Below are 57,671 nucleotides of genomic sequence, written 5' to 3' on the forward strand. Positions count from 1 at the left end.
GGCGTGGTACGCCAGCGCGTTGAGGCCCTGGGCGCTGAGGTAGCTCGCGGTGTCCTCCACCTTCTTGCGCGACAGGCAGTAGACGATGCCGCTGTCGTGCGTGCCGTCGGCGGCCAGGTGCTCGGCCTTGATAAAGGCCAGCAGCTGCTGGCGCGCATTGTCTTTCTCGACGATGCGATAGCGGATATTGGGGCGGTCGAAGCTGGAGACGAAGACGCGGGCGTCGTGCAGCGCGAGGCGCTCCACGATTTCCTCGCGCGTGACGGAATCCGCGGTGGCCGTCAGGGCAATGCGCGGCACTTCCGGGAAGCGCTCGTGCAGCACCGAAAGCTGGATGTACTCGGGCCGGAAGTCATGGCCCCACTGCGATACGCAGTGCGCCTCGTCGATGGCGAACACGCCGATACGGGTACGCTGGAGCAGATCCTGGAAGCGCGGCGTCATCAGCCGCTCGGGCGCCACATAGAGGATTTCCAGGCGGCCGGCGAGCAGGTCGCGCTCCACCGCGGAGGCCTCGGCCCCGCTGAGCGTCGAGTTCAGCACGGCCGCGCGCACCCCGCCTCGGACAGCGCCGCGACCTGGTCCTGCATCAGCGCGATCAGCGGCGACACCACGATGCCGGTGCCCTGCCCCGCCCTCTGGCGCAGCAATGCGGGAACCTGGTAGCACAGCGACTTGCCGCCGCCGGTCGGCATCAGGACCAGGCAATCTCCACCATCGGCCACATGGTCGATGATCTCCCCTGCCGGCCGCGGAAGGCGTGGTAGCCGAAAACATCCTTGAGAATCGCCAGGGCGCGCGACATAGCAACAGCTTAGAAAAGGGGTGGAACCGCGAAAGGCGTAACCATACCACCAAGGGCGCGGCTATCTACTTCGGGCTGTGACGAATGTTCCCGGATTTCTTTCGCCCGGTGGCGCATGGTGCACGGGTCAGTGCCTTTGCGGCAAAGCATGCGTACGACGAATAAAAATGACCGAAGAAGACAGGAAGAAATAAAACCGGATATATAACGACAGGCAAAAAAACCCGGCCACCAGGGCCGGGCTTCTTCGTGCAGCTTGCTTGCAGGTTCAGGCTGGCAGTCTTAGACCGCGTCGCCCTCGCCTTCGGTCGTCGCCGGCACCACCGGCGGCTCGATGAAGAGCGACTGCTCTTCATCGGAGATCGCCTGGGCGCGTTCGCGCTCGGCCGCCTCGCGCGCCTTGCGGGCACGGTGGTAGGCCAGACCCGTACCAGCGGGGATCAGTCGGCCAACGATCACGTTTTCCTTCAGACCACGCAGGTCGTCGGTCTTGCCCATGATCGCGGCTTCGGTCAGCACGCGGGTGGTTTCCTGGAACGATGCCGCCGAGATGAAGCTGTCGGTGGACAGCGACGCCTTGGTGATACCGAGCAGCAGGTTTTCGTACGTGGCCGGACGCTTGCCTTCGGCGATCACGCGATCGTTCTCGTCAAGCAGTTCCGAACGCTCCACCTGTTCACCCGGGATGAACTTGGTGTCGCCCACATCCGAGATCTGCACGCGGCGCAGCATCTGGCGCACGATCACTTCGATGTGCTTGTCGTTGATCTTCACGCCCTGCAGACGGTACACGTCCTGCACTTCGTCGACGATGTAGTGCGCCAGTTCCTCGATGCCCTTCAGGCGCAGGATGTCGTGCGGGTCCGCCGGACCTTCCACGATCATTTCACCCTTGTTCACCACCTGGCCATCGTGCACCAGGACTTGCTTTTCCTTGGTGATCAGGAACTCGTGAGCGTTGCCGTCCAGGTCCGTAATCACCAGGCGTTGCTTGCCCTTGGTGTCCTTGCCGAACGACGTGGTGCCGGTGACTTCCGCCAGCACGGCGGCATCCTTCGGCGAACGCGCTTCGAACAGCTCGGCCACACGCGGCAGACCCCCGGTAATGTCGCGGGTCTTTTGCGATTCGGTCGGGATACGTGCAAGCACTTCACCCACGTGCACCTGCTGGCCGTCCTTCACGGTAATCAGCGCGCCGACCTGGAAGCCGATGGTCACGGAATGGTCCGTGCCCGGGATCTTCACTTCCTGGCCGTTGGCGTCGAGCAGCTTCACCTGCGGGCGCAGGCCCTTGGTGGCAGCCGTACGGCGCTTGGCATCGATCACCACGAGGGTCGACAGGCCGGTGACTTCGTCCATCTGCTTGGCGACGGTCACGCCTTCTTCGACGTTCTCGAACTTGGTCGTGCCGGTGTACTCCGACACGATCGGGCGCGTCAGCGCGTCCCATGTGGCCAGCTGGGTACCCGCCTTGATGGCCTGGCCATCCTGCACGAGCAGCATGGCGCCGTACGGGATCTTGTGACGTTCGCGCTCACGGCCGTGGTCGTCGGTGATCAGCGATTCGCCCGAACGCGAGATGACGATCAGCTCGCCCTTCGCGTTGGTGACGTAACGCATGGTCGCCGTGAAACGCACGGTACCGGTTGCCTTGGCTTCCACGCTGGATGCCACCGCCGAACGCGATGCCGCGCCGCCGATGTGGAACGTACGCATGGTCAGCTGGGTGCCCGGCTCGCCAATCGACTGGGCGGCGATCACGCCAACCGCTTCGCCGGAGTTCACCAGCACGCCGCGGCCGAGGTCGCGGCCATAGCACATGCCGCACAGGCCGTAGCGCGTGTCGCACGACAGCGGGGTGCGCACCTTCACTTCGTCCACGCCGATGGCGTCGATCATGTCGACCAGGTCTTCGTCAAGCAGGGTGCCGGCTTCGATCGCGGTTTCCTGGGTTTCAGGGTTCACCACGTCGGACACCGTCACACGGCCGAGAATCCGGTCGCGCAGGGCTTCGATCACTTCACCGCCTTCGACCAGGGCCTTCATGGCCACGCCGTTGGTCGTGCCGCAATCGTCTTCCACCACCACCAGATCCTGCGTCACGTCGACCAGACGACGAGTCAGGTAACCCGAGTTCGCGGTCTTCAGTGCCGTATCCGCCAGGCCCTTACGCGCGCCGTGGGTGGAGATGAAGTACTGCAGAACGTTCAGCCCTTCACGGAAGTTCGCCGTAATCGGCGTTTCAATGATCGAGCCATCCGGCTTGGCCATCAGGCCCCGCATGCCGGCCAGCTGACGGATCTGCGCAGCGGAACCGCGCGCGCCCGAGTCGGCCATCATGTAGATCGAGTTGAACGAGTCCTGCTTCACGGTGTTGCCGTGACGGTCGACCACGTCTTCGTGCTGGAGCTGCTCCATCATCGCCTTGCCCACCTGGTCGCCGGCGGCGCCCCAGATGTCCACGACGTTGTTGTAGCGTTCCTGGTCGGTCACCAGGCCCGACATGTACTGCTTGTCGTATTCCTTCACCTTGGCGGCCGCATCGGCAATGATCTTTTCCTTTGCGGCGGCACCAGCATGTCGTCGATGGCGATCGAGATACCGGCGCGCGTTGCCAGGCGGAAGCCCGACTGCAGCAGCTTGTCAGCGAAGATCACGGTTTCGCGCAGGCCGCACTTGCGGAACGCGGTGTTGATCAGGCGCGAGATCTCCTTCTTCTTCAGCGGCTTGTTCAGCACCGAGAAAGGCAGGCCCTTCGGCAGGATCTCGGACATGATCGCGCGGCCGACCGTGGTGGCCTGCAGCGTGATCTTGGGCGCGAAGCGGGCATCGCCCACGGCGTCCTTGTCGACCAGCTCATACTCGGTGATACGCACGTTCACGCGGGAAGCCAGTTCGACTTCCTTGTTCTCGTAGGCGCGGATCACTTCGCTGATGTCGGCAAACGTCAGGCCTTCGCCCTTGCCGTTGATCTTGTCGCGGGTCGTGTAGTACAGACCCAGCACCACGTCTTGCGACGGCACGATCGACGGGTCGCCGTTGGCCGGGAACAGCACGTTGTTGGAGGCCAGCATCAGCGTGCGGGCTTCCATCTGCGCTTCCAGCGACAGCGGGACGTGAACAGCCATCTGGTCACCGTCGAAGTCGGCGTTGAACGCCGCGCAGACCAGCGGGTGCAGCTGGATGGCCTTGCCTTCGATCAGCACCGGCTCGAACGCCTGGATGCCCAGGCGGTGCAGCGTCGGCGCGCGGTTCAGCATGACCGGATGCTCGCGGATCACCTCTTCGAGGATGTCCCACACCACCGCGGTCTGGCTTTCCACTTCCTTCTTCGCCGCCTTGATGGTGGTGGCGATGCCCATCGTTTCCAGCTTGTGGAAAATGAAAGGCTTGAACAGCTCGAGCGCCATCAGCTTGGGCAGGCCGCACTGATGCAGCTTGAGGGTCGGGCCCACCACAATGACCGAACGGCCGGAGTAGTCGACGCGCTTGCCCAGCAAGTTCTGGCGGAAACGGCCGCCCTTGCCCTTGATCATTTCGGCCAGCGACTTCAGCGGACGCTTGTTGGCGCCCGTCATGGCCTTGCCGCGGCGACCGTTGTCCAGCAGCGAGTCAACCGCTTCCTGCAGCATGCGCTTTTCGTTGCGCACGATGATTTCAGGCGCCTTCAGTTCGAGCAGGCGCTTCAGGCGGTTGTTACGGTTGATGACGCGGCGATACAGGTCGTTCAGGTCCGAGGTGGCGAAACGGCCACCGTCCAGCGGTACCAGCGGACGCAGTTCGGGCGGCAGCACCGGCAGCACTTCCAGGATCATCCATTCCGGCTTGATGCCCGAACGCTGGAACGCCTCGAGCACCTTCAGGCGCTTGGCGAACTTCTTGATCTTGGCTTCGGAGCCCGTGGTCTGCAGCTCGGCGCGGATCGTTTCGATCTGCTTTTCGATGTCGATGCCGCGCAGCAGTTCACGGATGCCTTCGGCACCCATCATGGCCACGAACTCGCCTTCGCCGTACTCTTCGCACTTGGCGATGTAGTCGTCCTCGGACATGATCTGGCTCTTCTTGAGCGGGGTCATGCCGGGCTCGAGCACCACGAATGCTTCGAAGTACAGGACGCGTTCGATGTCGCGCAGCGTCATGTCGAGCACCATGCCCAGACGCGACGGCAGCGACTTCAGGAACCAGATGTGCGCGGTCGGCGCAGCCAGTTCGATGTGGCCCATGCGCTCGCGGCGCACCTTGGCCAGCGTCACTTCAACGCCGCACTTCTCGCAGATCACGCCACGATGCTTCAGGCGCTTGTACTTGCCGCACAGGCACTCATAGTCCTTGATCGGGCCAAAGATCTTGGCGCAGAACAGGCCATCGCGCTCGGGCTTGAAGGTCCGGTAGTTGATGGTTTCCGGCTTCTTCACTTCACCGTACGACCACGAACGGATCTTCTCTGGCGATGCCAGGCCGATCTTGATCGCGTCGAACTGCTCTTCCTGCTGAACCTGCTTAAAGAGATCGAGCAATGCTTTCATTGCAACTCCTTGTTTCGCCGCCAGCCCGACAGCATGTCGGGCCCGCGGCATTCATCCTGTGGGAAAACCGTAGCGGGCAATCGGCGGCAGGCGGGCTATTGCCGGCCTGCCGCGCACTCTCGATCCGAATCAATAGCGATCGAGGTCGATGTCGATACCCAGCGAACGGATTTCCTTCACCAGCACGTTGAACGATTCCGGCATGCCGGCATCGATCGAGTGCTCGCCCTTGACGATGTTCTCGTAGACCTTGGTCCGGCCGTTCACGTCATCGGACTTGACCGTCAGCATTTCCTGCAGCACGTAGGAGGCGCCATAAGCTTCCAGCGCCCACACTTCCATCTCACCGAAACGCTGGCCACCGAACTGCGCCTTACCACCCAGCGGCTGCTGGGTCACCAGCGAGTACGGGCCGGTCGAACGGGCGTGCATCTTGTCGTCGACCAAGTGGTGCAGCTTCAGCATGTGCATCACGCCCAGCGTCACCGGACGCTCGAACGCTTCGCCGGTACGGCCGTCGTGCAGCGTGACCTGTTGCTTGGAAGCGGTCAGGCCCATGTCCTTGGCGATCTCTTCCGGGTACGCCAGGTCCAGCATGCGGCGGATTTCGTCCTCATGCGCACCGTCGAACACCGGCGTGGCGAACGGGACACCCTTCTTCAGGTTGGTGGCCAGTTCCAGCACTTCGGCGTCGGACAGGCTGTCGAGGTCTTCCGGCTTGCCGCTCTCGTTGTAGATCTGCGCGAGCAACGGACGCAGTTCCTGCGCCTTCGCCTGTGCCTTGAGCATGGAGCCGATACGCTGGCCCAGGCCGCGTGCAGCCCAGCCCAGGTGGGTTTCCAGAATCTGGCCCACGTTCATCCGCGACGGCACGCCGAGCGGGTTCAGCACGATATCGGCGGGCGTGCCGTCGGCCATGTAGGGCATGTCTTCGATCGGGACGATCTTGGACACAACGCCCTTGTTGCCGTGACGGCCTGCCATCTTGTCGCCAGGCTGCAGGCGGCGCTTGACGGCCAGGTACACCTTGACCATCTTGATCACGCCCGGCGGCAGTTCGTCGCCTTGCGTGAGCTTCTTGCGCTTTTCTTCAAAGGCCAGGTCGAACTCGTGACGCTTCTGCTCGATCGCTTCCTTGACGGCTTCCAGCTGGGCAGCGACTTCTTCGTCGGCCGGGCGGATGTCGAACCAGTGGTACTTGTCCAGGTCGGCCAGGTACTCGCGGGTCAGCTTGGCGCCCTTGGACAGCTTCTTCGGACCGCCATTGACGGTCTTGTCGAGCAGCAGGCGCTCCAGACGCTGGAAGGCATCGCCTTCCACGATACGCAGCTGGTCGTTCAGGTCCAGGCGGTAGCGCTTGAGTTCATCGTCGATGATGGACTGGGCACGCTTGTCGCGGGTCACGCCTTCGCGGGTGAAGACCTGGACGTCGATCACGATACCGCTCATGCCCGAGGGCACGCGCAGCGAGGTGTCCTTCACGTCCGAAGCCTTCTCGCCAAAGATCGCGCGCAGCAGCTTTTCTTCCGGGGTCAGCTGGGTCTCGCCCTTGGGCGTGACCTTGCCGACCAGCACGTCGCCGGCTTCCACTTCGGCACCGATGTAGGTGATGCCGGACTCGTCCAGGCGCGCCAGTTGCGCTTCGGCGAGGTTGGAGATGTCGCGGGTGATTTCTTCCGGTCCCAGCTTGGTGTCACGGGCGACGACCGACAGCTCCTCGATGTGGATCGAGGTGTAGCGGTCTTCGGCAACCACGCGTTCGGAGATCAGGATCGAGTCTTCGAAGTTGTAGCCGTTCCATGGCATGAACGCCACCAGCATGTTCTGGCCGAGCGCGAGCTCGCCCAGGTCGGTCGATGCGCCGTCGGCGATCACGTCGCCACGGGCGACGAAATCCCCGACCTTGACCATCGGACGCTGGTTGATGTTGGTGTTCTGGTTCGAGCGGGTGTACTTGATCAGGTTGTAGATGTCGACGCCGACTTCACCGGCGACAGCTTCCTCATCGTTCACGCGAATCACGATACGCATTGCGTCGACGTAATCCACCACGCCGCCACGGGTTGCCTGGACGGCAGTACCCGAGTCGACCGCAACGGTACGCTCGATGCCGGTACCCACCAGCGGCTTGTCCGGACGCAGGCAAGGCACGGCCTGACGTTGCATGTTGGCGCCCATCAGTGCACGGTTCGCATCATCGTGCTCGAGGAACGGCACCAGCGATGCTGCCGCGGACACGATCTGCGAAGGCGCCACGTCGATGTACTGGACGCGGTCCGGCGTGACCATACGGGTTTCACGCTCGCTGCCTTCACGCGACGACACCAGCTCGTCGATCAGGGTACCGTCGGTGTCAACCGTTGCGTTGGCCTGCGCCACCACGTACTTGCCTTCTTCAATGGCGGACAGGTAGTCGACCTGGTCGGTCAGCTTGCTGTCGACCACCTTGCGGTACGGCGTTTCCAGGAAGCCGTATTCGTTCAGGCGTGCGTACAGTGCCAGCGAGTTGATCAGGCCAATGTTCGGGCCTTCCGGCGTTTCGATCGGGCACACGCGGCCATAGTGGGTCGGGTGCACGTCACGAACTTCAAAGCCTGCGCGTTCACGGGTCAAACCGCCCGGGCCCAGTGCGGAGACACGGCGCTTGTGCGTGATCTCGGACAGCGGGTTGGTCTGGTCCATGAACTGCGACAGCTGCGACGAACCGAAGAACTCGCGGATGGCCGAGGAAATCGGCTTCGAGTTGATCAGGTCGTGCGGCATCAGGTTTTCAGTCTCGGCCTGGCCCAGACGTTCCTTGACGGCGCGCTCCACGCGCGACAGGCCGGCACGGAACTGGTTTTCGGCCAGTTCGCCAACGCAGCGAACGCGACGATTGCCCAGGTGATCGATGTCATCGACCTCGCCCTTGCCGTTGCGCAGGTTGACCAGGATCTTGATGGTCTCGAGGATGTCCTCGTCCTGCAGCACCATGCTGCCTTCACCGCTCGGGCGGCCCAGGCGGCTGTTGACCTTCATACGGCCAACGCGCGACAGGTCGTACGACTCTTCGCTGTAGAACAGGCGCTGGAACAGGGCTTCCACCGCGTCTTCGGTCGGCGGCTCGCCGGGACGCATCATGCGGTAGATGGCGATACGCGCAGCGGTCTGGTCGGCGGTGTCGTCCACGCGCAGGGTCTGCGACATGTACGGACCTTGGTCCAGATCGTTGGTGTACAGGGTCTGGATCTGCTTGACACCGGCTTCGCGCAGGTTTTCCAGCACGGTTTCGGTCAGCTCGTCGTTGGCGTTGGCAATCACCTCGCCGGTATCCGGGTCGATGATGTTCTTCGCCAGCACGCGGCCGAGCAGGTAGTCTTCCGGCACGCTGATCAGCTTGGTACCGGCGGAATCCAGGTCACGGATGTGCTTGGCGTTGATCCGCTTGTCCTTCTCCACGACGACACGGCCGTCCTTGTCGGCGATGTCGAAGCGCGCGACTTCGCCGCGCAGGCGCTCGGGCACGAATTCCATCTGCGCGCCTTCCGACTGCAGCGTGAAATTGTCGAACACGAAGAAGTGCGCGAGGATCTGCTCGGGCGTCAGGCCGATCGACTTCAGCAGGATCGTCACCGGCATCTTGCGGCGGCGGTCAACGCGGAAGTACAGGATGTCCTTCGGGTCGAACTCGAAATCGAGCCACGAACCGCGGTAAGGAATGATACGTGCCGAGAACAGCAGCTTGCCCGAGCTGTGGGTCTTGCCCTTGTCGTGCTCGAAGAACACGCCGGGCGAACGGTGGAGCTGCGAGACGATCACACGCTCGGTACCGTTGATCACGAACGAACCGGTCGACGTCATGAGCGGAATTTCGCCCATGTAGACTTCCTGTTCCTTCACTTCCTTGACCTTGCCCGGATTTTCCCGATCGTTGATGATCAGGCGGACCTTGGCACGCAGCGCCGAGTGGAAGGTCAGGCCGCGCTGTTGACATTCCTTGACGTCGAACGGCGGGTTGGACAGGTGGTAGGAGACGAACTCCATACGGGCAAGCCCGTTGTGCGACACAATCGGGAAGATTGCACTGAAAGCCGCTTGCAGGCCCTCTGTTTTGCGGCGCGAGGGTGGCGTACCCTCTTGCAGAAACTGAGCGTAGGATTCAATCTGGGTGGCAAGCAGGAAAGGAACCTGATGAACCGTCGCGCGCTTCGCAAAACTTTTGCGAATGCGCTTCTTTTCGGTGAAGCTGTACGCCATGGGATCTCCGAATCATCGCAGGGCTGGCTGGACCGGCGCAGCACCTGAGGTGTTCAGCGACTGGGAGGGATTTGGCGGTTGGCCGCTACCAACCTCTGGCTGACGGTGTCCGCACGCTGCGAGCCGGCAGAAACGACGCAATGCGTCATACCGGCCCGGGGGACACCCGACCAAACTTGTCTTCTGCAGTCGGTTCAGAAGACAAACATCAGCAACCACCTAGTGTGCCACTGATGTTTGGCCTCTGCTGAAGCTTAGGCATGCGCCCAGCTGTCAAGCATCGTTTGCGCCATTTGTTCATGCTTCCGGGTGCTGAGTAAAACACACTTCGCAGAAGCGCAAAAAGGCTGGCGCCGGGAATCTCCCTTTGCCAGCCCCATTCGCGTGCCAAAAGGCACGCGAGTACAGCTTACTTGACTTCGACCTTTGCGCCGGCGTCTTCCAGCTTCTTCTTGGCGTCGGCTGCAGCAGCCTTGTCCACGCCTTCCTTGACAGCCTTCGGTGCGCCGTCAACCAGATCCTTGGCTTCCTTCAGGCCCAGGCCGGTGATTTCGCGAACAGCCTTAATCACGCCAACCTTGTTTGCGCCGATTTCCGACAGGATGACGTTGAACTCGGTTTGCTCTTCAGCGGCAGCAGCGCCGGCGCCCGGGGCAGCAGCCACGGCCATCGAAGCGGCGGACACGCCAAACTTTTCTTCGAACGCCTTGACCAGGTCGTTCAGTTCCATCACGGACATCGAGCCTACGGCTTCGAGGATGTCGTCTTTGCTGATTGCCATTTGGAATACTCCTGCTAAATGTGATTCGGTATCGGTAATGCGATCTTGATGAGCCAGGCTGCGAAAGGCTTACGCCTTAAGCAGCTGCGCCTTCGCTCTCGGCGGCGGCGGCAGCGCCTTCGCCTTCGGCAGGGGCGCCTTCGCTCTTCTTGGCGGACAGGGCGGCCAGCAGACGGGCGAAGCCCGACACCGGTGCCTGCATCACGCCGAGCAGCTGAGCAATCAGTTCGTCACGGCTCGGGATCGAGGCCAGTGCCTTGACGGCAGCAGCATCGAGCACGTTGCCGTCGTACGACGCTGCGCGCAGAACCAACTTGTCGTTGGTCTTGGCAAAGTCGTTCAGAACCTTGGCCGACGACACTGCATCTTCGGAAATACCGTAGATCAGCGGACCGGTCATTTGCTCTGCGAGGCCTGCAAACGGCGTGCCTTCCACGGCGCGGCGGGCCAGCGTGTTCTTCAGAACACGCAGGTACACGCCTTGCTCGCGGGCCTTGGCGCGCAGCTTGGTCAGATCGCCAACCGCAATGCCGCGATATTCGGCTACGACGATGGTCTGGGCTTTGGCGACTTGCGCCGAAACCTCAGCAACGACGGCCTTCTTATCTTCAATATTAAGTGGCACGGTTAAGCTCCAAAACGATGCTTGTCCCCCGGATCGTCCGGGGCACGCACATCAGTCCAAACGAACGGCGTCCGATTTGGCCCGAATCACCCGGGTCATTGCCCGGATTCTTCAATCCCTCGGGTGCGCCATCTGCGCTGGTGGGCCGGGAGGCGTCGCGGCAGGCCAAAGCCACGCTGCGTACGTTCCGTCCGATTAAGGCGAGGCAGCCATCCTGCAGCCGCACCCGCCACCAGCGGTCTTTGATAACCAGCGGTGCCTGCTCCGCGCTTGCGCGCCGGCGGGCACCACTGCCCAAAGCCTTGCTCCTCTATCCTGGGGTGTCCTATGAGGCACCGCCTGACTCCGGAGACGATCCCGGCGCGAGCCAGGATCCTCAATTCTCTACGCTGGGCGACGTTATCGGGTCCGCCCTGCGGTTGCCGCCAGCCTTAGGCCGACAGCGAAGCCTGTTCCACGCGAACGCCAACGCCCATGGTGGACGACACGGCGATCTTGCGCAGGTACACGCCCTTGCTGGTAGCCGGCTTCGACTTCACCAGGGCTTCGATCAGCGCGCTCAGGTTGCGCTTCAGATCGGCGTCCTGGAACGAACGGCGGCCGATGGTGGCGTGGATGATACCGGCCTTGTCGACACGGTATTGCACCTGACCGGCCTTGGCGTTCTTCACAGCCTGGGCCACGTCGGGGGTAACCGTACCGACCTTCGGGTTCGGCATCAGGCCGCGCGGGCCCAGGATCTGACCCAGCGTACCAACGATACGCATGGTGTCCGGCGAGGCGATCACCACGTCGAAGTTCAGGTTGCCGGCCTTGACTTGCTCAGCCAGGTCTTCCATGCCGACGATCTCAGCGCCAGCTGCCTTGGCAGCTTCGGCCTTTTCGCCTTGGGCGAACACAGCCACGCGAACCGACTTGCCGGTACCGGCAGGCAGCACGACGGAGCCACGAACCACCTGGTCCGACTTCTTCGCATCGATGCCCAGTTGCACGGCAACGTCGATGGATTCGTCGAACTTGGCCGATGCGCAACCCTTCACCAGGCCCAGGGCCTCGTCGATCGGGTAGAACTTGGTGCGCTCGATCTTCGCCTTGTTGGCGGCGGTGCGCTTGGAAACCTTAGCCATTTACAGACCCTCCACGGTGATGCCCATCGAGCGAGCCGAACCGGCGATCGTACGCACGGCAGCGTCCAGATCGGCAGCGGTCAGGTCAGCGTTCTTTGCCTTGGCGATTTCTTCAGCCTGGGCACGCGTGATCTTGCCAACCTTGTCGGTGTGCGGCTTGGCCGAACCCTTGGTCAGGCCAGCCGCCTTCTTGATCAGAACGGTCGCCGGCGGCGACTTCATCACGAAGGTGAAGCTCTTGTCGGCGAAGGCGGTAATCACCACCGGCACCGGCAGGCCGGGTTCCATGCCTTGGGTCTGCGCGTTGAACGCCTTGCAGAACTCCATGATGTTCAGACCGCGTTGACCCAGTGCGGGGCCCACGGGCGGGGAGGGATTTGCCTTACCAGCCGGAATTTGCAGCTTGATAAAGCCAATGATCTTCTTGGCCATATTTACTCCAATCCGGACCGCTTCCTGGAGGAATACGATCCTGTTGAGTCGTAGCGCGCTATCGCCGCAAGGGCGGTTCATCCACCCCAGCCAGCCTCACGCTCCTCTTGTGGCCGGCCCCTTGCGGGACTGGCCGCTGCATTTTTCGCTGACCTTGCGGCCAACATAAAACGCTAAAACCTGAACTGCTTTGAACCGCCTAAACCCGCTTAAACCTTCTCGACCTGGCCAAACTCGAGCTCGACCGGGGTAGCACGCCCGAAGATGGTGACCGAGACGCGCAGGCGCGATTTCTCGTAGTTCACTTCCTCGACGTTGCCATTGAAGTCGGTGAAAGGACCGTCCTTGACGCGTACCATTTCGCCCACTTCGAACAGGGTCTTGGGGCGCGGCTTCTCGACCCCTTCCTGCATCTGGGTCATGATCTTGTCGACTTCCTTCTGGGAAATCGGGCTCGGTCGGTTGCGCGCACCGCCCACGAAGCCAGTGACCTTGCTGGTGTTCTTCACCAGGTGCCAGGTCTCGTCGGTCATTTCCATCTCGACCAGCACGTAACCCGGGAAGAAGCGACGCTCGGTGACAGACTTCTGCCCACCCTTGATTTCAACGACTTCTTCGGACGGGACCAGGATGCGGCCAAACTTGTCCTGCATTTCGGCGCGCTCGATGCGCTCCTGCAGCGCGCGCTGCACACTCTTTTCCATGCCGGAATAGGCGTGCACCACATACCAGCGCTTCTTCGACGAAGGCGATTCAGCTGCGGGGACTTCCTGTTGTGCGTTATCCGTCATGTTCTATCCTTCATTTCCAGCCCAGCACGAGCGAAAAGATGACCCACTCGATGAGCTTGTCCGCAGACCACAGGAACACGGCCATGATCACGACAAAGACAAACACCAGGCCGGTCATCTGCCCGGCTTCCTTGCGGGTGGGCCAAACGACCTTACGGACTTCGCGATACGATTCCTTGGAGAAACCGATGAAGTCCTTGCCTGGTGCCGAGACCAGCGCGACCACCACGCCCAGCGCAATGCCGCCGAACAGCGCAGCGCCACGCACGTAGGATGGTTGCTGTGCCAAGGCATAGAAACCGATGACGCCGGCAACCACCAGTAGCACCGCGACGCCAAGCAACCACTTACCACTAGCGGCGTTGACGGTTTCGACGTTGGGATTGGCCATGTTTCGCAAACGAGACTAAGCCGCGTCACGATACTCTCTATCGCGACGCGGCTGATTGAATTGGCAGGGGCAGAGGGAATCGAACCCCCAACCTTCGGTTTTGGAGACCGACGCTCTGCCAGTTGAGCTATACCCCTAAAACAACTGTGGGGTCGGCGGTCAGGCCAACCCCTCTGGCAACGAATACGGCCGGTTGGTGCCGTATTCGCTGGTCGACTTTATCAGTCGAGGATCTTTGCCACGACGCCGGCGCCGACGGTACGACCGCCTTCACGGATGGCGAAACGCAGGCCTTCTTCCATGGCGATCGGGGCAATCAGCTTGACCGTGATCGACACGTTGTCACCCGGCATGACCATTTCCTTGTCCTTCGGCAGCTCGATCGAGCCAGTCACGTCGGTCGTACGGAAGTAGAACTGCGGGCGGTAGTTGTTGAAGAACGGGGTGTGACGGCCGCCTTCGTCCTTCGACAAGATGTAGACCTCGCCGGTGAAGTGCGTGTGCGGCTTGATCGAACCCGGCTTGCACAGCACTTGGCCGCGCTCGACGTCTTCGCGCTTCGTGCCGCGCAGCAGCAGACCCACGTTGTCGCCAGCTTGACCTTGGTCCAGCAGCTTGCGGAACATTTCCACGCCGGTGCAGATGGTCTTGACCGTCGGCTTGATACCAACGATTTCGATTTCTTCACCGACCTTGATGATGCCGCGCTCGATACGACCGGTCACAACCGTGCCACGGCCCGAGATCGAGAACACGTCTTCCACCGGCATCAGGAAGGTGCCGTCGATGGCACGTTCCGGCGTCGGGATGTAGGTGTCCAGCGTGTCGGCCAGGGCCAGGATCGCTTGCTCGCCCAGTTCGCCCTTGTCGCCTTCCAGTGCCAGCTTGGCCGAACCCTTGATGATCGGGGTGTCGTCGCCGGGGAATTCGTACTTGGACAAGAGCTCGCGCACTTCCATTTCGACCAGCTCGAGCAGCTCGGCGTCGTCGACCATGTCGCACTTGTTCAGGAACACGATGATGTAAGGCACGCCAACCTGGCGGGCCAGCAGGATGTGTTCGCGGGTCTGGGGCATGGGGCCGTCAGCGGCCGAGCACACCAGGATTGCGCCGTCCATCTGTGCGGCGCCCGTGATCATGTTCTTCACATAGTCAGCGTGGCCCGGGCAGTCAACGTGTGCGTAGTGGCGGTTAGCCGTTTCGTACTCGACGTGTGCGGTATTGATGGTAATACCGCGTGCCTTTTCTTCCGGCGCTGCGTCGATTTCGTCGTACTTCTTGGCCGAACCGCCAAACTTGGCCGCCAGCACCGTAGCAATTGCTGCCGTCAGGGTGGTCTTACCATGGTCAACGTGACCGATCGTACCAACGTTCACGTGCGGTTTAGTCCGCGAGAACTTTTCCTTTGCCATTTCGCGACTCCTGTGTCGGTAGCGATATTGCTAGTGCGGTATTTGGTGCCCATGGGCAGGATCGAACTGCCGACCTCTCCCTTACCAAGGGAGTGCTCTACCACTGAGCCACATGGGCGAAACTTGACTGCTGCTTTTCAGAACTGCAAGAACCCGGGCAATCTGGAGCGGGTGAAGGGAATCGAACCCTCGTCGTAAGCTTGGAAGGCTTCTGCTCTACCATTGAGCTACACCCGCCGGGTTACCACGCTTTCTGCTTCACCGACGCCTGCCGGGTACTCACTACTGCTTTGCAATTCTTGGTGGAGAGGGTTGGATTCGAACCAACGTAGGCGTAAGCCAACAGATTTACAGTCTGCCCCCTTTAGCCACTCGGGCACCTCTCCGCAGTGAACTTCTGATTATGGTGTAACTTTCCTTGGCTGTCAAGCACTTTCCGTACTATGCAAAGTAGGGAAGGACAGACCTTGGAGCGTTGAACCTGGCACCAGCGTAGGCTGCCCGATCGCACCATCATCGTCGGCATTCAATAAAGAACACCTTCACCCTATAGGGCCTCGCCGCGGCCTCTAAAACGGCTTCTGGCGGCCTCTGGGGCCTTGCTTTGACCTCGGAACCGGCTCGCCAGGCTGGCGGCCTGGGCGCTGCTTAAGCCTGATCGGCAAACCGCCGCCACAAAAGCAAAACCCCCAGTACTTTCGTACTGGGGGTTTCAAGGGAGAGCCTGGCGATTACCTACTTTCACACGGGTATCCGCACTATCATCGGCGTGGAGTCGTTTCACGGTCCTGTTCGGGATGGGAAGGGGTGGTTCCAACTCGCTATGGTCACCAGGCATAAACGGTGGCCGCGTTGACTTGGTCAACGCAGCGAATAGGGATGTAGTAGTAGGTTGCGAGGTATCGGCCAAGCTGCTGTGTGGCTGTCGCAGCGGCACGCGATACTCAACCAGGAGAAACACACTGGTTATAGGATCAAGCCTTACGGGCAATTAGTACTGGTTAGCTTAACGCATTACTGCGCTTCCACACCCAGCCTATCAACGTCCTGGTCTCGAACGACCCTTCAAGGAGCTCAAGGCTCCAGGGAATCCTCATCTTCAGGCGAGTTTCCCGCTTAGATGCTTTCAGCGGTTATCTCTTCCGTACATAGCTACCCTGCGATGCCTCTGGCGAGACAACAGGTACACCAGCGGTACGTCCACTCCGGTCCTCTCGTACTAGGAGCAGCCCCCGTCAAGATTCCAACGCCCACGGCAGATAGGGACCAAACTGTCTCACGACGTTTTAAACCCAGCTCACGTACCTCTTTAAATGGCGAACAGCCATACCCTTGGGACCGGCTACAGCCCCAGGATGAGATGAGCCGACATCGAGGTGCCAAACACCGCCGTCGATATGAACTCTTGGGCGGTATCAGCCTGTTATCCCCAGAGTACCTTTTATCCGTTGAGCGATGGCCCTTCCATTCAGAACCACCGGATCACTATGTCCTGCTTTCGCACCTGCTCGACTTGTCGGTCTCGCAGTTAAGCACGCTTTTGCCATTGCACTTTAGGTACGATGTCCGACCGTACCAAGCGTACCTTCGAACTCCTCCGTTACACTTTGGGAGGAGACCGCCCCAGTCAAACTGCCTACCATGCACTGTCCCCGATCCGGATTCACGGACCAAGGTTAGAACCTCAAACAAACCAGGGTGGTATTTCAAGGACGGCTCCACGCAGACTAGCGTCCACGCTTCAAAGCCTCCCACCTATCCTACACAGATCGGTTCAAAGTCCAATGCAAAGCTACAGTAAAGGTTCATGGGGTCTTTCCGTCTAGCCGCGGGGAGATTGCATCATCACAAACACTTCAACTTCGCTGAGTCTCGGGAGGAGACAGTGTGGCCATCGTTACGCCATTCGTGCAGGTCGGAACTTACCCGACAAGGAATTTCGCTACCTTAGGACCGTTATAGTTACGGCCGCCGTTTACCGGGACTTCAATCAAGAGCTTGCACCCCATCATTTAATCTTCCGGCACCGGGCAGGCGTCACACCCTATACGTCCACTTTCGTGTTTGCAGAGTGCTGTGTTTTTATTAAACAGTCGCAGCCACCATTTTATTGCAACCCCTTCACCCTCCTGGCGCAGGCCAGTCAAGCTACAAGGGCGTACCTTATCCCGAAGTTACGGTACCAATTTGCCGAGTTCCTTCTCCCGAGTTCTCTCAAGCGCCTTAGAATACTCATCTCGCCCACCTGTGTCGGTTTGCGGTACGGTCTCGTATGACTGAAGCTTAGAGGCTTTTCTTGGAACCACTTCCAATTGCTTCGCAGCACTAGGCCGCTCGCCCCACATCCTTGAATTCCGCGCCCGGATTTGCCTAAGCGCCTTCTCCAATGCAGGGACCGGGACTTCCAACACCCGGACAACCTTCCGCGATCCGTCCCCCCATCGCATCATACGACGGTGCAGGAATATTAACCTGCTTCCCATCAGCTACGCATCTCTGCCTCGCCTTAGGGGCCGACTCACCCTACGCCGATGAACGTTGCGTAGGAAACCTTGGGCTTACGGCGAGGGGGCTTTTCACCCCTTTATCGCTACTCATGTCAGCATTCGCACTTCTGATACCTCCAGCATCCTTTACAAGACACCTTCACAGGCTTACAGAACGCTCTCCTACCATGCACTTACGTGCATCCGCAGCTTCGGTGACTGGCTTAGCCCCGTTACATCTTCCGCGCAGGACGACTCGATCAGTGAGCTATTACGCTTTCTTTAAAGGATGGCTGCTTCTAAGCCAACCTCCTGACTGTTTTAGCCTTCCCACTTCGTTTCCCACTTAGCCAATCTTAGGGACCTTAGCTGGCGGTCTGGGTTGTTTCCCTCTTGACACCGGACGTTAGCACCCGATGTCTGTCTCCCGTGATTGCACTCTTCGGTATTCGGAGTTTGCTATGGCGGGGTAATCAGCAATAGACCCCCCAACCATGACAGTGCTCTACCCCCGAAGGTGAGACACGAGGCACTACCTAAATAGTTTTCGGAGAGAACCAGCTATTTCCAGACTTGTTTAGCCTTTCACCCCTATCCACAGCTCATCCCCTAACTTTTCAACGTTAGTGGGTTCGGTCCTCCAGTACGTGTTACCGCACCTTCAACCTGGCCATGGATAGATCGTCTGGTTTCGGGTCTACACCCAGCGACTGAACGCCCTATTCGGACTCGCTTTCGCTACGCCTTCCCTAATCGGTTAAGCTTGCCACTGAATGTAAGTCGCTGACCCATTATACAAAAGGTACGCCGTCACCCGTTTCCAGGCTCCGACTGTTTGTATGCATGCGGTTTCAGGATCTATTTCACTCCCCTCCCGGGGTTCTTTTCGCCTTTCCCTCACGGTACTGGTTCACTATCGGTCGATCACGAGTATTTAGCCTTGGAGGATGGTCCCCCCATCTTCAGACAGGATTTCACGTGTCCCGCCCTACTTGTCGTACACCTAGTTCCACAACGCTGTTTTCGCATACAGGGCTATCACCTGCTATGGCCGGGCTTTCCATCCCGTTCTGCTAACAACACTGCTAAAGAGTACAAGGCTCTTCCCATTTCGTTCGCCACTACTCTGGGAATCTCGGTTGATTTCTGTTCCTGCAGCTACTTAGATGTTTCAGTTCGCCGCGTTCGCTTCCCTGACCTATGTATTCAGTCAGGGATGACCCATACGGGCCGGGTTTCCCCATTCGGACATCTCCGGATCAAAGCTTGTTTGCCAGCTCCCCGAAGCTTTTCGCAGGCTACCGCGTCCTTCATCGCCTGTGATCGCCAAGGCATCCACCACATGCACTTGTTCGCTTGACCCTATAACGAGTGTGTCTCAAACTTGCGTCCAAGTACGTGCTCGCTACAGGATGAGTTCTCGCATTTGTGCCGTATTCCAAGTCATCTTTCGATCACTTAAATACATTTTGGTTGATACAATCACAACCCGGTATCGTGTTTTACTGCAGCGTCTCATCAACGCTCACGACACCTTTACTACATCCCATATTGTTAAAGAACAGCCGAGCGAGACTTGGTCCCGCATCGTCTTGGCCAAGGCCAAAGGCAAACGCTCAAGACTAAGCGCTTGCCTTTGACGACCAATCCAAGGTTACTGAAGTAAGTGGTGGAGGATGACGGGATCGAACCGACGACCCCCTGCTTGCAAAGCAGGTGCTCTCCCAGCTGAGCTAATCCCCCTTTACTTCTCTGTCCGGAGGCTCAACATCGACTCACATCGTCGAACCACCATCCGTAACTTGGTGGGTCTGGTAGGACTTGAACCTACGACCCCCGCCTTATCAAGACGGTGCTCTAACCACCTGAGCTACAGACCCTTGGCTGTAACAGCAAACAAACCGATAAGTGTGAACGCTCGACGTTGGATGCACGCTCTTGAAAGGAGGTGATCCAGCCGCACCTTCCGATACGGCTACCTTGTTACGACTTCACCCCAGTCATGAACCCTGCCGTGGTAATCGCCCTCCTTGCGGTTAGGCTAACTACTTCTGGCAAAACCCACTCCCATGGTGTGACGGGCGGTGTGTACAAGACCCGGGAACGTATTCACCGCGGCATGCTGATCCGCGATTACTAGCGATTCCAGCTTCACGTAGTCGAGTTGCAGACTACGATCCGGACTACGATGCGTTTTCTGGGATTGGCTCCCCCTCGCGGGTTGGCAACCCTCTGTACGCACCATTGTATGACGTGTGAAGCCCTACCCATAAGGGCCATGAGGACTTGACGTCATCCCCACCTTCCTCCGGTTTGTCACCGGCAGTCTCTCTAGAGTGCTCTTGCGTAGCAACTAAAGACAAGGGTTGCGCTCGTTGCGGGACTTAACCCAACATCTCACGACACGAGCTGACGACAGCCATGCAGCACCTGTGTCCACTTTCCCTTTCGGGCACCTGATGCATCTCTGCTTCGTTAGTGGCATGTCAAGGGTAGGTAAGGTTTTTCGCGTTGCATCGAATTAATCCACATCATCCACCGCTTGTGCGGGTCCCCGTCAATTCCTTTGAGTTTTAATCTTGCGACCGTACTCCCCAGGCGGTCAACTTCACGCGTTAGCTACGTTACTGAAGAAATGAATCCCCAACAACTAGTTGACATCGTTTAGGGCGTGGACTACCAGGGTATCTAATCCTGTTTGCTCCCCACGCTTTCGTGCATGAGCGTCAGTGACGTCCCAGGGGGCTGCCTTCGCCATCGGTATTCCTCCACATCTCTACGCATTTCACTGCTACACGTGGAATTCTACCCCCTCTGACATACTCTAGCCTTGCAGTCACAAGCGCCATTCCCAAGTTGAGCTCGGGGATTTCACGCCTGTCTTACAAAACCGCCTGCGCACGCTTTACGCCCAGTAATTCCGATTAACGCTCGCACCCTACGTATTACCGCGGCTGCTGGCACGTAGTTAGCCGGTGCTTATTCTTCCGGTACCGTCATCCCCCCGCCGTATTAGGGCAAGGGATTTCTTTCCGGACAAAAGTGCTTTACAACCCGAAGGCCTTCTTCACACACGCGGCATTGCTGGATCAGGGTTGCCCCCATTGTCCAAAATTCCCCACTGCTGCCTCCCGTAGGAGTCTGGGCCGTGTCTCAGTCCCAGTGTGGCTGATCGTCCTCTCAGACCAGCTACTGATCGTCGCCTTGGTGGGCCTTTACCCCACCAACTAGCTAATCAGACATCGGCCGCTCCTATCGCGCGAGGCCTTGCGGTCCCCCGCTTTCACCCTCAGGTCGTATGCGGTATTAGCTAATCTTTCGACTAGTTATCCCCCACGACAGGGCACGTTCCGATGTATTACTCACCCGTTCGCCACTCGCCACCAGGATTGCTCCCGTGCTGCCGTTCGACTTGCATGTGTAAGGCATGCCGCCAGCGTTCAATCTGAGCCAGGATCAAACTCTTCAGTTTAATACCTGTGTGACCCTTCGGTTTCCCGACGGATCTCGCTCTTTCGAGCGGTCGCTCACTCTCAGAAAACTGACTGGCTACGTCCGAAGACATAACCAACATGTTTTACTGTGCGAGCACTTTATAACTTGTAAGCTAAAAGACCGAAGTCTTCCGCATCCGCTATCAAGCGCCCACACTTATCGGTTGTTTGTTTGTTAAAGAACTGGCCGCGGCTCGCTTTGCTTGCCGCGTCGCTGCGTTTGTCTGCAGCAGAGAAACGAGATTATGAAGCGTGATCATCGTTTCGTCAACAGGTTTCGCAAACTTTCTTTGCTGCAGCCGGCGTCTGAACCCGCTCCGCCAACCACCCCTGCCAACCCCGCAACCCTTGTCCCGTCTGCTTTGCAGCGGTCTTTTGTGTTGCGAGGGGGCGAATAATAAGACGCTCCCCCGGTCCTGGCAAGCCTTTTCTGAAATGATTCTAATATCGACAGAAAAGCGCCCAACGAGGCTCATTAACACTGACCAGCACGACCAATCCGCAGCGCTAGCCGGCAACCGCCTGGCTGCGGCAAACTAGGGTCGCCGGACGGACCTGGGCGGCTCGCGACGAAGTCCGCCGCCGCGCCCGCGGGTCACTCTATATATAAGGGAGGAACTTGCATGACCATTCGCATTGTGAAGCTGGGCTCGCCCCGCTTGCCTGACGAGGGAATCCGCATTGGCACCGTGCGCAGGCTGCCCCGGGGCGTGCCGAAATCCGAGTTCGCCAAGCGGGACTACTACGATGTGTGGTTTCCGAACCTGTCGCCCTCAGCCGAACTGGTCGCGCAGGCCTTGGACATACAGGCCGAAGGGGATGAAAAGGCGTGGCGTGCATTCGAGCGGCACTTCCGTGCGGAGATGGCGCGCCCGGAAGCAAGCCGGACGTTGGATCTGCTGGCCGCGATGTCACAGCAAACGAATTTCTCGATTGGCTGTTATTGCGAGCACGAGGAAAGATGCCACCGCTCCATATTGCGCGCCCTGCTGGCGGCGCGCGGAGCTGCGCTATCTTAGGGTGATGCTGTCAGACCGCCTTTTGGTCGCGCACGCACTGGCGGCGGAACAAGGAACGCAGGCTGGGCCAGCGGACAGGCAGGAGCGGGGTGCGATGGCGCACAGCATCGCGCTTGGCATAGTGGGCCAGCAGTTGCTCGCCAACCGACTGCCGGAAATAGGCGGGCGTCGGGTAGTCCATGGTCAATCCCTATTGTGGTTCATCAGGATTGACAGTATACCGAATTTTGGTGCAGCGCGTCATACCGGGGCGCGCAAGCGCCCTATTTCGGGGCATTGTGTAGCTTCATGAATGCCCCTGAGTGCCAATAGAATCAACGACAAACGGCGCTACCGCAGCGACGGAAGCCGACTTGAGCCGGCACAGGATCGTTTTTGCATATCGAATACTATCTACCAGCGCTCAGGAACCCGGCGCACCGGCCTCGGCCAGATCTTCGGCCGCCTTGGCGGCGCTATAGACGTGCCGCGTCGCCAACAGCGCCGCCAGATCCGCATCGCCCGCGATGACTGCCTGCAGGATCTGCGCATGCTCCTCCCAGTTCTGCCGGGCGCGCGTGACATTGGCCGGCGCGAACAGCAGCCCCGTGCGCTCCCTGAGCGTACGCACCATGTCCTGCAGCACGCTATTGGCCGCGATATTGCCCAGCACCTCATGAAAGCGGGTGTTCAATTCGATGAAGCGCTCAGAGCGTCCGCTCGCAGCGGCCTCGGTGCCCTGGCGCAGCACTTCATTGAGTTCGGCGATCAGGGCTGGATCGCGGCGCTGGGCAGCCAGCTTGGCGTTAAGCCCTTCCAGCGTGGCCCGCACTTCGACCATTTCCTTGGCGATGTTCGGCGACAGCGTCGCCACCGAGGCGCCCCGCCGGGGCTCGATGCGTACCAGGCCTTCGGCGGCAAGCGCGCGCAGTGCTTCCCGCACGGGGATGCGCGACACGCCCAGTTCCGTGGAGAGCTTGTTTTCGACCAGGCGCTCGCCTTGGTTGTACTGCCCGCCGAGGATGCGCTCGCGCAACGTATCGGTCACCAGGGCGAACAATGGGGAGTGCTGGGCGCCAAGGCTGGCGCCGGCGGGATCCGAACCAGGAAGTGCGTGTTCGGTACCATGGGCGTCGGACATAGATTCTGGCTTGGGTCAGCGAGACACTGTCCTCGGGCAAGGCGCGCGGGCGAGCCATCGCGAACGGGTGTCTAAGGGATCAGGGACCGCGGCGCCGGCCCGGAAAGGCTGAGGGGCAATGCGCCCACGGTGGCATTGTCCGCATTGTATACCGGCGCAATAGGATTTTTGCGCAACACACCTTGCCAGTGCCAAGGCCAGCGCCACGGCCCCGCGGCCCTGGCACAACGTGCCGCCCTTGGGCCGGGTACGCGGTCCGGCAGGCTATGATGCGTAGCCTCTACCAAACCCCGCCTACGACTCGCCGATGGCTCTTAACCTGGTCTGGCTATCCTTCTTCCTGCTCGCCTTCGTCGTCGCCTGCATTCGTGTGGCGACAGGCGATACCGCGGTGTTTCCGGCAATGCTGGCGAGCCTGTTCGACAACGCACGCACCGCGTTCGAGATATCGCTTGGCCTGGCGGGCGTCATGAGCTTGTGGCTGGGCATCATGCGCATTGGCGAGCGCGCCGGCGTAGTCGACTTATTCGCACGCGCGGTCAATCCACTAATGCGCCACTTCTTCCCCGACGTTCCACAGGGTCACCCGGCCCAGGGCGCGATGATGATGAATGTGTCGGCCAACCTGCTAGGGCTCGACAACGCGGCGACGCCGCTCGGCCTCAACGCCATGCGGGAGCTACAGTCGCTCAATCCCCGCGCTGACATAGCCAGCAACGCGCAGATCATGTTCATCGTGCTGAACACGGCTGGCTTGACGCTGATCCCGACCTCGGTGATCGCCATGCGGCAAGCGATCTCGGTCAAGCAGGGCCTGGTCGGATTCAATGCCGCGGATATCTTCCTTCCCACCCTGCTGGCCACCTGCGTGTCCTGCCTGGCCGGCTTGCTGGCAGTGGCCTGGGCGCAGCGGCTCAACCTGCTCAAGCCAGCCGTGCTGGCCGCCTTCGGGCTGCTGTCGGCGGCTGTCGGCGGACTCTTCCTGTGGCTGCGGCACGCGCCCCGGAACAGGTGAGCACCGCCACAGCCCTGGCTGGCAGCGGCTTCATCCTGACGTTGATCGTGGTCTTCCTGATTTGCGGCGCCATGCGGGGCATCAATGTCTACGATGCCTTCGTCGACGGCGCCAAGGAAGGCTTTGGCGTCGCGGTGCAGATCATTCCCTATCTGGTGGCGATCCTGGTGGCGATCGGGCTGTTTCGGGTGACGGGCTGCATGGATGTCCTGATGCAGGGCCTGACCGCCGCTTTTGCCTGGCTGGGCCTGGACACCGCCTTCGTCCCCGCGCTGCCGGTCGGGTTGATGAAAATCCTGTCGGGCGCGGGCGCCCGCGGCCTGATGATCGACGTCATGAGCACCTATGGGGTGGACTCCTTCCAGGGCAAGCTCGCCGCGATCATCCAGGGCTCGACCGAAACCACCTTCTACGTGCTCGCCGTGTACTTCGGCAGCGTCAACATCCGCAACACGCGGCACGCGCTTGCCTGTGCCTTGTTCGCCGATCTTGTGGGCTTGTGCGCCGCAGTCGGCATCGCCTACCTGTTCTTCCGCTGAAACGGGCACGCCTTGCCGCGATAAAACCAACGAATCGTCGCCAAACACTCGATGGAAACAGGACAAAAAGAGAGGAAATTCCAGTTTTCAATGTATTAAGCCGCTACTTTGTTGCTCACAAACAACATGTTTGTGAAGCCAGACACGCTTGGCCTAGATGCCGCTTGGTGCGACGCAACAAATCATATATAGTGGAGTCTGTCTCCTCCACCACCTCGGTGGATTCCAGCCCGCGCACGAAACTGCGCGGGTTTTTTTGCCCGCGTTTTGCCGGTCACCACGGTTTGCCCTTGCTGCGGCGGCTCATGGCAAAGCCCTCAGCCGATCTTGCCCAGCGCACCAAGGAAGCTCAGCCGCTGCACCAGGAGGAGGCCAGGCCGCACCGCCCCGGTGTAAAAGGCGGATTTCCGCGCGAAATGTTGCGACGCAACATTCAATCCCGTAGAGTCGGTCTGTCCCTTGCGCCTGGCAGGGCGGATCTCCGCCTCGCAGCGCCCACCCATCTTGCCGACATGATTTCCGCGCTGCGCCTGCCCCGCCCCGATGCCTCGATGTTGCAAAGAGGCCTGGTCTACGCCTTCTCGTTCCTGGTCCTGGCCGGCACGGGATGGCTCACCGGGGAAGCCGGCTATCTGTGGGCGGCAACGGCTTCGATCTGGACCTGCCTGGCCGACCGCCGCGGCACCGCCGCCGAACGGCTGGCGGCACTTGGCTCCGTCGGTATTGGTGGCGCCGCCGCATGTGCCCTGGGCACGGCTGCGGCGGTGACGCCGTGGACGGCGGTGGCCGTGGTGCTAGTCGCCGGGCTGGCCGCCGGGCTGGCCGAGACCCGCGGCCCCGTGCCCGCCCTCTCGGCCAAGCTGCTCTATGTGGTGTTGATCGCCTCCTGCCTGCAACCAGCGGGGGATGGAGAGTTAGCCGTGCGCGTGCTTGCCCGCAGCCAGGAGTTCCTGCTTGGCGGGCTCTTCGCCTGCGTCGTCAGCGTGGCCCTGATTCGGTCTGCGCGCGACACGCGGCCGCGCGCGGAAATCCTGGCGGTGTTCGATGCCTTGCTGCGCTTTGCCTCGGATCTGGCGGCCGATGCGCCCGTGGGCGATGCGACGGTCATCAAGCGCGACATCCGCGAGCGTATCGAGGCCGCGCATCTGGCGATCAACATGCGGCGCAGCCTGCGGGACCCGCTAGGGCTGATGCACTATGCCTATGTGGTGAGCCTGGCCGATGCCATGTTCGCCCTGCTGATCGTTGCCGCCGAACTGCGCAGCCGCGCCGATGACGCGGGCTCCAAAGCTAGCGACGCGTGCAGCGTCGAGCACCTGCCACTTCGCCATTTGCTGCGTTGCGTCACCGATGTTCGGGAGCAGGTCTGCGAGGGACTGGCGCATCACGCGCCGGACCTGCCTTCGCTCTGCGCGGCGCTGGCCGGCGAACTGCGCCGCCTGCATGCACCGCTGGCAAATGCGGGGGCGCCGCCGTTGTACCAGGCTGCGCTCAGCGCACTGGCCCGGTATCCGGCCTTCGGCGACTGGCGCCGCGAGTACCGTTGGCCGCGGCGCGCCTTGCGCCGGACATGGCAACGCTGGCGCGCCGTGGTTGCGGAGCACACTGCCCGCGACGCCCGCGTGGCCCGCCATGCGGTGCGGCTGGCGCTAGCCGGCAGCCTGAGCCTGATGCCGGCGCAGCTCTGGAAAGTCGATCACGGATACTGGGTGGCGGTCACCGTCATCATGGTGCTTAGCCCCCAGTTGCAAACCACGCGAAGGATCTCGTTCCTGCGCTTCGCGGGTTCCCTGGCTGGCGCGCTGCTGGCCTGCGCCATCGGCCTGGCTCACCCACCGGCACCGCTTGCGCTGGCGATCAGCGCGGCCTGCCTGGCGGCCGCCTATACGTGTCGGCTCGCCGGCAGCCCGGGTGCCTTCGCCATGTGCCTGACGCCAGCGGTGATCCTGTTCTCATGGGTCGGGGCACCGGCGGCGGACAGCAGCCACTTTGCCGCGCTGCGGGGCATCGACACGGCGCTAGGCTGCCTGATCGCCCTGGCCAGCTATTATGTGCTGGCGCCGCGGGCCGAGTTATCGAGGGTGTATCGCCATAGCCTCGACGCCCTGGCGTCAAACACGGCGTACCTGCGGGCAGCATTTGCCGGCGCCAGCGCATTCACGACCTCGCCCACCCGCTCGCCCGCGCCGACGCAAACACGGCTGGAAGCATTGCGCATGGCGGCCGGCCGTACCTCCAGCCGGGCGGATCAAACCTTGCAGCAAGGCGTGGCGGAGCTCGCTCCGGAGCTGGCCCGCGAGTACGCCCAGCTGCACCTGGCCTTGCGGCGCATGGCAGCGCTGGCTGGCTTGGTGCGCGCGGGGCTTGAGGCCGAAGCGGGCAAGAACCAGGCGGAACCGGCCACGCAGGCAGTGCTGCAGGGCCTCGCCGCACAGCTGTCCGAGCTGGCAGCAAACCCCGGCGCAAGCGTGACTTCGCTCGCAAGCGCCTTCCTGCCCGATTCCGCCGCGCCGCTGGACCGGTTCCTGGTTGAACAAGCCGGCTTCGCCTCGGCCCAGATCAACGCCGCCCACGCAGCCGTGGCCGCCGTGCACCGGCTGGCTGGCGGTCTACCCAAGCCCAACCGCCCGCATTTGCCGTATCCGGGTTGATGACGGTCAAGGCCCCGCACTCTGCGTACATCGCGGATCGGAACCATCACCTAGAATGGTTCCATCCCTCAGTGACCGGTGTGAGGCACGCCATGCCCGAAATTTCCTTTCCCCGCAGCGTTCCCACCTACTGTGCGGCTAGCCTGACCCTCTCCTGCCCCGCGACTGTCAACGGGCAACCCACCCTGTATTCGATCACGGCCGAGGCACTCGAGACCCATTTCGGTGCCCGCTCCCCACGCGAGGAAGACCTGGTGCGGGCGTTTACCAGCCACCGGCAGCGCATCGAACACATCGCCCAAGGCCTGTTCGAGCTCACCCAGGCGCGCGAAATCCTGTTACGCAGCGGGCACATTCGCTTCGCAGGCTGAAGCCTCAGCCTTGCGCCGCCTGGCCTCGCACCAGCGGCACCGGCACGCTGGCCTGCCGGATCACGGATCTTCTTATAAGCCGCATGCGTCATTGCCATTTTCTCCAGAAGAACAACGGATAGTGACGGAAGCGACATCGCATTCCGCCGAATTCGATACTACCCGCCACCGCGCGACGCGGACGTTCCGTGCGGGCCTCGCGCGCCCGAGTCCACGATCACGAGATAGCGTCCGGGCCGGGCTACCGGCGCGCGGCCCGGGGCCAGGACCCAAAGCGAGTCACCGCGCTGCGCAGCCGCCAGGTAGTCGGCGTCCAGCAGCCCATAGTGGTCAAGGAGGCGATTCAGGGTCGCGGGGATCCGCACGCATCCCTTGGAGGCCGGGTGGCCCAGCCGAGATTCGAGCCGGTCCGGATCGGTGGCATGCATCTGCAAGCGCATCTGGCTCTCCCCGCCCTTGCCCCAGCCGCGCTGGGCATCGACCCAGCCGAAGTCATAGATGCGCATCCCGCTGACGCCGTAGCCCCGGATGCCGTTCTCGTTGTAGGTACCCTCGGCGCGGAAATCCATGTTGTCCACGCTGTGGCTGAATACGCCGATCGGGGTAATGAAATGATCGAAAGTGCCTGGCTTGCCTGTCGAGACGGGCGCGGCACCCACCCACTGCCAGGGTGCGTCGTCGGCAGGCCGCGCGAACAGCATGGCGGCCTGGACGCGCGGGTTGCGGTCGACCAGCACAGCCCAGTCGCCTGCGTCGGCCTCCCGCCCGTCCGCCTGTAGCGCGGACGCCAGCAAGCCGGCATACCGCATGGCGACTGGCGCCGGGAGGTTGAGGTGGCGCTGCACCTGTTGCAAGAATGCTTGCCGGACCATGCTGAGTTCATTGGCGACGGCGAGTGGTGACTGGATCGCCACCAGCGCGACTAGCGCCAATGGCGCCAGACGTCTGACGCGTGCGAGCCAGCGCCGAAAACCCTTGACGCGGGCCCGCTCTAAGCGAGCGCACGGCATGATTGCCTCCTTTGAATAGGCGTTGCGGCGATACGCCATGGTGGACGTTTACGCGGCGTGGCGCCTTGTGCAGGATCAAGTCCGACGCACGGCAGCGCTCCGGCGCCATCGTCCCAAGATGGCGGACGGTCTACCTATATAGACCGCAAAGGCACCGACTATTTCCGTTGGGTATGCCAGACGCCGCTTCCCGGGGACGAAGGATCGCCAGCGCACCGAGCGTTGCGACTCAGCCGCCGCGTTTCGTGCCTTAGTCACGTCGCATCCATATACAATCACGGCCATGCAATACATCCATGTCGTCAACGGCGACGTAGCGGGCAACACGCTACGGCAAGCCCTCGCCCAGGCCGCCAGGCCCGACCCGGTCGTCGTGCTTCGCGACGACCTCGCCGTCGGGCCGCTGGCTGACGTCGACAGCAGTGGGCTCATCCGCTCCGGTTTCTGGCAGCGCGTAGCGCCCCACAGCGACATCGACTTCGCCGCCGAAATGCACCAGGCGCTCGACCAGCTGCAAGGCCTGCGCAAGGACGAGCTGGAAGTCGCCATCTGGCATGGCCAGAGCGCTTCCGACCAGCTGATGCTGCGCCGGGTGGTGTTCCACCTCTATCAGTCACCCCAGCGCATCAATGAAGTGGCCATGGACCTGCGCGAGCTGGAAGCGCCCGCGCGCGGCAACCTGGCCGCCATTGGCATGTATCCCGCGGCCCGCCTGGCGCGGCGCTTCTCCACCATCGCCCCGGTCTCGGTGCTGCGCCTGGGCCGCCTGGGCTATGAGTGGCAGCAGAACGTCAAGGAAAACGCCGACGTCCGCCTGTGGAAGGGCAATACGCTGGTGCCCGCGGCTTACCACACGGTCGATGAAGTGATCCTGGAGCGCGCCCCGCTGGAATGGGCGCCGGCCGCGCAAGTGGTGGGCGGCGTAATGGGCGCCATCGAAGGCCTGCTGGCCAGCGACTGGTTTGTGTTCTGGCGCTGCCGCGAGCTGATTGGCGCCGGCCAGCTGGTGCTGCGCGGCAATGCCGAATCCCTGCAGACCTGCGAGCTGCGCCGCAACCTGTCCGCCGGCGGCGAGTAAAAAGAAAAAGGCGAAGGTCTCCATGGCCCGTACCAAGGCACCCGATTTCGAGGCGCAGCGCGAGCAGATCCTGGACCTGGCTGCCGCCGCCTTTGCCGCCAGCAGCTACCCCAGCACCTCGATGGCCGACCTGGCCGCCGCCTGCGGCACCTCCAAGGCCCGGCTGTACCACTATTACGAGAGCAAGGAAGCGATCCTGTTCGACCTGCTCGACCGCTACACGCGCCGGCTGATGCTGATCGTGACCGAGGTCGAGGCGGAGGCGGAACGCCAGGGACGCAGCGAGCTGGACAGCTTCTCCAACCTGATCCGGGCCTTCCTGGCCGAGTACGAGACCTCGCAGACCCGGCACGTAGCCCTGATCAACGACGTCAAGTTCCTCGCCGAGGAGCAGCGCGACCAGATCCTCAAGCGCGAGCGCGACGTGGTGGCCGCCTTCTCCCGCCAGTTGCGCCGGGCCTATCCCGAGCGCGTCACCCGCGACAACCAGGCCGCGCTGACGATGACGGTGTTCGGCATGATCAACTGGACCTTCACCTGGCTCAAGCCGGGCGGCAAGCTGTCGTATGCGGAGTTTGCCGAGATGGTGATCGACCTGTTGGCGGGCGGGTTGCCGGGTGCCCGCGCAGAACCCGCGGTGCGGCTGCGCGGCGCCGAATAAAGCATATTCATTGCCCATGCCGGCGCTCTTGCAGCGCCGGCGCGGCACCTCAGGACCAGTCCTCCTCTTCCCGCTGGCGGCGTTGATCGCGGTCCTGGCGGAACATTTCCTCCAGTTCGTCGCGCGCCTGGCGCGCCAGCGAGACCAGCTTCTTCTGGTCCGTGTAATGCGGGTAGAAGCGCTCGATCGCCGCGATGTTGTGCCGGCGAAAGCGCAGCGCGACCGAGCGTGCCTGCACGGGATCGTAGCCCAGCCCTTCGAGCACGCGACGGCCCAGCAACAGCGAGCCCTCGAACACTTCGCGCTCGAACAGGTGCACGCCACGGTCCTTGAGCTGGTAGACGTGCGACACGTGGCGTGCCCGCGCGTAGATCTGCAAGTGCGGGAAGCGCGCTCGCACGCTGTCGATCAGCGCGAGGCTGTCCTCCATGCCATCGATCGCCACCACCAGGATGCGGGCCCGCTCCGCGCCGGCGGATTCGAGCAGGTCCATGCGGGTGGCGTCCCCGTAGAACACCTTGAAATCGTACTGGCGCAGGAACTCGATCTGGTCGGGATCGTGGTCCAGCACGGTCACGCCGATCCCTTGCGCATAGAGCAGGCGGCCGATGATCTGGCCAAAGCGGCCAAAGCCGGCGATCAGCACGGGGTTGTCCTGCGGCGCGATCACGTCGTCCGGGCGCCGCGCCAGGCGGGCCAGCCGGGGCGCCACCAGCCGGTCGAAGACCAGCAGGAGCAGCGGCGTGGCCACCATCGACAGCGCCACCACCAGCACCAGCAGCGCCTCGGTGCGCGCCGGCAGCAAGCCGGCGCCGCCCGCCACGCCAAACACCACGAAGGCGAACTCGCCGCCCTGTGAAATCAGCAGCGCAAACAGCAGCCATTGGCCGCGCGCGATGCCAAAGCGCGGCGCCAGCAGGGCCAGCACCACGGTCTTGAGCAGCACGAAGCCAACCACCAGGGCCGCCACCTGCACCGGCGCCTGCATCAGCACGCCGAAGTCGATCGACATGCCTACCGCCATGAAGAACAAGCCCAGCAGCAGACCCTTGAAGGGCTCAAGGTCGGCCTCCAGCGCGTGACGGTACTCCGAGTCCGCCAACAGCACGCCGGCCAGGAAGGTGCCCAGCGCCATCGACAACCCCACCGCGTCCATCATCAGCGCGATGCCCACCACGAGCAGCAGCGCGAAGGCGGTGAACATCTCGCGCATGTCGGTGCGCGCGATAAAGCGCAGCGCGGGGCGGACCAGATAGCGCCCGCCTACCACCACGGCGCCGATCACCCCGACCGCCTTTGCCGCCCCGAGCCAGCCCGCCGCGCCGGTGGCGTCGGCGTCGGCGCCGCCGGCAGCCAGCAGCGGCAACAGCGCGATCATCGGGATCGCGGCGATGTCCTGGAACAGCAGGATGCCGAAGCTGGCGGCGCCCGCCGGCGTGCCGAAGAGATTGCGCTCGGTCAGCGTGGCCAGCGCGATCGCGGTGGACGACAGCGCCAGGCCCAGGCCCGCCACCAGCGCTACCTGCCACGATGCCCCGACCAGCGCAGCAACGCCGCCGAGCAGGATCGCGCAGGCCGCCATCTGGGCGCCGCCGTAGCCAAAGATGACACGGCGCAGTTCCCACAGCTTCTTGGGCTCCAACTCCAGGCCGATCACGAACATCATCAGCACCACGCCAAACTCGGAGAAATGCAGGATGGATTCGACGTTGGTCACCAGCCGCAGGGCCCACGGGCCGATCGCCACGCCGGCCAGCAGGTAGCCGAGCACCGCGCCCAGGCCAAAGCGGCGCGCCACCGGCACCGCCACCACCGCGGCAACCAGGAAGACCACCAGGGCCACCAGGAAATCGTGTTGTTCCATGGCGCGCTCCTCAGCTTGCGGCGGCGTTGGAGACAACGCCACGGGCAACGTCGGCAGTGCCGCCCAGCACGCCGGTGACCCGGCCGATATGGTCGGCCAGCGCTTGGGCGTCAGCCTGGTTGGCATCATGCAGCACCAGCGGCGACAGCCAGCTCATGCCGCACAGCACGGCGGTCTGCTCCAGCGGCAGCATGTATTCCTCGATGCTGTGGCCATGCGTGCCGTCGGGCCCGTAAGAGTCGGCGTGCCCACCGGTGCTGGCCACCACCAGCATGGACTTGCCACGCAGCGCCGTGCCGCCGGGGCCGTAAGCCCAGCCACTCTCCAGCACATCGTCCACCCACAGCTTGAGCAGCGCCGGCATGCTGTACCACTGCACCGGGAACTGCAGCACCAGCGTGCCGGCCCGCGCGAGCGCGCGCTGCTCAGCGACCACGTCGATGTCGTAGTCGGTATAGCTGGAGTAGAGATCGTGCACGGTCACGCCTGGCAGGCTTTCCAGTGCCGCCGCCAGCGGACGATTGACACGCGACAGATGCGGCCTGGGATGGGCATAGATAACGAGAATCGGGGGCTCGGCCTTGGGGTCCACGAAAATTCCTGAAAAAACGGCTTGCGCAACAGTGGCCACGAGGCCAGAAAGGGGTGTTTAAATCACTGGATGGCGTGGATTGCCTGGGCTGCCTAGTGCCAAGGCAGGGCCAATCCAGTGACCTGACCCGGGGAAAGCGGAGATGCGGCGTTGCAGCAAACCCACACCGACGAACGGAAAACGCCCGTACCACGCAACACAACCCATTGATTTAAATAGATTTATTTTGAATTTACAAAATCGAACAAGGTTGGCGGGGCCCTCACCTTACGTGAGACTGACAAATCCACTACAATACTTTTCGCGTTGCAGCAAGATAGTGTTTGCCCTTGTATCCCGATCAAATTGTCGAAAGTGCATGGACGAACACCCGCTGAGTGCTATTTTTATACCTGATTACGTCGCAAGGAAAACAAAGTGAATCCGCTCGAACTGAGCAAGGCCGTCGGGGCCGTATCCGACGAAGATCTCCGCCGTGCAGCCGCAGCCGCGCAAGCCTCGCAGCGCCCCACCACCCTGGTGCGCGAGCTGGCTGCGCATCATCGCTCGCGCCTGCTGAAGCATTTCCTCGCCCTGGGCGAGGAGGATCGCCTGCTCCGTTTTGGCCAGTCGGTTGGCGACCATGTGGTCGAAGCCTACGTCGATAGCATCGATTTCGACCACGACACCGTGTTCGGCGTGTATGACGAGCACCTGGAACTGATCGGCGTGGGCCACTTTGCCAACCTGCGCGACAACACGCAGGGCCGCGTTGCCGAGTTCGGTGTCTCCGTGTCGCAGAGCGCGCGTGGCCGCGGCATTGGCAGCTCGCTGTTCGAGCGTGCGGCCATGCACGGCCGCAACAGCAATGTGCGCACCCTGTACATGCACTGCCTGTCGCGCAACGCCGCCATGATGCACATTGCCAAGAAGGCCGGCATGAAGGTGCAGTATGCGTACGGCGAGGCCGATGCCTACCTTGAGCTGCCGCCTGCCGATACCGTCAGCCGCCTGACCGAGGCGCTCGACGAACAGGTTGCCGATCTCGACTACATGGTGCGCCGCAACCTTCGCGATGCGCGCCGTTTCGGCCTGCGCTTCTGGCGCTCGATGGTGCCGCAAAAGCGCACCGTCTAAGCGAAGCCTGCCGGCATCGTACCCATGGCGCGCCCGCCCGGCGCGCCATTTTCTTTGGTGCCGTTGCCGCGCAACCCTCAGCCCCCGGCACCGGCAAGGCCGTGGTGTCCTTGATGCATTCGAGCGCGAAGCTCGAGCGCACGTCGATGACCGCGGGATGGGCCAGCAAGTGGTCCTTCATGAAGCGCGCGAAATGCTCCATGTCTTCCACGTAGACCTTGAGCAGCAGGTCCATCTCGCCGGTCATGGCGTGGCAGGCGGCCACTTCCGGCCAGATCTCGATGGCAGCACGGAACAAGTCCAGCGGCGCCTTGCCTTTGGGCGCGCCGCCGTGCTTCTCGAGCCGTACGTTGATATAGGCGAGCAGCCCCAGCCCGATCCGGCCGGGCTCCAGCAGCGCCGCGTACTGGCGAATCACGCCAACCTCCTCCAGCCGGCGGATGCGCCGCAGGCACGGGCTGGGCGACAGGTTCACGCGCTCGGCCACTTCCAGGTTGGTCAACCTCCCGTTGGTCTGCAGCACCTCCAGGATCTTCCTGTCGATCTTGTCCAGCTCCACCTTGCTCACGATATTGTTGCTCCGCAATATGTTTGTCGGCAATTTTTTTGCGCAAATTTAGCAAACCGTGCACAAGTACGCAATTTTTTGTGGCGACCCGTATCCTGCAACGACTTTTCGCCCAGCGCAATCGCCTTACGGGTGCAAGCTGTCGCCACGGCGTACGGCCGTGCACAGGAACAGGGCGTAACAGGGCGTCCGAGACTTCCATGGCAGGAGCGACCCGCTCGCCCCGGACATTCAGGCCCTCAGGGGCGTGGTCTATCCGCAGATCCGGCGGGTCGAGCGTTCGGAAGGCAAGGATGGTGCCAACACCGGCCAGTGCGGCCAGCCACGGAGCAAAAAAGCGCGGCCGGCAACGGTCGCGCTTTTTCAATCTGCCCACGGCGCGGCGCGCCGTGGATCCTGCCTCAATCAGTCACCGCGATCAGCCACCGCCGCTCGACGGCGCAGCCGGGTTAGGCTGGTTATTGCGGGGCATCCGCTGCATCCGCTGCTCGTGCATCTTCTGCATGCCGGCGCGGATCTCGTCCAGCGTCAGCTTGCCGTCGTGGTTGGTGTCGAGCTGGTCGAAGTGCTTGGCCAGGTGAGGCATCCCGGCTTGCACCTCTGCCTTGGTGAGCGCGCCGTCGCCGTTCTTGTCGGCCGCCTTGAAGCGGGCTTCGAGCTCGGCCTGCATCTCGGCGCGGCGCTGCTCCATCATTGTCTTGCGATAGGCAGCGAGTTCGTTCTTGTCGAGCTTGCCGTCATGATTGGTGTCGATCTTGTTGAACAGCGCGTCGGCCTCCGCTTTGGAGATCGTGCCATCGCCGTCGGTATCGATCGATTTGAACCACATGCCGCCGCCATGCTCCATATGGTGGCGCATGCCCGCCTGAGGCCCGGGGGCCGGCGCGGCAGGGGCTGCGGGCGCGGCGGTCTGGGCGAAGGCTGCGCCGCCCATCGCCAGGAACACCGCCGAAGCGGCCATGAAATTCCGGATCGAACGTGCCTTGAGATTGCCTTGCATGTCTTTACTCCTTTTTCGTCTCGGTGGACTGGTAAGGATTAGAGCGCACGCCAGGCTGGAAAGTTGGTCCACCTAATACGTTGTTACGCGGCTCACAGTTAGGCGCTGCCGGCGTAAGCCGCTGAAAGTAACGGTAAATAAGATGGCGCAGCGCAGTTACAAGTCAGTCTTTGGCAGAGATAGGCTCGTTGCCGCCAGGCTGCCCCGGCAATGGCTGGGACTGCTGTTGCGGCAAGGACTGCGGCGGCGGTGCGGGGATGGGCGTGGCGGGCACCGGCATCGGCGTGGATAGCGGCGCCGCCGCGCCTGCCGGCAAAGCCGGTTGCGCGGCCGCCGCAGGGCCGCGCGTGACGATCGCCGGGACAGGTAGCGCAATTTCCTGGCGCACGCCGTTGCGCTCGATCACGATCCCGCGGTCGCGGACTTCCGTCAGCCGGATCTGCGACGACAGCGCGGTGCCCGCGCGCACGGCCTTGGGCGGGCCGCCATCCAGCGAGACAATGGCCGCACCGGCACCGCTGCCGATATCCGCGACCACCCCGATCAACTGCACGTCGCGCACGCCGGACTGCGCGTTGCCGCCGAACAGCGTGCCGGCCGCGCCGGTCTCCACCGCCTCGGTCTGCGCCACGCGGGCCGCGTGCGGCACGGCAATGGTCCGCATCGCGCTGAAGGTCAGCACCCAGCGGGTAGCCAGGGCGCACAGCGCGACGAACAGCACGAGCCCGGCCAGTCGCGGCAGCCAGAGGCTGGAGGGGTTGAAGCGAAAAGCGGGCCGCAAGGAGAGTTGCACGGAAGTGGGCTGGTGGGCGTCAAAGCACCAAGCCTACCAGAGCCGCATGACAGCTGTCTGCCTCCGCCGGGCCCGCGACGCATCGGCACGCCGAGGCGCAACGGTGCGTTCCGCGCCTTCCCCGGCGTTTTGCCGCGGTCGAACATGCAAGCACTCGCTCACAAAGCCGTCATGAAGTGGCGGTTATACTGTTTGACCAACTGGATCGCCGCCACGCGGATGCAAGCAGGCGCTCCGCCAGATATTCCATAAGGCTAACCATGATGCGCAGGAACGTTGCCACCCTCCCCGACTCCACCTCCCGCCTGGGCCGCCGCCGCTCGCGCGGCTTTACCCTGATCGAAATCATGGTCGTGATCGTGATCCTCGGCGTGCTGGCCGCGCTGGTGGTCCCCAAGATCATGAGCCGCCCCGACGAAGCGCGTATCGTCGCCGCGCGCCAGGACATCTCCTCGATCATGCAGGCGCTCAAGCTGTACCGCCTGGACAACAGCCGCTACCCCACCACCGAGCAAGGCCTGGCCGCACTGGTGGCCAAGCCCACCACCGAGCCGGTGCCCAACAACTGGAAGGGCGGCGGCTACCTGGAAAAGCTGCCCAAGGATCCCTGGGGCCATCCGTACCAGTACCTGAACCCGGGCGTGCGCGGCGAGATCGACGTGTTCAGCTTCGGCGCTGACGGCCAGGCCGGCGGCAGCGGCAACGACGCCGATATCGGCAACTGGGAATAAGGAACCACCGCCATGATCCGGGCCGGGCGCGCAGCCATGAGCACCTGGCCACAGGAACGGCGAATCCGCGGCCATCGCGGCCGCGGCTTCACCTTGCTCGAACTGCTGGTGGTGATGGTGATCGCCGGCATCGTGATCTCGCTGGTAGCCGTCAATGCCGCGCCCAATGAGCGCGGCCGCGTGCTCGACGACGGCCAGCGCATTGCGCGCCTGTTCGAGCTCGCGCAGGAAGAAGCCCAGCTGCGCGCCCGGCCGATCGCCTGGGAGGCCGATACGGTCGGCTGGCGTTTCCTGCAAGCCACGCCGGCCGGCTGGGCCCCGCTCGCCGGGGATGTGTTCGCGCCGACCAAATGGCGCCTGCAGCTCGACGGCGTGGCCGTTACCGAAGGCGGGCGCGGCAACGGCGGCGCGCGCCTGGAGTTCGGGCGCGAGCTGATCGAAGGCCCCCAGCATGTGGTGCTGGTGCGCGGCGGCATCCGCGTCGACGTGGCCAGCGACGGCGCCGGCCGCTACTTCGCCAGCACGCCATGAAGCGCCTCCCCAGATTTTCCCCGTCTGCCCGCACTCCCTGGCGCTCGCCGGCGCGCGGTTTCACCCTGATCGAGGTGCTGGTCGCCCTGACCATCCTGGCCGTGGCGCTGACCGCCGCCATGCGCGCGATGGGATCGATGATCGAGGCTGGCTCGGCCTTGCAGACCCGCATGCTGGCCGAGTGGAGCGCCGAGAACCACCTCGCCACCTTGCGCCTGTCCAAGACCTGGCCCGAGCCCGGCACGCGCGGCTACGCCTGCCCGCAGGGCGGCGTGGAGCTGTACTGCGAGGAAACCATCTCGGGTACGCCCAACCCCTCTTTCCGCCGCGTCGAGATCGCGGTCTACCCCTCCGGCGCCGACAAATCCGTGCGCCTGGCCTGGCTAGTCACCATCGTTCCCAATGAAACGCGCAACCTGCTTTAAGTGCCTTGGGCGGCCACGCCCGGCCGTGGCCATGCGCGGCTTCACGCTGCTGGAAATGCTGGTGGCCATCACCTTGCTGGCGGTGATCGCAGTGATCGCCTGGCGCGGCCTGGACGCGATGACGCGCGGCCGTGAGCGCCTGACCGACCACGACAACCGCCTCAATACGCTCAAGCTGCTATACGGCCAGTTCCAGTCCGACTGCGAGCACCTGACCAGCCCGACCCTGCTGCAGGGCAGCCCGGTCGAGCTCGGCAATGGCCAGTTGCTGATGGTGCGCGACCGCCGCGACGAGGGCCGCCCCAGCCAGTGGCAGGTCGTCGTCTACCGCCTCGACGGCAACACCGTGGTGCGTGCGGCCAGCCCGCCGGCAGACAACCGCAGCGCGGTGCAAGCCGCGATGATCACGCTGCGCCAGGCGGGCGGCGGCGGCAACCTGGCTCGGCCGCTGGTGGGCGACGCCGACAGCCTGTCGGCGCGCGTCTGGGTGGAGCCCGGCGGCTGGCAGGCCGAGAACGGCCGCATCGCCGCCGCGCTGCTCAGCGGCAATGCCAGCGCCAGCGCGGTGGCCGCCTCCGGCGTGAGCGCCAGCCTGGGCGTGGCCACCACGGCGGTGCGCGCGATCGAGCTCAACCTTACGGCGCGCATGGGCGATGGCGACACGCCGCGGCGCTTCCAGAAGATCTGCATGACCGGCCTATGAGCAAACGCCCCGCTCCCCTTGTGCTGGCGGGCCGCAGCCAGCGCGGCGCCGCCGTGGTCACGGCCCTGCTGGTGGTCACGCTGGCGGTCGTGGTGGTATCCGGCATGCTGTGGCGCCAGCAAGTGCAGATCCGCTCCATCGAGAACCAGCGCCTGCTGGCCCAGGCCAGCTGGATCGAGCGCGCGGCCGTCGACTGGGCCCGCTTGATCCTGCGCGACGACCAGCGCCGCACCAGCGTGGACCAGCTGGGTGAGCCCTGGGCGGTGCCGATCGCGGAAACCCGCCTGTCGGACTTCCTCGGCGCCGGCCTGCGCACCGACCAGGAAGGCGAGACTTCCTTCCTCTCGGGCCGCATCCTCGACGCCCAGGCCCGCTTCAACCTCTCCAACCTCGTCCTGTGGACGGCCAGCGAAACGCAAGGCCGGGTCGCCACCATCGATGCCCCCAGCCTGGCGATCTATCGCCGCCTGTTGCAGACGCTGGGCCTGAACGCCTCGCTGGCCGAGCCGACCGCGCGCTACCTGGTAAGCGCCGCCGGCGCCAGCAATGGCGCCAGCAGCGACAGCCAGCGCGGGCTGCGCGCGCCCGACGACGTCAACGACCTGCTCGCCATTCCGGGCTACACGCCGGAGATCGTGGCCACGCTGGCACCCTTCGTCGACGTGCTGCCCGAGCGCACGCTGGTCAACGCCAATACCGCCGAGGCCGAAGTGCTGGCCGCCGTGATCGACAAGCTGCCGCTGGACCGCGCCCGCGAAGTGGTGCGCCAGCGCGACCGCGCCTACTTCAACAACATCGGCGACCTGCAGACGCAATTGCGCACGCTGGCGCCGCAGGCCGACCCCAACACCGCCACCAGCACGCTCGACGTACGCACCCACTATTTCCTGATCTACGGGCTGATCCGCCACGAGCGCGCCAGCCGCATGCAGGTCTCGCTGGTCTACCGCGGCGAAGTGCTGGGCAACGCCAATACCACCCGGGTGGTCTGGGTGCGCGATATCGACCGGATGCCGGAGCAGCGCTGATCGTGCAACCCCTCGCCCGTCTGGCCGTCATGGCTGGCGGATTTTGGGATCATGCTGTCGGATCGCGCCGGGCGAAAAGGGTTAGCGTGAGGTGGCCGCAAACGGCCAGCGCGCGCTTCCCGGGCGTTTGACCAGCAGCATCAGACAGATACGTATTGACGCCAATTCGTCACACAGGCAAGGTATGCTCCGGCCCGGCGGAAGCGGTAGTCCATGGACCCTGGCGCCCGCCCGTCCTGTGCCGCCAGCAGTACCGCAGCCGGCGTCAACCATGCAGCGGCGCAGTCCGCTGCATGGGTCACATGCCCCCGCTATCGTTCATTGACGCCATTGTTGGCGCTGTAGCAAGGAAATCTTGAGCACCACCCTGTACGTCCGCCTGCCGCATCGGCCGCACGACCAGCCGCAACCCTGGCACTTCGGCGCCCTGCCGTTTGCCCTGGTCCGCACGGCCGTCGCCGACCGTAGTCGCCGGCAAGGCCCCCAGGCGGCCGGGCAGCTGTTGCGCGAAGGCCACGCCTCCATCTCCGAACTGCCTCCCGCCGAGCGCCTGGTCCTGATCATGGCGGCCAGCGATGTGCTGCTGACGGGAGCCACGGTGCCACCACTTGCGCCGGCGCGGCTCAAGCTGGCGCTGCCGAATCTGGTCGAGGAGGTGCTCGCCACAGATGCCCAGCCTTGCCATATCGCCGTGGGCCCGGCCCTCGACGCACTGCCGGGCAAGGCGGCCAGCGGCTCGCGCCGGCGCTTGCTGATGGTGACGGACCGCGCCTGGCTGCGTGCTGTGCTGGACGCCTTTGCCGAGCATCGCCACCGCCGGCGCCACGTGTTGCCAGCGCAGTTGTGCCTGCCCCTGCCGCCCGTGGCGCAGCCCACTGATGCCGGCGCCGATGCCAGCGCCGACCGCGCCGGCAGCCCCCGCGGCCACGACGCCCATGGCCGCGCTGGCGCTCGAAGCCGCCTCGCTGACCAGCGCATCGCCCCTGTTTGAAACGGAGGGCGTACCCGCGCCAGCCGAGCTTTCGCGCTACTGGCAACTGACCGTGCGCAGCAGTGAGTACGCCGGCTACGGCCTGCTGCTCGGCTCCGAGGCGCTCGCCGCCTGGCAGGGGCTCGCCCTCGCCGGTGACTGGTACGCCTCACCGGATGCCCTCGCGCAGGTGGCGCCGTCTGGCGCGCACCCGCTCGACTGGCGGGCATGGATCGAAGGGGCGCAGGCCAGCCTGCGCGAGCCCGCGCTCGACCTGGCCCAGTTCGAATTCGCCCAGGGCCGCGCCGACCGTTGGAACCTCAAGGCCTGGCGCCTGCCGCTGGCGCTGGCCGCCGGCCTGGCGGTGGTCCAGCTGATCGGCATGAACGTCCATTGGCTGCTGCTGCGCCAGGAAGCGCAGCGCCTCGCGGCCGCTCAGGAACAGACGTTGCGCAGCGCCTTTCCGCAAATCCCCGTGGTGATCGATCCGCCGCTGCAGATGCGCCGCCAGGTCGAGCAGCTGCGCCTGGCGAGCGGCCGCAGCACGCCTGACGATTTCCTGCCGCTGGCCGACCGCTTCGGCCAGGCCGCGCGCCAGCTCGCGCCGGACGCGCTGCTGGCGCTCGAGTACCACGGGCACACCTTGTTCGCCACGCTCAAGCCTGGCACCGACACCAACGCGCTACGCAGCGCGGCGCGCCAGTCCGGGCTGGCCATGGAAGCCGACAACAGCCCGCCCGACGCCTCGCGCGCCAACGCACCGGCCGGCACGCGCTGGTCGATCAAGCCCAGCCTGTGAGCGCGGACCGCCAAGTGAACCCGATGAAAGACACCGCACCCAAGCCCGGCCCCCGCGCCACCCAGCGCAGCCCGGCTGGCCGCGCGCGCGTCGCGGACCGGCTCGCGCGCCTGCGCCCGCGCGTGCCGCAGCGCTGGCAGGAACGCTTCGATGCATTCTGGTCGGCGCGCAACCCGCGTGAGCAGGCCATCCTGGCCGGCGGCAGCGCCGTGCTGGCGCTGGTGATCGGCTACACCGTCCTGTGGGAACCCGCCGCCGACGGCCGCGCCAAGCTGCAGCGCAGCCTGCCGCAGCTGCGCAGCGACTCCGCGGAGATGGAAACGCTGGCGCAGGAAGCGCGCGGCCTGGCGGCCAGCCCGGCCCCGTCGCTGCGCGGCGAGGCGCTCAACCAGGCCTTGCAGGAAAGCCTGGCCCAGCACGGCCTCAAGGCCACCCGGCTCAACGGCACCGGCGACAATAGCGTGCAGGTGCAGCTCGACAAGGTGCCGTTCGGCTCTGTGGCCAGCTGGCTGCAGGACGTGCGCCAGCAGCAGCGCCTCAAGGTCATCGATACCCGCATCGTCTACGTGGGCGCCACGGCCATGGTGAACGTCACCGCCACCCTGCAAGGCCCCGCGGCGAATCCGGGCGGGCGCGGCTGATGGCGCGCCTGGAAGCCCTGAGGCTCGCCCGCCGCCGCGTTGCCAGCCCTCGTGGCTGGCAACGCGCGGGCTGGCTTGCACTTGGCTGCGTCACCGTGGCGCTGACCGTGCTGGCGGCATTTCCCGCGGCATGGATTGCCGATAGCATTGCCAGCCAGAGCCAGCGCCGCGTGTTGCTGGCCGATGCCGATGGCTCGCTGTGGAACGGCAGCGCCACCCTGGCCCTGTCGGCCGGCGCCGGCAGCGAGACCGCCACCGTGCTGCCCGGGCGGCTGCAATGGTCGGTGGCATTCTGGCCGTTGCTGACCGGCACGCTGCGCATGGTGGTCAGCCACACCGAGGCCATGAGCGGCCCGGTCGCCGTGGTGGTGACGCCGTTTGGCTGGACTGCCCAGGCCGGCGCCATCCGCATGCCCGCGGCGTTGCTCGAAGGCGTCGGCGCCCCCTTCAATACCCTGCGCCCCGACGGACTGATGCGCATCGACTGGTCCGGGCTGCAAGGGCGCTTCTTTGCCCGCGCCGGCGAGCCGGGCGGCGCAGGTGGCATGACCGGCCACCTGACCGTGCGGCTTGACCAAGTATCATCGGCCGTCAGCAGGGTGCGCCCGCTTGGCAGCTACCGCGCGGAGATCGACTGGTCCGGCGCCGACGGCAAGCTGCAACTGACCACCCTCGCCGGGCCGCTGCACCTGCAGGGCAACGGCACGCTGGGCCGCCAGGCGCGTTTCGAGGGTACGGCCGATGCCGACCCCGACGCCGCTACGCAATTGGTAGGCCTGTTGAGCCTGCTGGGACGACGTGAGGACAATGTGACACGGCTGCGCTTCTGACCCCGGCGGCGGTGCGAAACCTTCGCGCCGACGCCCGCAGCCCGGAACCGAATATGAAAACCCAAGCCCTTCGACCTTCGCTCAAGACCCGCTGCGCCCGCGCCACCGCGCTGCTATGCGGCCTCTCCCTGCTGGCACCCGCGCCGCTGTGGGCCCAGCAACCGAGCCAGCCGGCGGCCCAGCCGGGGCAGCCGCCCGACCTGACCCCGCGCAACCGCGACCAGGTCGTGCTCAAGCTTCGTCAATGCCGACCTGGAATCGGTGGTGAAGGCGGTGGGGCAGGCGACCGGCAAGAACTTCGTCATCGACCCGCGCGTGAAGGGCTCGGTGAACCTGGTGACCGAGCAGCCCGTATCGCGCGCGCAGGCGCTGGAAACGCTGGGGTCGGTGCTGCGCATGCAGGGCTATGCGATGGTCGAGAGCAACGGCTTCACCAAGGTGGTGCCGGAAGCCGACGCCAAGCTGCAGGGCTCGCCCATCGTGATCGGCAGCGGCAGATCCCGCGGCGACCAGGTGGTGACGCAGGTGTTCCGCCTCAACTATGAGTCGGCCAACAACCTGGTGCCGGTGCTGCGCCCGATGATCGCGCCGAACAACACCATCACCGCCTACCCGGCCAACAACACGCTGGTCATTACCGACTACGCCGAGAACCTGCAGCGCCTGGGCCGCATCATCGCCGCCATCGACGCGCCCGCCTCCGGCGAGGTCGAGCTCGTGCCGCTCAAGAATGCCATCGCCAGCGATACCGCGCTGGTGCTGCAAAAGCTGCTGGACCCGGGTTCCGCCGGCGCCGCCGGCGGGGCCGTGGCCGGCGCGGACGCCAGCCTGCGCACCTCGGTGGTGGCGGAGCCGCGCAGCAATTCGCTGATGATCCGCGCCTCCAGCCGGGCACGGCTGCAGCAGGCGCGCCAGTTGATCGAGAAGCTCGACCAGCCCTATGCGCGCCCCGGCAATATCTGGGTGGTGCCGCTGAAGAACGCTGAAGCCACCAAACTGGCGCAGACGCTGCGCGCCATCGTCGCGGCCGACAGCTCCTTCAACACCAGCCAGGCCGGCACGCCAGGCGCAACCGGCGCGGGGGCATTGCCAGCGGCACCGGCCTGCTCAACACCTCGACGCCCAACACCGGCCAGTACACGGGCGGCAGCACCGGCAGCTCGCGCAGCGGCTCGGGATCCGGCACCGGCGGCTCGGCCTTCGCGAACTCGTTCGCCGCCAACACGTTGCCGACCACCGGCGGCATCATCCAGGCCGACCCGGCCACCAACTCGCTGATCATCACGGCCAGCGAGCCGGTCTACCGCAACCTGCGCGCGGTGATCGAAGACCTCGACACGCGCCGCGCGCAAGTCTATATCGAGTCGATGATTGTGGAGGTGTCTTCCACCCAGACCGGCCAGCTGGGCATCCAGTGGCAGGGCCTGCTCAACTCGCGCAACAGCAACACCAACGTCTTTGCCGGCACCAACTTCGGCACGGGCGGCCAGAACATCATCAACCTGACGGGTGCCGCCGCCGCGATCAACGCGAACGGCGTGGCGGCCATTCCGAGCGTCTCGAGCCTGGTGCCCGATCTGGCCGGCCTGAACCTCGGCATCGTCAACCGCGCGATGGGGCTGGGCGCGCTGCTGCATGCGCTGGGCAGCGACGGCAGCGTCAACCTGCTGTCCACGCCAAACCTGATCACGCTGGAGAACGAGGAAGCCAAGATCCTGATCGGGCAGAACATCCCGGTCACCACCGGCTCCTATGCGCAGACCGGCGGCGCCGCCTCGGTCACGCCGTTCCAGACCTTCGACCGCAGGGACGTCGGCATCACGCTGCGGGTCAAGCCGCAGATCACCGATGGCGGCCTGGTGAAGATGCAGATCTACCAGGAATCGTCGTCCGTGGTGCAGGGCACCGCCGCCCTCACCCAGGGCCCGACCACCAATGTGCGCTCAATCGAAACCAATGTGCTGGTGGACGATGGCCAGATTATCGTGCTGGGCGGCCTGATCGAAGACACCTACGGCGACGGCGTGCAGAAGGTGCCGGGCCTGGGCGACCTGCCATGGATCGGCGGGCTGTTCCGCTACGAGAACAAGAACCGCGGCAAGACCAACCTGCTGGTGTTCCTGCGTCCGTACGTGATGCGCACCGCTGGCGCGACCGACCGCCTGACGCAGGACCGCTACGACTACATCCGCGGCCTGCAGCAAGGTTTCGCCTCGCCCAACATCATGGTGCGCGACGGCAACACGCCGGTCCTGCCGCCGACGGACGCGCCCATGGCACCGTTCGTCGATCCGCGCTCGCGCGGGCCGGTGCCGGGCCCGCTGCCGCTGGAGCAGACGCTGCCGCAATCGCAGCAACAACAACAGCAAAGGCAGCCCCAGGCGCAAGCGCCGTCGGCCAACGGCACCCCGCTGCCGCCGGGCGTCAATCTCGGCAACGCCACGGTGGACGCCGTGCGCCCGGTGAACTGAGACACGCCATGGCCACAAGCATCGCCCCCGCCGCAGTGTCCGACGAACCGCTGGAGCCGCCGTCGACCATCGCCGCGCGTCTCGTCACGTACGGCTTCGCGCGCGAGGCCCGCCTGCTGATCGCGCACCAGCGCACCGATGGCCTGGAGGTATGGGTCAGCCGCGCCACCTCGCCGGCGGCGCTGGCCGAAGTGGCGCGCGTGCACGGGCCGCTGCGCCTGCGCGTGCTGGAACCCGAGGCGCTGGAGCTCGCCATGTCCGAGGCCTACAACCGCCAGGACAGCGGCAGCGCGGCGCAGGTGGTTGGCGAGGTGGAAGGCGAAGTCGACCTGTCGCGCCTGATGCAGGACATTCCCGCCGTGGAAGACCTGCTGGAGTCCGAGGACGACGCCCCCATCATCCGCATGATCAACGCGCTGCTCACGCAGGCCGCGCGCGAAGGCGCCTCCGATATCCATATCGAGCCATTCGAGTCGTCCTCGGTGGTGCGTTTTCGCGTGGACGGCACGCTGCGCGATGTGGTGCGCCCCAAGAAGGCGCTGCACGGCGCGCTGATCTCGCGCATCAAGATCATGGCGCAGCTCGATATCGCGGAAAAACGCCTGCCGCAGGACGGCCGCATCACGCTGCGCGTGGGCGGGCGTCCCGTGGACGTGCGCGTCTCCACCCTGCCCACCGGCCACGGCGAGCGCGCGGTGCTGCGTCTGCTCGACAAGGAAGCCGGCCGCCTGGACCTGGCCAAGCTCGGCATGGCGCCGGGCACGCTGGGCGGCTTCGATCACCTGATCCGCCAGCCGCACGGCATCGTGCTGGTGACCGGGCCGACCGGCTCGGGCAAGACCACCACGCTGTATGCCGCGCTCTCGCGGCTCGATTCGCGCACCACCAACATCATGACGGTGGAAGACCCGATCGAGTATGACCTCGACGGCATCGGCCAGACCCAGGTCAACCCGCGCATCGACATGACCTTCGGCAAGGCGCTGCGGGCCATCCTGCGCCAGGATCCGGATGTGGTGATGATCGGCGAAATCCGCGACCTGGAAACCGCGCAGATCGCGGTGCAGGCCTCGCTCACCGGCCACCTGGTGCTGGCCACGCTGCACACCAACGATTCCGCCTCGGCGGTGACGCGGCTGGTCGACATGGGCATCGAGCCCTTCCTGCTGTCGTCGTCGCTGCTTGGCGTGCTGGCGCAGCGGCTGGTACGCCGGCTGTGCCAGCACTGCAAGCGCGAGGAAGTGATCGAAGTCACACCCGACGAAGCCGACGTGCTGCTGGCCCAAGGCAAGCCGCTGCAGCGCGTGTGGCATGCGGTAGGTTGCGACAAATGCGGACACTCCGGCTACCAGGGGCGCATGGGCGTGTACGAACTGCTCAGCGTGGACGACGAGATCCGCACCATGATCCATCGCCAGTCGGCCGAATCCGAGATCAAGAAGGTGGCCCTGGAGCGCGGCATGCACACCATGCGCCGCGATGCGCAGCGCTGGATCGACTCGGGCGCGACAGCGCTGGAAGAAGTCTTGCGCGTCACGCGCGACTAAGGGCGAGCCGAGAGACATGCCAGCCTATCGTTACGAGTCCGTCGACGCCGCCGGCAAGACCGAGCGCGGCGTCATCGAAGCCGACAGCCCCAAGCAGGCCCGCGCCCAGTTGCGCTCGCGCGGCCTGACGCCGCTCAATGTGGATCCTCTTGCGGGCGTAGGTGGTGTGCAGAAGAGCAGCACCGCTGCCTTCGTGCGCCGGCTCTCCACGCAAGAGCAAGCGCTGTTCACGCGCCAGCTCGCCAGCCTGATCGTGGCCGGCCTGCCGCTGGACGAAGCGCTGGCGGCGCTGGCCGACCAGGCCGAGCGCAGCTATGTGCATGAACTGCTGGCCGGCATCCGCGCGGACGTGGTCGGGGGCAGCTCGCTCTCGGTGGCGCTGTTGCATCATCCGCGCGATTTTCCGGATATCTACCGCGCACTGGTTTCCGCTGGGGAGCACTCCGGACACCTCGGGCTGGTGCTGGAGAAGCTGGCGGACTATATCGAGACGCGCAACTCGCTCACCGCCAAGATCCGGCTGGCCTTCACCTACCCCGCCATCGTCACGGTGGTGGCCTTCGCCATCGTGATCTTCCTGCTGTCGTATGTGGTGCCGCAGGTAGTGAGCGTCTTCGCCAACACCAAGCAGAAGCTGCCGACGCTGACCATCATCATGCTGGCGCTGTCGGATTTCGTGCGCAACTGGTGGTGGGCGGCGCTGGCTTTCATCGTGGCCGTGAGCCTGGGGATACGCAGCCTGCTGCGCCAGCCCGGTGTGCGCCTGGAGTGGCACCGCTGGCTACTGACCGCGCCACTGGTGGGCAAGCTGATCCGCGGGTACAACACCGCGCGCTTCGCCAGCACGCTCGCCATCCTGGTTTCCGCCGGCGTGCCCATCCTGCGCAGCCTGCAGGCAGCCGGGGAGACGCTGACCAACGAGGCGCTCAAGGCCAATGTGGATGACGCCACCACGCGGGTGCGCGAAGGCGCGTCGCTGGCGCGTGCGCTGGCGGCGCAGAACCAGTTCCCGTCCGTTCTCGTGCACCTGATCCGCTCCGGCGAAGCCACCGGCAACCTGCCGATCATGCTGGAACGCGCGGCGCAGGGCGAAGGCGCGGAACTGGAGCGCCGCACGCTGTTCCTCACCAGCCTGCTCGAGCCGCTGCTGATCCTCAGCATGGGCGTGGTGGTGCTGCTGATCGTGCTGGCGGTGCTGATGCCGATTATCGAGATCAACCAGCTGGTGCGTTAGTCATAAGGCCCGGCGGCGCAAGCCGCTGAAATGCAAAACGGCGCCTTGCGGCGCCGTTTTGCATTCTGACGAGTGTGGCTTATTCAACCGCCTTCGCCGTCTTCTTCGGAGCGCGCTTGGCCGGTGCCGCGGCTGCCTTCTTGGCAGCGGGCGCAGCCTTTTTGGCGGGAGCGGCGGCTTTCTTGGCCGGCACGGCAGCCTTCTTGGCAGCTACAGCGGTCTTCTTTGCCGGTGCTTCCGCTTTCTTGGCGGGTGCTTCAGCCTTCTTGGCCGGAGCGGCTGCCTTCTTGGCGGGCGCAGCGGTCTTCTTGGCGCGGGCCGGGGCCTTGGCCTTTACCTCAACCGCGGGCTCGACCGGCTCGGCAACTTCGACGGCTTCGACGGCTTCGATCGCTTCGATGGCTTCCACTACCGGAGCGACTTCGACGACCTCGGCAATCTCAACGGCTTCCTCGACCGGAGCCACCTCGACGACCTCGACGGCTTCGACCACCGGCGCCACCACGGTAGAGGACGGCGCCACGAAGATCGAGCTGTCGATCGGCCACGGGATCTCGCTCAGCGTGACCTCGGGCTTGGGCGGCTTGCGGCGGCGGCCATTCGATTCGCCGTTGTCGCCGGCATCGCTGTCGTCTTGCTCGTCGAACGACTCCACGCCATTGGAGGCCTGCTCCACGCGCTCCAGCACGTCCATCGGATCCACCACGAACGACGGGGCGGTTTCGCTAACGGGAGCCGGGGGGCAAATTCGGGCACCGGTGCGGGCTGGACAGGCAGTGCGGACTGCTGCGCACGCTCCGGCCGCGAGCCCTGCTGCTGAGGGAAAGGCTGGCGATCGCCGCCACGCCGCTTGTTGCGGCGATTCTCACGCCGCTCGCGGTTGTCACGGTTCTCGCGGTTCTCGCGGTTCTCACCCTGAGGGCTTTCAGCCTGGGGAATCTCGCCCTGACGGATCTCAGCCTGACGGTTCTCGCCTTGACGGTTCTCGCCTTGACGGTTCTCGCCTTGACGGTTCTCGCCTTGGCGGCTCTCGCCCTGACGGTTCTCGCCTTGGCGATTCTCGGGCTGACGGCTCTCGCCTTGACGATTCTCGGGCTGACGGCTCTCAGCCTGGCGGTCGTCGCCCTGACGGGGCTCGGCTTCACCGGACTTCGAACGGCGCTTCAGGCGCACCCACAGCGTCTTGTTGTTGTTGCCGTTGCGGGTCTCGACTTCGAACAGGCCGGTGGCAGCAACCAGCTCGGAGAGCTTGCCGTAGCCGTAGTTGCGCGAGTCGAACTCCGGTGCCTGCTTGGCGATATGGTTGCCCATGCCGCCGAGCGTGGCCCAGCCTTCTTCGTCCGAGACCGCCTGCGAGGCGCTTTGCAGCAGGCGCACCAGGCGCGAATCCTGGCGCAGCTCGCCGCTGTTGCGCTTGCGCGCGGGCGCGGCGGCGCCGTCGGCTTCCGTATCGGTGTCGGCGTCGGCGTCACTGCGCAGCACGTCGGCAAAGATGAACTTGTCGCAGGCCGTGACGAAGGGCTTGGGCGTCTTGCGTTCGCCAAAGCCGTACACGGTCAAGCCCTGCTCGCGGATCCGCGAGGCCAGGCGGGTGAAATCGCTGTCGCTGGAGACAATGCAGAAGCCATCGAAGCGGCCCGTGTACAGCAGGTCCATCGCGTCGATGATCATCGCGCTGTCGGTGGCGTTCTTGCCGACCGTGTAGCGGAACTGCTGGATCGGCTGGATGGAGTGCGACAAAAGGCGCTCCTTCCAGCCGGCGAGGTTGGGCTTGGTCCAGTCGCCATAGATCCGCTTGACGGCGGCTACGCCGTACTTGGCGACTTCGGCCAGCAGGCCTTCGACGATGGCGGGCGCCGCGTTGTCGGCGTCGATCAGCACAGCCAGGGTCGCAGTGCCCTGGCGGGAGGAAATAGTCATGTTGGGTCCTGGAGGCCGGTCGGCCTCGGATGGGGCGGGTTGCACCGGGGCGCAATCCCTGAAGATATGGCGCACGGTCCGCATCTGCCCGTTTGTTGCGTAAACCTGTTTGCAACGCAGTGTACACGCGAAGCGTGTCCATACGGGAAAGCACGCCTCTCGCGGGCGCGCTTTTTGCTGCAACGCAAGGTGCCGCGCCCTCCGGCGCGGTGCTACCATGCGCCAAAGAGACACGGCCGTTTTCCGCCTTCACAAGAGGCGGCGCACGGTCGCCCACAACTGAAGTAGGTCGGTGATCCCGACTGCATGCCCCAAAGAGGAGCACCTATGAATGCCCCCTGACCCCTCCGGTCAGCGACGCCATCCGCCGCGCGCTCGCAAACGTTTCCCTGGAAGACAAATACACGCTGGAGCGTGGCCGCGTTTATATCAGCGGCACGCAGGCGCTGGTTCGCCTGCCGATGCTGCAGCGCGAGCGCGACCGCGCCGCCGGCCTTAACACGGCCGGATTTATCTCTGGTTACCGCGGCTCGCCACTAGGCTCGCTGGACCAGTCGCTATGGAAGGCCAAGCAGCATCTGGCCACGCACGACATCGTGTTCCAGGCGGGATTGAATGAAGACCTGGCTGCCACCTCCGTATGGGGCTCGCAGCAGGTGAACATGTATCCGGACGCCAAGTTCGAAGGCGTGTTCGGCATGTGGTACGGCAAGGGCCCGGGCGTGGACCGCACGAGCGACGTGTTCAAGCACGCCAACTCGGCCGGCTCCTCCAAGCACGGCGGCGTGCTGGTGCTGGCGGGCGACGACCACGCCGCCAAATCATCCACGCTGGCGCACCAGTCCGAGCACATCTTCAAGGCCTGCGGCCTGCCAGTGCTCTATCCCTCGAACGTGCAGGAATATCTCGACTACGGCCTGCACGCCTGGGCCATGAGCCGGTATTCCGGACTGTGGGTGTCGATGAAGTGCGTGACCGACGTGGTGGAATCGTCGGCCTCCGTGGAACTCGATCCGCACCGCGTGGAGATCGTGCTGCCCCAGGATTTCATCCTGCCGCCAGGCGGCCTCAATATCCGCTGGCCGGATCCGCCGCTGGAACAGGAAGCGCGCCTGCTCGACTACAAGTGGTACGCCGGCCTGGCCTATGTGCGTGCCAACAAGATCGACCGCATCGAGATCGATTCGCCGCATGCCCGCTTCGGCATCATGACCGGCGGCAAGGCCTATCTCGACACGCGCCAGGCGCTGGCCAACCTGGGCCTGGACGATGAGACCTGCGCGCGCATCGGCATCCGCCTGTACAAGGTGGGCTGCGTGTGGCCGCTGGAAGCGCACGGCGCGCGCGCCTTTGCCGAAGGCCTGCAGGAAATCCTGGTGGTCGAGGAAAAGCGCCAGATCATGGAGTACGCGCTCAAGGAAGAGCTCTACAACTGGCGCGACGACGTGCGCCCCAAGGTCTACGGCAAATTCGACGAAAAGGACAATGCGGGCGGCGAATGGTCGATCCCGCAGAGCAACTGGCTGCTGCCGGCGCACTATGAACTGTCGCCCGCCATCATTGCCCGCGCCATCGCCACGCGGCTCGACAAGTTCGAGCTGCCCGCCGACGTGCGCGCGCGCATTGCCGCGCGTATCGCAGTGATCGAGGCCAAGGAAAAGGCCATGGCCGTGCCACGGGTGGCGGCCGAGCGCAAGCCCTGGTTCTGCTCGGGCTGCCCGCACAACACATCCACCAACGTGCCCGAAGGCTCGCGCGCGCTGGCCGGCATCGGCTGCCACTACATGACGGTGTGGATGGACCGCAGCACCAGCACCTTCAGCCAGATGGGCGGCGAAGGCGTGGCATGGATCGGGCAGGCGCCCTTCGCCGGCGACAAGCATGTGTTCGCCAACCTGGGCGACGGCACCTACTTCCACTCTGGCCTGCTGGCGATCCGCGCGTCGATCGCGGCCAATGTCAACATCACCTACAAGATCCTCTACAACGACGCGGTCGCCATGACCGGCGGCCAGCCGATCGACGGCAAGCTGTCGGTGCAGGACGTGGCCTTCCAGGTGGCGGCCGAAGGCGCGAAGAAGATCGTCGTCGTCACCGACGAGCCGGAAAAATACAGCGCCGCCATCAAGCTGCCGCAAGGCGTGGAAGTGCATCACCGCGACGAGCTCGACAAGATCCAGCGCGAGCTGCGCGAGATCCCCGGCGCCACCATCCTGATCTACGACCAGACCTGCGCCACCGAGAAGCGCCGGCGCCGCAAGCGCGGCACCTACCCCGATCCGGCCAAGCGCGCCTTCATCAACGACGCGGTCTGCGAAGGCTGCGGCGATTGCTCGGTGAAGTCGAACTGCCTGTCGGTGGAGCCGCTGGAAACGGAGCTTGGCACCAAGCGCCAGATCAACCAGTCGTCCTGCAACAAGGACTTCTCCTGCGTCAACGGCTTCTGCCCCAGCTTTGTCACGGCCGAAGGCGCGCAGGTGAAGAAGCCCGAGCGCCACGGCGTGTCGATGGACAACCTGCCGGCCCTGCCGCAACCGGCGCTGCCCGGCCTTGAGCATCCCTACGGCGTGCTGGTCACGGGCGTGGGCGGCACCGGCGTGGTCACCATCGGCGGCCTGCTCGGCATGGCGGCGCACCTGGAAAACAAGGGCGTGACCGTGCTCGACATGGCCGGCCTGGCGCAAAAGGCGGCGCGGTGCTCTCGCACGTGCAGATCGCCGCGCACCCGGACCAGCTCCACGCCACCCGCATCGCCATGGGCGAAGCGGACCTGGTGATTGGCTGCGACGCAATCGTCAGCGCCACCGACGATGTCATCTCCAAGACCCAGGTAGGCCGCACGCGCGCCATCGTCAACACGGCACAGACGCCCACCGCGGAGTTCATCAAGAACCCCAAGTGGCAGTTCCCCGGCCTGTCGGCGGAACAGGATGTGCGCAATGCGGTGGGCGAAGCCTGCGACTTCATCAACGCCAGCGGCCTGGCCGTGGCGCTGATCGGCGACGCCATCTTCACCAACCCGCTGGTGCTGGGCTATGCCTGGCAGAAAGGCTGGCTGCCGCTATCGCTGGATGCGCTGGTGCGCGCCATCGAGCTCAACGGCACGGCGGTGGAAAAGAACAAGGCCGCCTTCGACTGGGGCCGCCACATGGCGCACGATCCGGAGCACGTGCTGTCGCTCACCGGCAAGCTGCGCAGCACCGCCGAAGGCGCCGACGTGGTCAAGCTGCCCACCTCCTCCGGCGCCCTGCTGGAGAAGCTGATCGCACACCGCGCCGAGCACCTCAAGGCCTACCAGGACGGCGCCTACGCCCAAACCTTCCGCGACGCCGTGAACCGCGTGCGCGCGGCGGAAAGCACGCTGGTCGGCAGCGGCAAGCCGCTCCCGCTGACGGAGGCCGTGGCGCGCAATCTCGCCAAGCTGATGGCCTACAAGGACGAGTACGAAGTCGCGCGGCTCTATACCGACCCGATCTTCCTCGACAAGCTGCGCAACCAGTTCGAAGGCGAGCCCGGCCGCGACTACCAGCTCAGCTTCTGGCTCGCGCCGCCGCTGCTGGCCAAGCGCGATGAAAAGGGGCATCTGCTCAAGCGCCGCTTCGGCCCGTCCACGATGAAGCTCTTCGGCGTACTGGCCAAGCTCAAAGGCCTGCGCGGCGGCATGTTCGATGTGTTCGGAAAGACGGCCGAGCGTCGCACCGAACGCGCGCTGATCGGCGAGTATCGTGCGTTGCTGGACGAGCTGACGAGCGGCCTGAGCGCAGCCAACCATGCAACCGCGATCACGCTGGCCAGCCTGCCCGACGACATTCGCGGCTTCGGGCACGTCAAGGAAGACAACCTGGCGAAGGTGCGTACGCGCTGGGCGGCGCTGCTTGAGCAGTTCCGGCATCCGCAGACGGCGCAGCAGGTGGCTTGATTTGAGAGGTGGTACCAGGCGCTGCCGTGAGGCCGTGCCTGTCGAACGCGAAAGCGGCGGCTCCAAGCAGGGGCCGCTGCTTTTTTATTGGCGCCGCATGCGGGCATCGTCCCACGCATGACGGTGCTTCAACGCAAACAACGTCATTGCCCAGAACGGCACCCACCAAGACAGATCGCTGAACAACACGAACAGCCCGCTCTTCCATGCGAACACGCCGGTCAGCGCGCCGTGCAAGAACCCCAGCGGCCCGAGCGTCTTGCCCACCAGCCCCACCACCACCAGCGGCCAGTAACGCAGCATGTCCTGCGCCGCAATCCAGTAACCCAGCGCATAGACGCCCACCATCATGCCGATGCATTGAATCATCGCATCGGGCGTAGCCGGCATACCGAGCCAGTCGAAGATCTGCGCGGGCCACAGGCCCAGCACCACCGCATAGAGCAGGTTGTAGATTGCAGCGAGCCGCAGCACCACAGGCATCCAGGCTGGCACGGCGGCAAGCGCGGTGCGCGCGGTCGGTACGGATTTCATAAGCGTCTCTCCAGACAAAGATCAAGTACTCAGGTATTCAGGTATTCAAAGATCGGGTTCGCAAATCGCCAGTACGCCGTCGTAGCGCAGCAGGTAGCCAAGACGCGGCATCCAGATCCGTACGTCACAGCAATAGCGATGGCCGTCGAGCGCGCGCTCGTTGGCCAGCACGCGCAGCCATGGCAGCGGCATGCCGAACAGGCTGACGCGACGGCTGGCCTGACGCAGCCGGCCCGCGCCATCGACGCGCGTGTCCAGCGCAAGGGCAAGCGAGCCCATGCGCTCGGTCACTTGCCCGGCGCGCGCGCCTTCCATGCGACTGGCCACAAGCGTGCCGCCGATCTGCCGATGCCACTGTTCTCCCGCAGCAAGCGGCGTGATGGCGACGCGCGTGGGTGCCGCCTGCGCGGGCCGCGGGAGCGCCGACAGATGCAGCAGCACGCGCAACCAGCGCCGCTGGCTCCAGCGCACGCGCAGCGTGCCCGTCAGCTGGATGCCTTGCGCGCGATGCACGCGCTGCAGCACCGGCGGCAGATCGGCAAAGCTGGCGCCCAGCATGATTTCGTAAATGCCCGTGCGTGCGGTCATGAGCGCACCCGCCCGGCGCCGAGCAGGTCTGCCAGCGCCAGTTGCAACGTGGGGAAGCGAAACGCGTAGCCCTCCTGCTGCAAACGCGCCGGCGCTACGCGCAAGCCGTCGAGCAGCAGCGTGGCCTGCTCGCCCAGAGCCAGCCGCATCGGCCATGCCGGCGTGGGCATGAAGGCGGGCCGGCGCAGCAGCGCTGCCGCCGCGCGCACAAACCCGGCCTGGCTCGGGGTTTCCGGCGCGACCAGGTTGTAGATGGCGACAGCTTCCATGGCGGATGCCACGGCATCGCCGCGGCACAGCCAGGCGATCACCCCGAGCACGTCGTCGATGTGTACCCAGCTCTGCGCTTGCCGGCCGCTCCCCATCGGGCCGCCGAAGCCGAGCCATACCGGCATCAGCATGGCGGGCAGCGCGCCTTGATGGCCGTAGACGACGCCGAGGCGCAGGATGGCTAAGGGGATGCCGAGCGGCGTCACGGTGCGCGCCGCGTCTTCCCATTGCTGGCACAACTGCGAGGCAAAGATGTCCTGCGGGGCGCTAGCCTCGGTGCGCTGGCTCAGGTCGTCGTCGCCCTGGATGCCGTAGTAGCCCACCGCCGAGCCGTTGATCAGCAGGCGCGGCCGGTGCATCGCCGCCGCCAGCCACGCGCAGAGCGCGCGGGTGGTGCCAAGGCGGCTTTCCACCAGGCTGCGCTTGCGCGCGGCGCTCCAGCGCGGGCCCAGGATGGGTGCGCCAGCGAGGTTGACCACCACATCGAAGTGCACAGCCGGATCGATCTGCGCCAGGGAGCCGACGCAAGCAGCGCGGCCGTCGAATAACTGGGCCGCCACGCGGGGGTTACGCGCCCAGATCGTCACGCGATGGCCATTGGCCAGCAGTGCCCGCACCAGCGCCTGGCCGATAAAACCGGTGCCGCCGGTCAGCAGGAACGATTGCGCGCGCCGGGCCGGATCGGCGCCGGTGAAATCGAACGACGGCGTAGCGCCGGCGCGGGCAGCCAGCGCGCGGCTCGCCAGCGCATCGCGCACGCCAGACGCGGCCACGCCCAGCGCGAACACGCTCAGCACCCAGCTTTGCCAGCCGAGCGGATTGAGGTGCAGGCCCGATGGCAGTTGCCACCAGGCTTGCGAATGCCAGGCCAGCAAGCCAAAGATCACGCCGCCGTTGATGGCCAGGACGGTATGCGTCACCCGCTCGCTCGGCGGCAGGCTGCGGGTCTGGTCTTCCACCACGAAGTCGCGCAGCGTCAGCAGGATCTCGATGGCGACGATGGCCCATAGCGGCACCAGCCAGGCGCCGCCCCAGGCAAACCACGCCAGGCCGCCAAACAGCACGCCGTACAGCACCGCCCGGATCGCGTGCAGGCGCAGCTCCGGCGCGGCGTTGTGCTGCTGCGGCAAGGCGCAGCGCAGTTCATGATGCCAGACGGTATCGAAGGCACCCATCAATCCCTGCACGATCAACAGGTTGAGGATGACGGTGTAGAGCGCGCCGTTGGTCGGATCCATCTCAAGCATCCTTATTTACATTAATTTCTGTCTTAAGAGAAATATCAAGTCGAAAAAAGCGGCCACCGTGGCGGCCTGCTTTTCATGCCTGTGCTATTTGCCGGCTTCGCGGACGCGCTGGTCGCCACGCACCAGCTTCTGGATGCGCGCGCCGAGCTTCATCACCTTGACCAGGGTATCGGGCGAGAGGCGCAGCATTTCGTCGCCCCAGCTACCCAGCGTTTCCATCAGCTGCAAGGTGGCGATGATGCGCTTCTGCACTTCCTTGCTCTCCTTGGAGAACGCGGGATTGTTCACGCACTCGTGCAAGGCGTCGATGGTGGGATCGAACTCGCGCTGCTTGCGCTCGCGCACCACGGTGCGGAACAGCTCCCACACATCGGTGATGGTCTCGAAGTAATCGCGCCGGTCGCCCATCATGTGCACGGTGCGGATCAGCTTCCAGTTCTGGAGTTCCTTGAGGCTGTTGCTGACGTTGGAACGCGCCACATTGAGCGTGTCGGCGATCTCCTCGGCCGGCAGCGGGTGCTCGGCAAGGAATAGCAGGGCGTGAATCTGCGCGACGGTGCGATTGACGCCCCACTTAGAGCCCATTTCGCCCCAGTGCAAGACGAAGCGTTGTGCGACCGGTTGAAGTTCCATGCGTGACAGTTTATCTGTTCGGAAATTTCCGTCAAGACAGAAATGCACCTTCCGGTCGGCAACTTGCTGCGACGCGGTTCAGGCCGGCTGCGCCAGCGTGCTTTCGTTCTCCCTCACGTACATGGAGTTGCGCGGACGCGCAAACAC

37 protein-coding genes, 6 tRNA genes, 3 rRNA genes and 7 pseudogenes (2 of these 53 running past the window's edge) are annotated in these 57,671 nt (G+C 64.3%); 19 read left to right on the forward strand and 34 right to left on the reverse strand.

What is annotated here, in order from left to right:
• The 19 genes and pseudogenes from recQ to OMK73_RS26390 all read right to left on the reverse strand — a co-directional run.
• Positions 1 to 805, reverse strand: a pseudogene (recQ, locus tag OMK73_RS26300) (DNA helicase RecQ); it reaches 1,058 nt to the left of the window's first position.
• A 282-nt stretch (positions 806 to 1,087) separates the two neighbouring features.
• Positions 1,088 to 5,331: pseudogene (gene rpoC, locus OMK73_RS26305) on the reverse strand (DNA-directed RNA polymerase subunit beta').
• A gap of 129 nt (positions 5,332 to 5,460) precedes the next feature.
• A complete protein-coding gene (gene rpoB / locus OMK73_RS26310; RefSeq protein ID WP_267604580.1) occupies positions 5,461 to 9,567 on the reverse strand; it encodes a DNA-directed RNA polymerase subunit beta in 4,107 nt (1,368 codons plus the stop codon).
• Between the two features lie 409 nt (positions 9,568 to 9,976).
• Positions 9,977 to 10,348 (reverse strand): 50S ribosomal protein L7/L12, encoded by a 372-nt coding sequence (gene rplL / locus OMK73_RS26315; protein WP_006162333.1) that lies wholly within the window; start codon positions 10,346 to 10,348, stop codon positions 9,977 to 9,979.
• 76 nt (positions 10,349 to 10,424) lie between these two features.
• Positions 10,425 to 10,973, reverse strand: coding sequence for a 50S ribosomal protein L10 (gene rplJ, locus OMK73_RS26320; protein WP_006162335.1), 549 nt, complete (start codon positions 10,971 to 10,973; stop codon positions 10,425 to 10,427).
• A 431-nt stretch (positions 10,974 to 11,404) separates the two neighbouring features.
• Complete coding sequence (gene rplA / locus OMK73_RS26325) at positions 11,405 to 12,100, reverse strand: 50S ribosomal protein L1 (RefSeq protein WP_006162337.1); 696 nt, start codon at positions 12,098 to 12,100, stop codon at positions 11,405 to 11,407.
• A complete protein-coding gene (gene rplK, locus OMK73_RS26330; protein WP_006162338.1) occupies positions 12,101 to 12,532 on the reverse strand; it encodes a 50S ribosomal protein L11 in 432 nt (143 codons plus the stop codon). It lies immediately after the preceding gene.
• A 209-nt stretch (positions 12,533 to 12,741) separates the two neighbouring features.
• Positions 12,742 to 13,323, reverse strand: coding sequence for a transcription termination/antitermination protein NusG (nusG, locus tag OMK73_RS26335; protein ID WP_006162340.1), 582 nt, complete (start codon positions 13,321 to 13,323; stop codon positions 12,742 to 12,744).
• A 10-nt stretch (positions 13,324 to 13,333) separates the two neighbouring features.
• Complete coding sequence (gene secE, locus OMK73_RS26340) at positions 13,334 to 13,714, reverse strand: preprotein translocase subunit SecE (protein WP_045243152.1); 381 nt, start codon at positions 13,712 to 13,714, stop codon at positions 13,334 to 13,336.
• A 61-nt stretch (positions 13,715 to 13,775) separates the two neighbouring features.
• Positions 13,776 to 13,851 (reverse strand) — tRNA-Trp (locus OMK73_RS26345).
• 84 nt (positions 13,852 to 13,935) lie between these two features.
• Complete coding sequence (tuf, locus tag OMK73_RS26350) at positions 13,936 to 15,126, reverse strand: elongation factor Tu (RefSeq protein WP_267604579.1); 1,191 nt, start codon at positions 15,124 to 15,126, stop codon at positions 13,936 to 13,938.
• 43 nt (positions 15,127 to 15,169) lie between these two features.
• Positions 15,170 to 15,244: transfer RNA gene (locus OMK73_RS26355), tRNA-Thr, on the reverse strand.
• Between the two features lie 45 nt (positions 15,245 to 15,289).
• A tRNA-Gly gene (locus OMK73_RS26360) sits at positions 15,290 to 15,363 on the reverse strand.
• 63 nt (positions 15,364 to 15,426) lie between these two features.
• Positions 15,427 to 15,512: transfer RNA gene (locus tag OMK73_RS26365), tRNA-Tyr, on the reverse strand.
• A 336-nt stretch (positions 15,513 to 15,848) separates the two neighbouring features.
• Positions 15,849 to 15,961 (reverse strand): 5S ribosomal RNA (gene rrf, locus OMK73_RS26370).
• Between the two features lie 135 nt (positions 15,962 to 16,096).
• A 23S ribosomal RNA gene (locus OMK73_RS26375) occupies positions 16,097 to 18,974 on the reverse strand.
• Positions 18,975 to 19,279: 305 nt separating this feature from the next.
• Positions 19,280 to 19,355 (reverse strand) — tRNA-Ala (locus OMK73_RS26380).
• 60 nt (positions 19,356 to 19,415) lie between these two features.
• Positions 19,416 to 19,492: transfer RNA gene (locus OMK73_RS26385), tRNA-Ile, on the reverse strand.
• Between the two features lie 61 nt (positions 19,493 to 19,553).
• Positions 19,554 to 21,084, reverse strand: a 16S ribosomal RNA gene (locus OMK73_RS26390).
• Together the 16S, 23S and 5S rRNA genes with 5 tRNA genes alongside form the textbook arrangement of a ribosomal RNA operon.
• A gap of 645 nt (positions 21,085 to 21,729) precedes the next feature.
• Between OMK73_RS26390 and OMK73_RS26395 the strand changes: the two genes are divergently transcribed.
• The gene (locus tag OMK73_RS26395; protein ID WP_267604581.1) at positions 21,730 to 22,125 is read left to right on the forward strand and encodes a DUF488 domain-containing protein; all 396 of its coding nucleotides are present in this window, start codon (positions 21,730 to 21,732) and stop codon (positions 22,123 to 22,125) included.
• Between the two features lie 10 nt (positions 22,126 to 22,135).
• On the opposite strand, the gene OMK73_RS26400 is transcribed toward OMK73_RS26395, so the two are convergent.
• Together OMK73_RS26400 and OMK73_RS26405 are read right to left on the reverse strand one after the other, a co-directional pair.
• Positions 22,136 to 22,306 (reverse strand): hypothetical protein, encoded by a 171-nt coding sequence (locus OMK73_RS26400; protein ID WP_267604582.1) that lies wholly within the window; start codon positions 22,304 to 22,306, stop codon positions 22,136 to 22,138.
• Between the two features lie 222 nt (positions 22,307 to 22,528).
• Positions 22,529 to 23,245 carry a GntR family transcriptional regulator gene (locus tag OMK73_RS26405; RefSeq protein WP_267604583.1) on the reverse strand — a complete coding sequence of 239 codons (717 nt, stop codon included), beginning with the start codon at positions 23,243 to 23,245 and terminating at the stop codon, positions 22,529 to 22,531.
• Between the two features lie 307 nt (positions 23,246 to 23,552).
• Here OMK73_RS26405 and OMK73_RS26410 point away from each other — a divergent pair.
• The 3 genes and pseudogenes from OMK73_RS26410 (at position 23,553) to OMK73_RS26420 (ending at position 27,821) form a co-directional block, all read left to right on the forward strand.
• Positions 23,553 to 24,799, forward strand: a pseudogene (locus tag OMK73_RS26410) (nucleoside recognition domain-containing protein).
• Positions 24,800 to 25,311: 512 nt separating this feature from the next.
• Positions 25,312 to 27,450, forward strand: coding sequence for an FUSC family protein (locus OMK73_RS26415; RefSeq protein ID WP_267604584.1), 2,139 nt, complete (start codon positions 25,312 to 25,314; stop codon positions 27,448 to 27,450).
• Positions 27,451 to 27,542: 92 nt separating this feature from the next.
• Complete coding sequence (locus OMK73_RS26420; RefSeq protein ID WP_267604585.1) at positions 27,543 to 27,821, forward strand: DUF1488 domain-containing protein; 279 nt, start codon at positions 27,543 to 27,545, stop codon at positions 27,819 to 27,821.
• A gap of 158 nt (positions 27,822 to 27,979) precedes the next feature.
• Here the strand turns inward: OMK73_RS26420 and OMK73_RS26425 are convergent, their stop codons facing one another.
• The gene (locus OMK73_RS26425; protein ID WP_267604586.1) at positions 27,980 to 28,831 is read right to left on the reverse strand and encodes a L,D-transpeptidase; all 852 of its coding nucleotides are present in this window, start codon (positions 28,829 to 28,831) and stop codon (positions 27,980 to 27,982) included.
• Positions 28,832 to 29,114: 283 nt separating this feature from the next.
• Between OMK73_RS26425 and OMK73_RS26430 the strand changes: the two genes are divergently transcribed.
• Positions 29,115 to 29,909, forward strand: a complete 795-nt coding sequence (locus OMK73_RS26430) for a DUF1835 domain-containing protein (protein WP_267604587.1) — start codon at positions 29,115 to 29,117, stop codon at positions 29,907 to 29,909.
• A gap of 22 nt (positions 29,910 to 29,931) precedes the next feature.
• Entirely contained in the window at positions 29,932 to 30,570 is a 639-nt protein-coding gene (locus OMK73_RS26435; RefSeq protein ID WP_267604588.1) for a TetR/AcrR family transcriptional regulator, read from the forward strand.
• Between the two features lie 49 nt (positions 30,571 to 30,619).
• On the opposite strand, the gene kefC is transcribed toward OMK73_RS26435, so the two are convergent.
• Both kefC and OMK73_RS26445 read right to left on the reverse strand, forming a co-directional pair.
• Positions 30,620 to 32,434: a glutathione-regulated potassium-efflux system protein KefC gene (gene kefC / locus OMK73_RS26440; protein ID WP_267604589.1), complete on the reverse strand. Its 1,815-nt coding sequence runs from the start codon at positions 32,432 to 32,434 to the stop codon at positions 30,620 to 30,622.
• 10 nt (positions 32,435 to 32,444) lie between these two features.
• Entirely contained in the window at positions 32,445 to 33,026 is a 582-nt protein-coding gene (locus tag OMK73_RS26445) for an NAD(P)H-dependent oxidoreductase (protein WP_267604590.1), read from the reverse strand.
• 417 nt (positions 33,027 to 33,443) lie between these two features.
• Between OMK73_RS26445 and OMK73_RS26450 the strand changes: the two genes are divergently transcribed.
• A complete protein-coding gene (locus OMK73_RS26450) occupies positions 33,444 to 34,142 on the forward strand; it encodes a GNAT family N-acetyltransferase (protein ID WP_267604591.1) in 699 nt (232 codons plus the stop codon).
• 79 nt (positions 34,143 to 34,221) lie between these two features.
• Here the strand turns inward: OMK73_RS26450 and OMK73_RS26455 are convergent.
• From OMK73_RS26455 to OMK73_RS26465, 3 genes and pseudogenes are all read right to left on the reverse strand, one after another.
• A pseudogene (locus tag OMK73_RS26455) lies at positions 34,222 to 34,710 on the reverse strand (Lrp/AsnC family transcriptional regulator); the annotation flags it as partial.
• Between the two features lie 418 nt (positions 34,711 to 35,128).
• Positions 35,129 to 35,710 carry an EF-hand domain-containing protein gene (locus tag OMK73_RS26460; protein WP_267604592.1) on the reverse strand — a complete coding sequence of 194 codons (582 nt, stop codon included), beginning with the start codon at positions 35,708 to 35,710 and terminating at the stop codon, positions 35,129 to 35,131.
• 163 nt (positions 35,711 to 35,873) lie between these two features.
• Entirely contained in the window at positions 35,874 to 36,503 is a 630-nt protein-coding gene (locus OMK73_RS26465; protein ID WP_267604593.1) for a general secretion pathway protein, read from the reverse strand.
• Between the two features lie 263 nt (positions 36,504 to 36,766).
• Here OMK73_RS26465 and gspG point away from each other — a divergent pair, with 263 nt between their 5' ends.
• The 11 genes and pseudogenes from gspG to gspF all read left to right on the forward strand — a co-directional run bounded on the left by gspG (position 36,767) and on the right by gspF (position 48,413).
• Entirely contained in the window at positions 36,767 to 37,234 is a 468-nt protein-coding gene (gene gspG, locus OMK73_RS26470; RefSeq protein WP_267606519.1) for a type II secretion system major pseudopilin GspG, read from the forward strand.
• A 36-nt stretch (positions 37,235 to 37,270) separates the two neighbouring features.
• Entirely contained in the window at positions 37,271 to 37,765 is a 495-nt protein-coding gene (locus OMK73_RS26475) for a prepilin-type N-terminal cleavage/methylation domain-containing protein (protein ID WP_267604594.1), read from the forward strand.
• Positions 37,762 to 38,190, forward strand: a complete 429-nt coding sequence (gspI, locus tag OMK73_RS26480; RefSeq protein ID WP_267604595.1) for a type II secretion system minor pseudopilin GspI — start codon at positions 37,762 to 37,764, stop codon at positions 38,188 to 38,190. The genes OMK73_RS26475 and gspI overlap by 4 nt, the downstream gene beginning before the upstream one ends.
• On the forward strand, positions 38,168 to 38,893 hold the full coding sequence (locus OMK73_RS26485) for a PulJ/GspJ family protein (protein ID WP_267604596.1): 726 nt from the start codon (positions 38,168 to 38,170) through the stop codon (positions 38,891 to 38,893). Before gspI ends, OMK73_RS26485 begins: the two co-directional genes overlap by 23 nt.
• The gene (gene gspK / locus OMK73_RS26490; protein WP_267604598.1) at positions 38,890 to 39,921 is read left to right on the forward strand and encodes a type II secretion system minor pseudopilin GspK; all 1,032 of its coding nucleotides are present in this window, start codon (positions 38,890 to 38,892) and stop codon (positions 39,919 to 39,921) included. Before OMK73_RS26485 ends, gspK begins: the two co-directional genes overlap by 4 nt.
• A gap of 355 nt (positions 39,922 to 40,276) precedes the next feature.
• Positions 40,277 to 41,690: pseudogene (gspL, locus tag OMK73_RS39385) on the forward strand (type II secretion system protein GspL).
• A gap of 23 nt (positions 41,691 to 41,713) precedes the next feature.
• Positions 41,714 to 42,331: a type II secretion system protein M gene (locus OMK73_RS26505; RefSeq protein ID WP_420715576.1), complete on the forward strand. Its 618-nt coding sequence runs from the start codon at positions 41,714 to 41,716 to the stop codon at positions 42,329 to 42,331.
• On the forward strand, positions 42,331 to 43,161 hold the full coding sequence (locus tag OMK73_RS26510) for a type II secretion system protein N (protein ID WP_267604605.1): 831 nt from the start codon (positions 42,331 to 42,333) through the stop codon (positions 43,159 to 43,161). Before OMK73_RS26505 ends, OMK73_RS26510 begins: the two co-directional genes overlap by 1 nt.
• A gap of 53 nt (positions 43,162 to 43,214) precedes the next feature.
• Positions 43,215 to 45,632: pseudogene (gene gspD / locus OMK73_RS26515) on the forward strand (type II secretion system secretin GspD).
• A gap of 8 nt (positions 45,633 to 45,640) precedes the next feature.
• Positions 45,641 to 47,179, forward strand: a complete 1,539-nt coding sequence (gene gspE, locus OMK73_RS26520; RefSeq protein WP_267604607.1) for a type II secretion system ATPase GspE — start codon at positions 45,641 to 45,643, stop codon at positions 47,177 to 47,179.
• Positions 47,180 to 47,195: 16 nt separating this feature from the next.
• Positions 47,196 to 48,413 carry a type II secretion system inner membrane protein GspF gene (gene gspF / locus OMK73_RS26525; protein WP_267604608.1) on the forward strand — a complete coding sequence of 406 codons (1,218 nt, stop codon included), beginning with the start codon at positions 47,196 to 47,198 and terminating at the stop codon, positions 48,411 to 48,413.
• Between the two features lie 79 nt (positions 48,414 to 48,492).
• On the opposite strand, the gene OMK73_RS26530 is transcribed toward gspF, so the two are convergent.
• Positions 48,493 to 49,068 (reverse strand): hypothetical protein, encoded by a 576-nt coding sequence (locus OMK73_RS26530; protein ID WP_267604610.1) that lies wholly within the window; start codon positions 49,066 to 49,068, stop codon positions 48,493 to 48,495.
• Positions 48,972 to 50,333, reverse strand: a complete 1,362-nt coding sequence (locus tag OMK73_RS26535) for an NYN domain-containing protein (RefSeq protein WP_267604611.1) — start codon at positions 50,331 to 50,333, stop codon at positions 48,972 to 48,974. The genes OMK73_RS26530 and OMK73_RS26535 overlap by 97 nt, the downstream gene beginning before the upstream one ends.
• Before the next feature lie 338 nt (positions 50,334 to 50,671).
• Between OMK73_RS26535 and OMK73_RS26540 the strand changes: the two are divergent.
• Positions 50,672 to 54,252: pseudogene (locus tag OMK73_RS26540) on the forward strand (indolepyruvate ferredoxin oxidoreductase family protein).
• Positions 54,253 to 54,336: 84 nt separating this feature from the next.
• Here the strand turns inward: OMK73_RS26540 and OMK73_RS26545 are convergent.
• The 5 genes from OMK73_RS26545 to OMK73_RS26565 form a co-directional block, all read right to left on the reverse strand.
• On the reverse strand, positions 54,337 to 54,786 hold the full coding sequence (locus OMK73_RS26545; protein WP_267604612.1) for a hypothetical protein: 450 nt from the start codon (positions 54,784 to 54,786) through the stop codon (positions 54,337 to 54,339).
• 45 nt (positions 54,787 to 54,831) lie between these two features.
• Positions 54,832 to 55,374 carry a DUF4166 domain-containing protein gene (locus OMK73_RS26550; RefSeq protein ID WP_267604614.1) on the reverse strand — a complete coding sequence of 181 codons (543 nt, stop codon included), beginning with the start codon at positions 55,372 to 55,374 and terminating at the stop codon, positions 54,832 to 54,834.
• Entirely contained in the window at positions 55,371 to 56,882 is a 1,512-nt protein-coding gene (locus OMK73_RS26555) for a TIGR01777 family oxidoreductase (protein ID WP_267604615.1), read from the reverse strand. Before OMK73_RS26555 ends, OMK73_RS26550 begins: the two co-directional genes overlap by 4 nt.
• A 93-nt stretch (positions 56,883 to 56,975) precedes the next feature.
• Positions 56,976 to 57,524 carry a GbsR/MarR family transcriptional regulator gene (locus OMK73_RS26560; protein ID WP_267604616.1) on the reverse strand — a complete coding sequence of 183 codons (549 nt, stop codon included), beginning with the start codon at positions 57,522 to 57,524 and terminating at the stop codon, positions 56,976 to 56,978.
• A 78-nt stretch (positions 57,525 to 57,602) separates the two neighbouring features.
• Positions 57,603 to 57,671: the final stretch of an HD domain-containing protein gene (locus OMK73_RS26565; RefSeq protein ID WP_267604618.1), read on the reverse strand. 546 nt of this gene lie beyond the right edge of the window; the window shows 69 of its 615 coding nt (coding positions 547–615); its start codon lies beyond the right edge, outside the window; its stop codon occupies positions 57,603 to 57,605.

The sequence above is a fragment of the Cupriavidus sp. D39 genome (genome assembly GCF_026627925.1).
GTDB classification, from domain to species: Bacteria; Pseudomonadota; Gammaproteobacteria; order Burkholderiales; family Burkholderiaceae; genus Cupriavidus; species Cupriavidus ulmosensis.

Coding starts and splice junctions, on each gene's coding strand:
- OMK73_RS26400 (WP_267604582.1), bottom strand. CDS start 22,306: ATGGACTACCCGACGCCCGCCTATTTCCGGCAGTCGGTTGGCGAGCAA.
- kefC (WP_267604589.1), bottom strand. CDS start 32,434: ATGGAACAACACGATTTCCTGGTGGCCCTGGTGGTCTTCCTGGTTGCC.
- gspK (WP_267604598.1), top strand. CDS start 38,890: ATGAGCAAACGCCCCGCTCCCCTTGTGCTGGCGGGCCGCAGCCAGCGC.
- OMK73_RS26435 (WP_267604588.1), top strand. CDS start 29,932: ATGGCCCGTACCAAGGCACCCGATTTCGAGGCGCAGCGCGAGCAGATC.
- OMK73_RS26415 (WP_267604584.1), top strand. CDS start 25,312: ATGATTTCCGCGCTGCGCCTGCCCCGCCCCGATGCCTCGATGTTGCAA.
- gspI (WP_267604595.1), top strand. CDS start 37,762: ATGAAGCGCCTCCCCAGATTTTCCCCGTCTGCCCGCACTCCCTGGCGC.
- tuf (WP_267604579.1), bottom strand. CDS start 15,126: ATGGCAAAGGAAAAGTTCTCGCGGACTAAACCGCACGTGAACGTTGGT.
- OMK73_RS26535 (WP_267604611.1), bottom strand. CDS start 50,333: ATGACTATTTCCTCCCGCCAGGGCACTGCGACCCTGGCTGTGCTGATC.
- OMK73_RS26550 (WP_267604614.1), bottom strand. CDS start 55,374: ATGACCGCACGCACGGGCATTTACGAAATCATGCTGGGCGCCAGCTTT.
- OMK73_RS26545 (WP_267604612.1), bottom strand. CDS start 54,786: ATGAAATCCGTACCGACCGCGCGCACCGCGCTTGCCGCCGTGCCAGCC.
- OMK73_RS26395 (WP_267604581.1), top strand. CDS start 21,730: ATGACCATTCGCATTGTGAAGCTGGGCTCGCCCCGCTTGCCTGACGAG.
- OMK73_RS26560 (WP_267604616.1), bottom strand. CDS start 57,524: ATGGAACTTCAACCGGTCGCACAACGCTTCGTCTTGCACTGGGGCGAA.
- rplK (WP_006162338.1), bottom strand. CDS start 12,532: ATGGCCAAGAAGATCATTGGCTTTATCAAGCTGCAAATTCCGGCTGGT.
- rpoB (WP_267604580.1), bottom strand. CDS start 9,567: ATGGCGTACAGCTTCACCGAAAAGAAGCGCATTCGCAAAAGTTTTGCG.
- OMK73_RS26420 (WP_267604585.1), top strand. CDS start 27,543: ATGCCCGAAATTTCCTTTCCCCGCAGCGTTCCCACCTACTGTGCGGCT.
- OMK73_RS26460 (WP_267604592.1), bottom strand. CDS start 35,710: ATGCAAGGCAATCTCAAGGCACGTTCGATCCGGAATTTCATGGCCGCT.
- gspG (WP_267606519.1), top strand. CDS start 36,767: ATGCGCAGGAACGTTGCCACCCTCCCCGACTCCACCTCCCGCCTGGGC.
- gspF (WP_267604608.1), top strand. CDS start 47,196: ATGCCAGCCTATCGTTACGAGTCCGTCGACGCCGCCGGCAAGACCGAG.
- secE (WP_045243152.1), bottom strand. CDS start 13,714: ATGGCCAATCCCAACGTCGAAACCGTCAACGCCGCTAGTGGTAAGTGG.
- rplL (WP_006162333.1), bottom strand. CDS start 10,348: ATGGCAATCAGCAAAGACGACATCCTCGAAGCCGTAGGCTCGATGTCC.
- OMK73_RS26475 (WP_267604594.1), top strand. CDS start 37,271: ATGAGCACCTGGCCACAGGAACGGCGAATCCGCGGCCATCGCGGCCGC.
- gspE (WP_267604607.1), top strand. CDS start 45,641: ATGGCCACAAGCATCGCCCCCGCCGCAGTGTCCGACGAACCGCTGGAG.
- OMK73_RS26485 (WP_267604596.1), top strand. CDS start 38,168: ATGAAACGCGCAACCTGCTTTAAGTGCCTTGGGCGGCCACGCCCGGCC.
- OMK73_RS26555 (WP_267604615.1), bottom strand. CDS start 56,882: ATGGATCCGACCAACGGCGCGCTCTACACCGTCATCCTCAACCTGTTG.
- OMK73_RS26505 (WP_420715576.1), top strand. CDS start 41,714: ATGAAAGACACCGCACCCAAGCCCGGCCCCCGCGCCACCCAGCGCAGC.
- nusG (WP_006162340.1), bottom strand. CDS start 13,323: ATGACGGATAACGCACAACAGGAAGTCCCCGCAGCTGAATCGCCTTCG.
- OMK73_RS26510 (WP_267604605.1), top strand. CDS start 42,331: ATGGCGCGCCTGGAAGCCCTGAGGCTCGCCCGCCGCCGCGTTGCCAGC.
- OMK73_RS26405 (WP_267604583.1), bottom strand. CDS start 23,245: ATGTCCGACGCCCATGGTACCGAACACGCACTTCCTGGTTCGGATCCC.
- OMK73_RS26430 (WP_267604587.1), top strand. CDS start 29,115: ATGCAATACATCCATGTCGTCAACGGCGACGTAGCGGGCAACACGCTA.
- OMK73_RS26425 (WP_267604586.1), bottom strand. CDS start 28,831: ATGCCGTGCGCTCGCTTAGAGCGGGCCCGCGTCAAGGGTTTTCGGCGC.
- rplA (WP_006162337.1), bottom strand. CDS start 12,100: ATGGCTAAGGTTTCCAAGCGCACCGCCGCCAACAAGGCGAAGATCGAG.